A 56123-nucleotide genomic window follows, 5' to 3' on the forward strand; every position below is an offset into this window, starting at 1 on the left:
CGCCACTTTTTTATATGCCATGGATTTTGGTGCTGGCCTCTTTTTTGTGGAAGAAACCTCCCTTGCCTTGGCACCACCTGTGCCCTATGGGCAATTAAAAGAACGCCTATGGCGGCGTTTAGCCCAGCGGGGAATTGAGCCGCTTCAGGTGCAGCACGAGGAATTTTGTTTATTTCCAATGAATCTAGCCTTGCCGGATTTGAAACAACAGCTGCTGGCTTTTGGTTCTGCCGCCAGCATGGTGCATCCCGCTTCTGGCTACCTAATAGGCGCAATGTTGCGCCGTGCCCCAGGTTTTGCTGCTGCGATCGCCGCTGGCCTCAGCCAGCCGGAGCTGAGTTCTGCTTTGATTGCTAAACGGGCCTGGCGGGTGCTCTGGCCGTTGGAATTAAGATTTAAGCATGCAATTTATAGTTTTGGTTTGGATAAATTAATTGCTTTTAATGAAGCTAACCTCAAGGCATTTTTTAGCAGTTTTTTTACATTAGCTCAACACCAGTGGTTTGGTTTTCTCACTAATACGCTTAGCCTGTGGCAGCTGATAGTTGCCATGCTGCAGCTATTTATTAAATCGCCTACTAATGTTCGATGGGGTTTGATTGGGTTTTCTTTTTTTAAAACTAAGCTTTAAAGCAAAGCTTTAAGCTAGCTTCATGTTGTTGCCCCACTGCAGCTGCTGCCCTGGCCTGCGGTGCAGCCATAGCAATGGTTGCCGATATTAATTAGATTGCCCGCAAGATCCGCCAGGCAAACATTTGCAATATTTACCTGTTTTTGTTTTACCAGCAGCGGCAATTCAAGCATTTGATTGAAATCGCAATCGTAGATGCTGCCATCAGCGGCCACCGATAATGTTGTGCGGCACATCAAACCGCAAATGCTGGCTGGATTAAAGGCATCCACCAAGCTTTGCATGTATAGATCAGTGCGTCCGTTGGCTTCTAAGCCATCGAGAAATCTAGCGATTGGCATGTTATTTAAACCAATTAAATGATCAAAACTCACCCCTTCTTTACCGAGGCATTCGCGCCATTGTTTTTGATCGCAGGCGGTGAGTTGTTGCAGGGCTTCCCCCGGCGGGTTGCTCATCAATGAGAGCGGCAGGTTTGGATCGCCAAGGCCATATCCCAAGGCATTCAACTTGCGTAGGGCCCGCATTGATGCTTCCCAGGTGCCAGGGCCCCTTTGGGCATCGGTTGTTGAGGCTTCGCAGCTGGGCAGGCTGGCCACAATTTGCACCTGTTTTGCCGCCAGCCAGGGGGCTAGATCAGCTAGGGCTGGCAGCAATAGCACCGTGAGATTGCTGCGGTTGATCACTTGGCAACCTCGATCACGAGCTGCCTGCACCAGGGTTTTGAACTGCTGGTGCAGTTCCGGTGCACCACCGGTGAGATCAACCACCTCCGGCCGTAGTTGATCGATGGCTGCAATGCATTGCAAAACAACCTGCTCTGGCATCTGGCTTGCCCCCTGGTGAGGGCCTGCCTCCACATGGCAATGGCTGCAGTGCATATTGCAGAGTTTGCCCAGGTTTAACTGCAGCACCTTTAGGTGCTGCGAGCGCCGCAATGGGGTTTCTAGTTTTTCGTTAAAGCAGGGCGCTGCTGCCAGGGTCATTGGGCCAGCCAATCACTGGGCTCTACCAAAGGAAATAGGAAATCTTCCTGCTCCACAGCATCTAGCCAGATGCGTTCTTTTTCATTGGAGCAGTGGTTTGGCTTAAGCAATTCCAGCAACCGCCAAAAACGATCTAAATGGCGGTGAATCCGTTCGCGGGCCAATTCTGTGGTGGTGCCAGCCCTAAGAATGAAGCTCCAATCTGATGATTGGGCCAGCAGTAATTCCCGTGCCGCCTGTTTCAACAGGCGTTGCCGCTGGGGATCCCTTTGCTGTTGTTCCCTGGCGCTCGCTTCCACCATTGCCAATGAAGCGCGGTGCCAATCGGGCACAACCCAGGCATTGCTTTCACTTAGCCAATAGGAGTGGTAACCACCCTGGCCCCAGCTTGAGGGTGATGGCCTGCAAACCTGCAGCTGGGCGCCATTGCTCAAGCTGCCCTTGAGGCTGCAGAAATTAAGGCCAGCGGCGGCCCCTTGCAGGAAAACCTGTTCAAGAAATTGCGGGCCCTCAAACCACCAATGGCCAAATAATTCAGCATCAAAAGGGGCCACCACCAACGGTGCACGATCGATCAATTCACCCAAGCCCCGCAGTTGTTCCAGCCTCCCGGCCACGTAGCTACTGCCATGGCGTTGGGCGGTTAGGGCGGCTGCAACGGGGTCGTAGGGCAATTTTTTATTTAATGGACAATCGCCGCCACTCACCCGCCGCAGTTTCAAACCCAGGGGCCTGCTACTCAAGATGCCAGCGGCCTGCAGCTCCTCTTCGGGTAGATCCCAGCCGAGGTCGCGGTGGAATTCCCGGTAGGAGCCATCGCCGGGATAGCCATCACTGGCCGACCACACCGGCAGGGTGGCTTCACTGTCGCGCCCAAAAAATGCAACCGAACTTGGTGAACAAATAGGTGCATAAACCCCATAGCGGGGCCGCGGCAAGCCATGGAGCAACCCATGGGCGTCTAGCACCGCATAGCGCAGGCCCGCTGCCGCTAATTGCTGGTCGAGTCCCTCGTAATAGGCGCATTCAGGAAGCCAAATGCCCTGGGGTTTTGCGCCCAATAGCCTTTCGTGTTCCCTTACGGCGGTTAGCAGTTGAGCGCGCACCGCCTCCGGTGGATCCCGCAGCAATGGCAGATATCCATGGGTGGCACTGCAGGTGAGCAAATCCAGCACACCGGCCTGCTGCAGGGCGGCAAAAGCGCGGATCGGTTCGCCATTGAAATCGCTAAAAGCCTGCAGTTGCAGGCTGAAATGCTGGAGCAGATGGCTGGCGGCTTGCTCTTCTTCAGGTTGTGCCCGCTGCAGCAGCTCAATGCGTTGCTCGATCCAAGCGGGGAAACGCTCCTGCAGCACAGGATCGTTCAGCAGCGATAGAAGTGTGGGCGAGAGGCTCATCGTGAGCCTTGGCTTTAAACCATTGGCATCACAGCGGGCCAACATGCCCAATAGGGGCAAGTAGCTCTCTACAAGCGCTTGAAAAAACCAGTCTTCCTCAAGTGACCCTGGATTACGGCTGCGCACATAAGGCAGATGGCCGTGAAGCACCAAGGCCAGAGCTCCAGTGGCCATGGACATTCATCGATGTACTCAGTTTACGGCTCTTGATACTCACGGCCCAAGCGCTTCTTAGAGTTGCAACAGAGTTCAACAGGGAGGCGCGGTTTCCGCGGGCGTATCAATGGCTAAGGATCCAGGCCGGGTATTGATTTTCGACACAACCCTTAGGGATGGGGAGCAGTCCCCTGGCGCCAGCTTGAACCTGGATGAAAAACTTGCCATTGCCCAGCAGTTAAGCCGTTTAGGGGTAGACATCATCGAGGCGGGCTTCCCCTTTGCCAGCCCTGGTGATTTCGATGCGGTGCAGCGCATTGCCACAGCCGTTGGCAGCACTGATGGCCCAATCATTTGCGGCCTAGCAAGGGCTACCAAGGGCGACATCAAGGCCTGTGCTGAGGCGGTTGCCCCTGCAACCCACAAACGCATTCACACCTTTCTTGCCACTAGCGATATCCACCTGGAACACAAGTTGCGTAAAAGCCGAGCTGAGGTACTTCAGATCGTGCCTGAGATGGTGGCCTATGCCCGTTCCCTTGTGGAGGATGTGGAGTTTTCCTGTGAAGACGCCGGCCGCAGTGAACCGGAATTCATGTATGAGGTGATTGAGGCAGCGATTAATGCAGGGGCAAGCACCATCAACATCCCAGACACGGTTGGCTATTCAACCCCGGCTGAATTTGGCGGCTTAATTGCGGGCATAAATCAGCATGTGCCAAATATCAATCAAGCTGTTATTTCAGTGCATGGCCACAACGATCTTGGCCTGGCAGTTGCTAATTTCCTTGAGGCGGTTAAACATGGCGCCCGTCAATTGGAATGCACAATCAATGGCATTGGTGAAAGGGCGGGTAATGCATCCCTAGAGGAATTGGTGATGGCTTTGCATGTGCGGCGTTCATACTTCAACCCTTTCCTGGGGCGAGAGGCGGCCAATCCAGAACCGCTCACTGCAATACGCACAGAAGAAATCTATAAAACATCACGCTTGGTTAGCAACCTAACCGGCATGGCTGTGCAACCAAATAAAGCGATTGTGGGGGCAAATGCCTTTGCCCACGAAAGCGGTATCCATCAAGATGGGGTATTAAAAAATCGGCTCACCTATGAAATTATTGATGCCCGCACAATCGGCCTAAGCGATAACCGCATTAGCCTCGGCAAATTAAGTGGTCGCAGCGCTGTTCGCGCCCGCCTAGAGGAACTTGGCTACACGCTTAGTGGAGACGATTTAGATGATGCTTTTGCTCGCTTTAAGGAACTTGCCGATCGCAAACGTGAAATCACCGATAGAGATCTTGAGGCCATAGTTAGCGACCACACGCAGCAGTTACAGGCCCATTATCAATTGCTTGGCGTGCAGGTTAGCTGCGGCACTAATCTGCAACCCACCGCAACTGTTACCCTCCGCACCATCGATGGCAAGCAACGCAGTGTTGCTTCCATTGGTACGGGTCCTGTTGATGCCGTGTGTGGAGCATTGAATCAATTGGTTCAAGTGCCCAATGAACTGGTGGAATTCTCAGTGAAATCAGTTACTGAGGGCATTGATGCCATGGGTGAAGTAACAATTCGCTTGCGCCAGAATGGGCGTTTGTATTCCGGCCATGCGGCCGATACCGATGTGGTGGTGGCGGCGGCCCAGGCATTTGTTAATGCTTTGAACCGCTTGGTGAGCAGTTTGCAGAGCCAGCCTTTGCATCCCCAGCAAACCCCCCTGCCGGTTTTATGAAAAGGCTTCGCACTGCCCCTTTAGCCCTTGCTTTGCAATTGGGGCTGTTGCTATTGCTGGCCCTTGTAATGCTGATGCCATTGCTATGGCTGTTAAGTACGTCGTTAAAGGGGCCAGCTGAAGATATTTTCAGCAGTCCCCCTAACCTATGGCCATTGCAGCCAAGTTTGCAGGCCTACGGAAGTTTATTTAGCCAGAGCCCGATGGCTAAATATCTTTTTAATAGTGCCCTGGTAAGTGGTTTTAGTGTGATGGCTAATCTGTTGTTTTGCTCCTTGGCTGCATTTCCCTTGGCGCGTATGCAGTTTCGCGGCAGGGGCATGGCTCTGGCTTTGGTGGTTGCAACAATATTGATTCCATTTCAAGTGGTGATGATTCCTTTGTATGTGTTGATGGTGCAACTTGGCTTGCGTAACACATTAGTGGCTTTAATTTTGCCCAATGTTGCCACGGCGTTTGGCATATTTTTATTGCGCCAAAGTTTTCTTGCTGTGCCCGTTGAATTGGAGGAGGCTGCCCGCATGGATGGCTGTTCCCCCTTGGGCGAATGGTGGAATGTGTTAATTCCAGCTGCAAAGGCTGATTTAATTACATTGGCTATGTTTGTTTTTATTGGCACTTGGGGAGATTTCCTCTGGCCTTTGGTTATATTAGATGATCCAAATCTATACACATTGCCCTTGGGATTACAGCAACTATCAAGTAGTTTTTCCCTTGATTGGCGGCTGGTGGCAGCTGGTTCGGTTGTGTCTATTTTGCCGGTTCTTTTTATATTTATTTTGCTGCAGCGCTTTATTTTGCCCAGCGCCAGTGGCGATGCGGTGAAGGGTTGATCAGGCGCTAAATCCTTTGCGGGCAGGGATCGGATAGGGGATACGCCGGTGGCGCATTCGTTTCCACACCTGCACAAATGCAGCAACTAATAATTCGCTTTCAGTTGTTTCTAGGCCACTTAGGGCCAGTTGTTTGTCGTATTTACGGGCCTGGATGATGCGTCGCACGGCATCTTTCGCTTCGGCTTCACTGGTTTCCGGTGGCATTGAACGTAGGGCTGCTTCACAGCCATCGGCGAGCATCAAAACAGCCGTTTCCTTTGATTGGGGCCTGGGGCCGCGATACCGGAATGGTTTGTCGCTTGCATTCGGATTTTGTTCCCTGGCTTTGTGGAAGAAATAACCCATCCGCAAGGTGCCTTGATGTTCTGGGATGAAATTGGTTACCGGTTTAGGCAATTGGAAGCGGCGGGCCATCTTGAGGCCTTCATCCACATGGGCCTGGAGAATTTCAGCACTGCGCCAAGGGTCGTTTAAGTGTTCGTGGGGATTATTACCGCTTTGATTTTCGATGAACCATTGGGGGGCATGCAGTTTGCCGATGTCGTGATATAGCGATCCCGTACGGGCAAGATCAACATCGCCGCCGATCGCCCGCACCCCCTCCTCCGCCAGGCTCGAAATCATCAAGGTGTGCTCAAAAGTGCCAGGGGCCTCTGAGGCCAGCTTGCGCAGCAGCGGCCGTTGCAGATCGCTCAGCTCCAGCAAGCGCGAACGGGTTACCAGCCCAAAAAGTTGTTCCACAAATGGAGCAAGCAGTAAACCAAGCAGCAATAGCCCCCCCATCAATACCCCCTCCGCCAGTAATTCCCCCCCGGGGGGCCTCCCCTGCAATTGCTGGCCAAGGGCCTCCACCAGCAGGGCGGCAACCGTTAGCAAAATGCTGTTTTGCAGCATTTCCGCCCGGGAGCGCTGGCGGCCCGCCAGGAGGGTTGCCACCACTGCCACTCCAGTGGCCACCAGCATGCGAACGGTGCCGAGGTCGTTTAAGGGGATCGGCCAGAGCAAGGTGGCTAGGGCAAGCCAGCTCAAGCCGCAGGCAGGGCCCAAGCCTTCGGCCAGCAATAGGCTGGGGGGCACCAACAGGGCTAGGGCGCTGGCGGATGCTCCAAACCAGAGTTTTGCCGCTTGCACCAAGGCAAGGCTGCCCAGCACCAATAGGGCTTGGGATACCTCAAGGTTTGGTTTCCAGCGGCGGCAGATCAACAGCAATAGGGCCGCCCCAACACTGGCTTCAAGCCAGCGCTGCACAAATAGTTGCGTTGCCGGCCGGCGGCTGATTAGGCCGAAATTATCGAGAACGTCGTAGGCCCTTTGGCTAATGGGCTCGCCGCGGCGGGTGATTACTTCACCGGCCCGCACTTGAAATTTTGGTATGCCATTTTGCTGCACTAAATCATTGAGCAGCAGCTGGGTGAGGTTGCTATCGATCCGCAGATTGCTGTTGCCCTGCAGGGAGCGAGTAATCAGTTTTGCGCCAAGGCTGCGGCTCGGTTCTGGCAGTTCCCCCAATTGCAGCCAGCTGGCCTGAAGCAATTGGCCATGGGCAAGGGTTGCAACTACCCCTTGGGCCAACATTTTTTGTTGGGCAAGCCTGAGCTGTTGTCCCCAAATCTGCAAGCTTTCAGGGGTTGATTCCTTTAAGAACAGCAGCTCTGCGGGGGTGAGATTCACCGGGGCCAATTGCTTTTCGTTGCCACTGCTGCTGCTGAGCAATTCCTGCCATAGGCGCTCAAGCCGTTCCTGTAATTGCCGGCTGGCTGCTGCATCGGTGGTTTGCACCTGAATGCGGGGGCCTAGCTGGGAGCGCCTTTGCTGCAGGGCCTCACTGTCAACAACGGTGCTTGATCGCGGCGCCCGCACCTCAAAGGGGGCCGGCACCCCTGGCCGCAGGGTGGGCTGCACCAGCCAGGGCCAGGCCGATAGCAGCCCCACCAGCATGCAGCTGAGCAGCAGCAGCGCGCCGTCTTGTTTGCTCCAGTGGCTGCTGAGGCGCCAAGGCATTTCCTGGCGCAACCAACGGCGCCAGAATTTACAAGCTGTGCGCCATTGCGGTGGAAGCTTGTTTTGCTGAACTGGAGGGGGAACTAAAGACACCGACGCACCGGACGTCAGACTGACGCTAGCTCCTGCAATTGCCATGGCCGCTCAACGCTTGGATGGCCGCTTGCTGGCGGCCCAGCTTGAAACCAGCATGGCGGCTGCTATCGCAGCAGGCTTGGCCAAGGCTGGTAGGCCCCCAGGTTTAGCTGTATTGAGGGTTGGTGATGATCCAGCCAGTGCTGTTTATGTGGCTAATAAGGAAAAGGCCTGTGCCCGCATTGGTGCCAAAAGTTTTGGCAGCCATCTACCTGCAAATATCAGCCAAGCTGCCCTTGAGTTGGAACTGCATGAACTAAATAAAAATCCAGCCGTTGATGGAATTTTGGTGCAATTGCCCGTGCCAGCTTCCATAAACGACAGGGCATTGCTTCAAGTTTTAGATCCCAATAAAGATGCAGATGGCCTGCACCCACTCAATTTAGGTCGCCTGCTGCGGGGGGAAGTGGGGCCCCGCAGTTGCACTCCCGCCGGGGTAATGGCCCTTTTGAAACAGGCCAAGCTCCCTTTGGAGGGCATGCGAGCGGTGGTGGTGGGCCGCAGCATTTTGGTGGGGCAACCGATGGCGTTGATGCTTCAACAGGCCAACGCAACCGTAACGATTGCCCATTCCCGCAGCCTCAACCTGGAGGGCATTTGCCGCGATGCGGAACTGTTGGTGGTGGCAGCTGGTAAGCCTGGTTTGATCGGTGCAAACCACGTGAGCCCAGGGGCGGTGGTGGTGGATGTGGGGATCCATCGCCGCCCGGAGGGCGGTTTATGCGGTGATGTGAGATTTGCTGAGGTGGAACCCTTGGCTAGGGCCATCACGCCGGTGCCCGGTGGTGTGGGCCCTATGACCGTAACGATGTTGCTGCTGAATACGCTGAGGATGTGGGCGCAACGCCATGCTTTAGCTGAGCCATGCCAGGGACTTTGATTGCTTTGCTTTTGGCAGCCCTGCCGCTGCAAGTGTTGCCGCTTCAAAAGGGCACCGTGATGTCTGTTGAAAATGGCCAAGTGGTTGTTGTGCGGCTTGGCCGCAGCGATCGAAGGGTGCGGCTTGCCTGCGTGGATGCGCCGGAGCAGAGTCAGCAGCCATGGGCGCAGCAGTCGAAAGCCGCCCTTGCCAGTGAATTACCAGTGGGAACTGCGGTAACGGTTGAATTACGGGCAAGGGATGTGTACGACCGGATTGTTGGCGTGGTGCGCCGCGGTGGTTTTGATGTGGCGCCTGAAATGTTGAAAAACGGCATGCTTTTTGTTCATGACGGTTACCTGGGCCGTTGCGATGACCTGCCCTATGGGGCCGCTGAAACCACAGCTAGGGAGCTGGGAGTGGGGGTGTGGAATCGGCCTGGAGGAATTCAGCGACCCTGGAATTTGCGCCTCGAACTAAACGATGCCAACCAAGAGCCCTAGGAAAACAATCCGCCGCCGTCTTAATATTTTTTTTATGTTCTCCGCTGGTGGGCCCATGGTTTGCGCCCCTTCCTCTTTTTCGCCGGAATCATTTCCTGGGCCCTCAGCTGAACAGCTGCGCAGCCTTTCCGGTTTGGATTTAATGCATACCCTTGAGTTAGCCCATGGGGCGATCCCCTGGAATCGCCCAGAAGTGAGCGAATTTGCCAGCGTTACTTTGGTGGTGGAATTGCCCGAGGCTATGGCTGCACTACTGCAGCGTGTGGTGGAGTGATGGTTGGTGGCTTTGATTTTCAGCAATACCTGCTCCAGGGCCGTGAAGTGGTGGAGGCGGCCCTAGGGCAGGCCCTTGGCCCGGAACGTCCTGAATCCCTGCGGGAGGCCATGCGCTACTCGCTATTGGCCGGTGGTAAACGCCTGCGGCCAATCCTCTGCTTGGCCAGTTGCGAATTGGCGGGCGGTGACCCAGCCCTGGCTTTGCCAACGGCCACCGCCCTGGAGATGATCCACACCATGTCGCTGATCCACGATGATCTGCCGGCCATGGATAACGACGACCTGCGCCGCGGTAGGCCCACCAACCACAAGGTTTATGGCGAAGCCACAGCCATCCTTGCCGGTGATGCCCTGCTAACAAGAGCCTTTGAAATGGTTGCCCTGCGCAGCCCTGGGGTGCCAGCGGATCGGTTGCTGCAGGTGGTGGGCGAATTGTCTTTAGCGGCTGGCGCCCCAGGTTTAGTTGGCGGCCAAATCGTTGATCTAGCCAGTGAAGGGGTGGAGGTTGATTTAGCTACGCTTGAATACATTCATTTGCATAAAACCGGCGCTTTGCTTCAAGCGGCGGTTTTAAGTGGGGCGATTATCGCTGGGGCTGAAGAGAATTTATTAACGGCCCTGCGTTGTTATTCCCGTGCCATAGGGCTTGCTTTTCAAATCATCGACGACATTCTCGATCTAACCGCCAGCAGTGAAGTGTTGGGTAAAACCGCCGGTAAAGATCTCACCGCAGATAAAACCACATATCCGAAACTGTTGGGGCTTGAGGCATCGAGAAATCGTGCCGATAGCCTGGTGCAGGAAGCGCAGCAGGTGCTCGAGCCCTGGAGTGAAGCAGCGAAGCCCCTGCTCGCTCTGGCGGGCTACATCACCGCCCGCGACCGATGACAACCCCAATTGCCGCTGCATTTTTTAATAACAGCGCCCTCACCTGGGGGCTCGTGGCCTGCGGTGTGGCCCAGCTTTCAAAATTATTTGTTGAATTGCTCCAACACGGCCGTTGGCGGCCAGCGGTGTTGCTTGAAACCGGTGGCATGCCCTCCAGTCATTCCGCCTTGGTAACTGGAACGGCAACGGCAATCGCTTGGGAAAACGGCTTGGATTCGCCCCTGTTTGCCCTTGCCGTAACGGTGGCTTTTGTGGTGATGTACGACGCCAGCGGCGTGCGCAGGGCAGCTGGAAAGATGGCGGAACGGCTTAATAGCCTCGGGGAAGCCCAAGGTTTAGCAAGCCTTAAAACCAGCCTTGGCCATAGCCGCCCGCAGGTGTTAGTGGGCAGTTTGTTGGGCCCGCTGGTGGCGATTTTGGGTGAGGCCTTTCTTGGCAGCCCCCTGGCCCTAGCCCAGCGCTTTGGCTTGTTTGTGGGGGTTGGTTGAACTGACAACTTCCGATGGCCTTGTTCTAACCGCCCAACAAACAGCAGCCCTTGAAGCATTTAAGGCATGGTTAAGCCAACCGGCCAGCGGTGAGCCATTTGTGCTCAGTGGCTATGCCGGTACCGGTAAAACCTTCCTCTCGGTGCGCTTTCTTGAGATAGCTGATGGGGCGGGTTTCTGCTGGACCGTGGCTGCCCCCACCCATAAGGCCGTGGGTGTGCTTAGGGCCGCTTTGGATTCCCAGGGATTAAGGCCCACCTGGTACCCCTCAACAATCCACCGCCTGTTGCGCCTCAAGCTCAGCCGCATGGAGGAACGGGAAAGCTGCGAACCCACCGAACAAACCGCCACCGCCTTAGAGCAAATCGGTTTGGTGCTGCTTGATGAGGCGTCGATGGTGGATAGCAGGCTCTTGGAAATCGCCTTGCAATGCGCCCATTCATTTGGCACAAGGCTTGTGTTTGTGGGCGATCCCGCCCAGTTGCCGCCAGTTGGTGAAACCACCAGTGCCGTATTTGCCCTGCAACGGGCTGTTCAACTGCAGCTAACAGAGGTGGTGCGCCACGGTGGACCTGTGCTCAAGCTGGCCAGTGGATTGCGCAGCGGGGCGCTGCCCAGTTGCCAGCCGCCTTTGCTGGCTGCCATCAACACTGCCGAGGGCCAGGTGGCGGTGGTTGGCCGTGATGAGTGGATAGCCGAAGCCCAGGCGGCCTTGCGCTTGAGCAGTGAAAATTTTGATCCCGACCATGCCCGTTTGCTTTGTTTCACTAATCGCACCCTGGAGCGATTAGTGCCGATTGCTCGCCGCGCTTTGCATGGGGAGATGGCCGATCAGCTCTCCGTGTTACCTGGGGAGGTATTGATTACCCGGGCTGCGGTGATGGCTCCCGCCTGCCAGGAAGGCTTAGCCAATAGTGAGCAGGCGGATCTGGTGTTGGGTTCAAACCGGGAATTGGTGGTGCGTGATGTAACACCCGATCGCTGCGACCTGGCTGATCTGGGCTTGCCTGATGCGCCAGTAATTGAAACCTTGCGGGTTGATGTGGAGGCAGGGGAAACCCAATTGCAATTGCGATTGGCTCCTGCCCCCGGCAGTGATGGGCGCCAGCGCTTGGATTTAGCCCTTAGCGATCTCCGCAATCGAGCTAAAGCAGCCACTGGAAAGCAAAGAAGTTTGTTGTGGCGCCAGTATTTCCTGTTGCGTGATGCCTTTGCTGCCGTGGGGCCAGCTGCTGTGCTCACGGTGCATCGCAGCCAGGGCAGCAGCTTTAGCGATGTATTTGTTGCCCCTGATGTGTATTGGCCCCAGCAGGAGGAGGTGCGCCGTCAACTCGTTTATGTGGCCGTAAGCCGAGCAAGGCGCCGGGTGTGGTTAGTTGGACGGGCTGATCTGGCCATTGAGCAGCAGCAGCGCTGGAGCCAATGGCTAAGTGATGATTTGAAAATTGCCTAAGCCCGTCCAGCCCTGCCAAGCCAGATAAACGGCTAGGCCAAGGCTTAAGCCGCCAAGGATCAAGCTGCTGCGATCTTCAATTAATTGTTTGCCTTTTTGCAGGAGTGGTAAAACCTGCTGGCGGCCCACAAGCAGTAAAAGAATGGGCAGCAATAAAAACAAACTGCTGATCAAGCTGAAGTAGATGATTAAACCGATTTCACTGCTGGTTTCGTAATTGCCTCCTTGAACGAGGGCAGCGCCTTTTGCCAGCAAAAATAAATTATCTGGGCTCAGAAGCAGGGTTAAGGGTGCCACCAGCATCATCACCAGCAAAGGCAGCTGGCCCACTTTTTCCAACTTATGAATCCAACCCTCTGAGAGGTCTTCATAACCCTCAGGTTTTGGATCTAATTCGCGAATACCCAAGGCCAGCAGGGCCCCGGCGGCAAATAGATCAAGCCCCACCTGTTGCACACTGCCCCTTTCCATCGAAAGGGTGAGGGAGCGGCCAACGGTGAGCAATAGGGCAATGGCAGCGCTGTTTGAAAAAAACCAGGCGAGGCTAAATAGGCCCGAGCGCAGGAATGGTGTTGCCCCCAATAACAACAGAAAAACCAGGGCAATATCCAACGGACTCAAGGCCACCGCCAAACCGCAGGCGGTTAATTCCGTGATGGTGCGAATTATGGGCATGGGGCATTCCAGCGCATCAATACCTGATTCTCCCTTTCGAAACCCAGCACACTGCTGGTGGCGGTGCCAAGGGCCAGGTGTTTGCCCCCCACAGCCCCCTGGCCAATCCAAGTGCCTGCAAGGCTTCTTAGGATATGACCATGGGCAAATAGGGCCACATCTCCCTCAACTGCCAGCAGCGCTTCAATCACGCGGTTGCAGCGTTCGGTTACGGCAGCTGCATCCTCGCCATCAGGGCAGCCATGGCTCCAAACACTCCAACCAGGAACGGTTTGGCGAATTTCAGGCGTGGTGATGCCCTCATAGGCGCCGTAGTTCCATTCGCGCAGCAACTCGTTGATTTGCGCCTGCCCGCCAAGCCCTGCTAGCTCACAGGTGCGCCTGGCCCTTTGCAGCGGGCTCACCCACACCTGTTTGAACTGGTGGTTGGCAAGCATTGGTGCAAGCCGTTTGGCTTCCGCTTCCCCCTCTGGCAGCAATGGAATATCGCTGCTGCCCGTGTGACGGCCGTTGCGGCTCCACTCGGTTGCCCCATGGCGCAGCAGCCAGATCTGTTTATTTATTTGCATTGGTTTGGCCGGGGTTGGTTTGGCTGGGGCGAATTTCAAACCAATCGGCGCCTGTGGGGGCAAGCATGCTGGTGAGCACTGAATCCACCCGGGCGGCCGTGGGGCCAGCCTCGCACCAAACCCGTAGTTCAGCCAGGTGTTGCTGCACACCTTCCGCCTGGATTTCAACGCTGCCATCAGCGCAATTACGCACCCAACCAGCCAAACCAAGTTCCGTGGCCCTGCGCTTACAGGCCGCCCGATAGCCCACCCCTTGCACGTGGCCGCGCACTAACAAACGCCAACGCTCTGGGGTGAGTGGGTGGCGCTTAGGGGCAAAGCGTTGCCGGTTTAATTCTGCGTCGTTTGCCTCTTGGCGTTCGCGGCTACTGCTGCGTCCCGCAGCCGAAGGGGTATCGAAGGGCATCCACCCCAGTGGAGGTGAAGCCAGCTTGCGTGAAGAGCGGCGTTGGTCCATCCCTCAACCCTAGCCAGCACCCCCCAACCTTCCAACCGCCAAGCCTGCTCAGCAGCTTTTTGAGCGGGGGCCTCCTGCAGCTGCCAGCGGTGAAATTCATGGCCCTGCAATTGTTCACCTGGCCTGAGCACCAAACCAGCCCGCAATGGTGTGGCCTCTCGGTAACCGAGGCTCAAGGCACCCCGTTGGGCGCGAAAGGGCAGCACCCCAGCCATGGGATGGGCTTCCCCATCGGCATCTAGGAGCTCCTGGCCGAGCAGCAACAGTCCGCCACATTCGGCATAGAGCGGTAAACCAAGGCGGCAATGCTGGTTGATTGCCCCAAGGCTGCGTTTGCATTGGCTTAATTCCTTGGCCTGAAGTTCGGGGTAGCCCCCTGGCAGCACAAGGGCAGCACAAGCCTCGGGAAGCGCTTGATCTTCCAGCGGTGCCCACCACTGCACCTGGCAGCCCAAAGCCTCGAGCCACTCTGGTAATTCCGGATAACAAAAGTGAAAGGCCTTGTCTCTAGCGATAACCACGCAGGGCCGTTGCTCTGATTTCTGGTGAGTTGCTTGCTGGTGGGCTTTGTGTTTGCTCAACACTGTGCCGAGGGACCAGCTGATGGGGTTTTGAGCTTGGTTTTGAGTTTGAGGAGTGTTTTGATTTGGGTTTGCCATCAGCGCCAAAAGCTTTTCCAGCTGCAACCATTGGCTTGCCTTTTGACCAAGTTGGCTAAGCCGTTGCGGCCAAGCCTCCTGCTCTGCAGGGGGCACCAGGCCTAAATGACGGCTGGGTAATTCCAAGCTTTCATCGCGGGGAATCACCCCAAGCACCGGCATGGCGATGCTGCCCATGGCCTCCTGGAGCAATTGCTGATGGCGACTGGTGGAAACCCCATTGAGCACCACCCCAGCAATATTTAATTTGGGTTCATGGTCGCGAAAGCCCCGCACAAGAGCAGCGAGGGACCCAGCCTGGCGACTGGCTTCCACCATCAAAAGCACCGGCAGATTTAGTTCAAGGGCAATGGCGGCACTGCTGCCTTCACTGCTGGGGCCGCGGCCGTCGTAGAGCCCCATCACCCCCTCCACCAGGGAGAGGGGCACCTGGTTGCTCCACCAGTGGAAGCTTTGCCGCACCCATGGGGCACCGCAAAGCAATAAATCAAGGTTGCGGCAGGGGCGACCACTGGCGCTAGCCAGCAATTGGGGGTCGAGGTAATCGGGGCCCACCTTGAAGGTTTGCAGCCCTATGCCCCTGCTGCGGGCCGCAGCCGCCAGGAGCAAGCAGAGCAGGGTTTTGCCGCTGCTGCTGCAGGGGGCCGCGATCAGAAGGGCCAATTAGTGGCACAAATCAATTTGGCAGCAGCTTGGCAGCAAGGGGTGCGGCAGCACACAACAGCGGATTTGTGCTGTCGTGGCCACCCCTGAGGGTGCGGGAAACCTCTTTCTGGGCTGATTCCACCGCTGTTGCTACCACCTCCTCAACCAATTCCAACCGGGCCATGCCCCCGGCCTCAAGGCGCATGCAACCGCCGGTTTCGCCGCACAAAATTACGCAAAGGGGTGTGCGACCCTCTGGCTCACAAACCAGCCGCAAACCAACCAAGCTGCCTGGATGGGTGCTTGGTGTGCCAACGGGAACGGGCATTTGCCGAAAACGCACAGGAACACCATCGGGCCGGCGGAAGCTGGCCAAAATGCCATCACCCTCAGCCTTAGAGGTGTGCTCCAGCTGCCAGCCGAGCCGATCTGCGATCCAGGCCGCCATCAATAAACCCTGCACGGGCTGATGACCTTGCACATCGATATCGAGTTGAACCACATGGGCTAGGGCATCCCTGCGGCTAGGCATATCGAAGGCCATGGCAAGGCTTTCGCGCCAACTAACCAAGCGATACCAGTTCAAATCGCTGATCGCTTGGCCGCTGGCTGCTCGGCTACAAAGCACTTCCAAAGCCCTCGCTGGGGAACCGATGGCGGTATCCACCACCAGGCGCCGCGGCGCTTGGCTCACGGCTTCAAACAGTTGCGGTGCCTCATCAAGGCAGCCGTTCCACCACACCCAGCAGGGCAATTCGGCTGAAATCAAGGGATTAACCATCTGCAAGCCATGCTCCAGGGCGCCCAGGCCACCGCGCATTACCACCACATCGCCGCACACACTCGTCATGGGGCCTTCTTCAGGCAGGGGGCAGTAGGCCGCCACAAGGGTTTCGAGGGGCCGATGGCCATCAAGGGTGGGGGCAAGGGTGATCAAGCGGCGCGGTTGGTGGCGGCTGATCGCTGCATCTACCTGTTGACCTCTGAGATCTTCCGCTGAGGCATCACCTGGTAATTGCCCCAATTGCCAAGCCAATTCAGGGGCGAGGGGTGAGGTGGAAGGCGGCAAACCACAAACGGGTATGGCCTCCCTGGCGGCTTGGAGCAATTCAGGTCGCTCGAGGCCATTGATGGGTCCAGTTAGGCGGCCTAAACGCACTAATTGCTGCTCTATCCAGGCTGGTTCCCAAACCACTAGCGAGAAAGTGCTGGCCCCATTGGCCTGCTCCTGTTCACCCTCCCAAAGGCGACCCAGATAATCAGGCACCTCCTGGGGTGGTAGTTCCAAGGGAGCTTGCAGGGTTAGTTGGGGGGCCATGGTTTTAGGGGAATTGGGTTAGGGGTAAAAAGCTGATTTGGAAATAATTCTGTTTTTAATGATGCCTAGAAAAACAGATCTGATCAGGGGCGCCGCCAGAGCAAACCATCGCGGGCCAGGAGGCTGTCGGCGGCGGCAGGACCCCAAGTGCGGGCTTCATAGGGATAAACCGGCAATTGCCAAGGCTGCTGTTCGATCAACTCCACCAATGGGGTGTAGAGCCTCCAAGCTGCCTCCACCTCATCGCTACGGGTGAACAGGGTGGGATCGCCGAGCATGGCATCGGCCAGCAAGCGCACATAACCCTCATCGGAGGGTTCACCAAAGGATTCGTCGTAGGAGAAATCCATGTCAACAGGCCGGCTGCGCATGCCGGAACCTGGGGCTTTCACCTCAAATCTGAAATCAGCCCCTTCATTGGGTTGAATTCGCAAAATTAATTGGTTTGCGGTGGGGCCAGCACCGGCTGAATCAAATAAATGCACCGGTGCCTCACGGAAGGTGAGCACCACTTCACTGAGGCGTTTGGGCATGCGTTTGCCCGTGCGCAGATAGAAGGGCACCCCCTGCCAACGCCAATTGTCGATAAATAATTTCATCGACACATAGGTTTCGGTGGTGCTGTTTGGATCCACCCCAGGCTCCTGGCGGTAGCCAGCTAAGGGATCGGCGCTGTTGCCACCGGGGCCGTATTGGCCGCGCACGCAACATTTCCAAGGTTCAGCTTCCTCTGCAAGCCGTGCCGCCTGCAACACCTTGGCCTTTTCGTTGCGGATTGATTCGGGTTCATAGCGGCCCGGTGGTTCCATCGCGGTGAGGGCAAGCATCTGGGTGAGGTGGTTTTGCACCATGTCCCTCAGGGCGCCAGCGCTTTCGTAGTAGCCGGCCCTTTCCTCAACCCCAACGGTTTCAGCAGCGGTGATCTGCACGCTGGAGATGTAGTTGCGATTCCAGATCGGTTCAAAAATCGTGTTTGCAAAGCGCAAAACCAATATGTTTTGAACGGTTTCCTTGCCTAGGTAGTGGTCGATTCGGAAAATTTGATTTTCTTTGGCGCAACTGTTCACGATGCGGTTTAGGTCTTGGGCGCTGGCGAAATCACGGCCGAAGGGTTTTTCGATCACCACCCGGCTGCGCTTTGGATCGGCCAGCAAACCAGCAGCAGCAAGGGCGCGGCAACCGCTGCCGTAGTAGTTGGGCGATACCGACATATAAAAAGTGCGATTGCTGCGGGTGGCCCGCTGGCGATCTATCTGCTCTAGGCGCTTGCCTAAACGCACCACATCTTCATCTTTCTGCAGGTCTACCGGTTCATAAAAAAGCCCGCCGCAGAAGGTGGTCCAGGCGGCGGGATCCTCGGCGATCACAGGCGCCAGGGCTTGTTCCATCTTGGCGCGGAACTCCTCGTCGCTCCATGGCCTTCTGGCGCAGCCCAGCACCGCAAATTCACTGGGCAGACGCCGCTGACGGAACAATTCAAATAGGGCTGGTATCAATTTGCGGTGGGTTAAATCGCCGCTAGCTCCGAATATCACCAGGCATTGGGGTGAAATCACCCGTTCTTGCCGTAAACCAACGCGTAGGGGATTGGTGAGAGTGGCCGTCATGGAAAGGCATCGCTAACCGTGTCCCTACAGGTTGATGGCTAGAGATGAACAGAAGGTGAATGGACCGTGTGTTTGCAGATTTGAGTGGCCCTTAATAGGTTTCCACATGCCAACGGTCGGCCTTCTTGAGGGCTGGCCTCAGGGTGCTCCAATCCTGGCCGCTCTTGGCTGCTGCCGCTGTCATCGCTTCGTCGATACCTGGTTCCATGCCCCTCAAACCGCACATGTAAACGTGGGTTTTGGGATCTTCGATCAAGGCAAAGATCTCATCGGCGTGTTCGGTAACACGATCCTGGATATACATGCGGCCACCGCTTGGATTTTCCTGCTCACGGCTGATCGCTTTGGTGTAACGGAAGTTTTCGGGGTAATCGCTCAGGTAACGGCTGAAATCGTCTTCGTAGAGCAGGTTGGGAGTTTTGGGCACACCCATAAACAGCCATGCCTTGCCTTTGAATTTGTATTCGGGATTTTTGCCCTGCTCACCCGGTTCAAACATGCGGCGCAGGTAGGCCCGCATCGGAGCGATGCCCGTGCCGGTAGCCAGCATGATCACGTTTGCATCTTCATCGGGGGGCAACAGCATTTCTTTGCCCACAGGCCCTGTGATCTTTACCTTTGCGCCTGGTTCGATGTCGCAAAGGAAGCTTGAGCAAACGCCGTAGATCTGTTCGCCGGCTTCGTTTTTGTATTCCAGCTGCCGCACACAGAGGGAAACGGTGCTTCCCTCAAGGTTGTCGCCGTGGCGGGTGGAGGCAATTGAGTAGAGCCTCAGCTTATGGGGCTTACCGTTTGCATCTTCCCCATCGGGAATGATGCCAATGCTTTGGCCTTCCACGTAGTGGAGATTGCCCCCTGAAAGATCAAAGGTGATGTGATTCACCCGGCCGATGGCCCCATCGGCCAAAAGCGAGTAGTTGTCGAGCACTGTGCCGAGGAAGGGATCCTTTGGTTTGTAGAGATTTACTGGCACCTGGCCATGGTCTTTGGCTTTGGGGCTTGGGGTTTCCGTCACGGCTACTGATGGGGTGGATGGAGAATTGTTGGCCTGCTGGTGGGGGGTAATGCGCAATACCCGGGCACCACTGTTTCTGATCAACTGCAGCGTTGCACTCAAAGAGCTGTAGGTAACCAGCATTTGCTTCAGGCTGCGGCGAACAATGCCGCCGGAAGCGTGGCTCACCTCGATTGTGAACATGCGGCTGTCGCCAGGGGTGCAGGAAGCTGGTGGGACGCGCATGGTTCGAGGTAACGCGCAGCGACTATAGGAACTGCCCTGCCAGCGGCAGCTTGTATCCCTATTAGGGGAAACCTTCAGTTAGGAAGAAAACACAGTTAATGTGATCAACGTTGCAGCCCATGCCCCTCGGCCGCTATTCAGATCTTGCAGCCCCCCCCTCTACCTACGCTTCCTTCAGAGCCCATTGAGCAGGAGATCGAGCGCCTGCCCTCGGCCACCCGCCGCCTTGCTGCTCAACTCAGGCTGCCCCTTGCTGAAGCGGCGGTGTGGGAGGTGCTTACCGATTACGAGAGCCTGCCTAGCTTCATCCCAAACCTGATGAGCTCGTGCCTATTGAACCGCGAGGGTACAACCGTGTTGTTGGAACAAATCGGCAGCCAAAGGTTTGTGGGCCTTAATTTCACCGCCAGCGTGCGGCTTGAGCTGGAGGAACGCAGCCAGGAGGGAATACTTGGTTTCAGGATGGTGAGTGGCGACTTCCGCCGTTTTGAAGGGGCTTGGACCCTGGTTAAAACCGATGAGGGGGTGCGTTTGCGCTACGAATTGCTGGTGCAGGCCTGCATTGGAATGCCCATCGCCTTGATCGAGCAGCGCCTTAGGGAAGATTTGGCCACAAATTTGAGATGTGTTGCCCTAGAAGCTTTGCGCCGCGCCCAAGTGGCTGTGCCGTGCCCACTATAATTATTTAAATTATAAATACTTAAATTATAAACATTTAAATCAATATCATTAAGCTATTGTTTTGGATTTAATAAATCTATATTAATAATATTTTGAGAAAATCTTGAACGATTTTGGTATGCCAATACCATCTGAAAAAGGTATACCCCCAAGGGGATTCGAACCCCTGTCGCCTCCGTGAAAGGGAGGTGTCCTAGGCCTCTAGACGATGGGGGCGAGGCCGTATTGGCAAGAAGCCAACCTATACAGCCAAACCACCTTGAGTCAAGCAATCAATCAATCACTTTGACCGCGCCACACGGGCACGGTGAAGTGAAAGCAGGCCCCCTCCCCAGGGGCAGACACAACCCAGATGCGCCCGCCGTGCACTTCCACAATCCGCCTGCATACCGAAAGGCCAACGCCAAACCCCGATGCCTGGGCAGCCGTTTGCGGTAAGCGCACCCGATCTTGAAAAATTCTTTGCTGTTCCTCCATGGGAATGCCGGGGCCGGTGTCGCTAACGCTCACCTGTACCCATTGGCTGGTGCGATGCAACAGCGAAAGATTTACCTGGCCCCCATCAGGGGTGAATTTGAGTGCATTTTCAATCAGATTCAACAAAACCTGACGCATTCGTCTTTGGTCGGCATACACATCTGGAAGGTCTCCAGGTACATCGGTATGCAATTCGAGTGATCGGTTTACCCAAAGTTTTTCTAGTTCAAGAATTGCTTCGGCTGCAATTGGAGCCAGCGCCAGCCTCTGGGGATTGAAAAGGGCCTCCCAACGGGTGCTGCCCACCTCCAGTAGGTCTTTTGAGAGTTGCTCAATATCATCCAAACGCCGATCAACCACATCAAAAAAGCGCTCACTATCGATTTGATTGCGCCTGTAGCTCTGCAACGCCAAATTTGCGGCGGTGAGCGGGGTGCGCAATTCATGGGCCACCATGCGCAATAAACGTTCCTGTACCCCCAGCCGTGAGGTGAGGGTTTCGTTCTCTTGACGCAGCACCAGCAGTTGATCTTCGAGTTGTAATTCCCTTTGGCTCTGGCCGCCGCTTGGTTCTGCCGTGCGCAGGCCCATGCCAAGGCCGCTCACCAAGCCTAATTGGCGCCAGCGGGGCAGCCAATTCTCCATTTGCCTACGGATTGAATTGCCGGCAAAAACCTGCTTAGGCAATGGATCCAGCTTGATCAATGCAGGTGTTGCCACCAGCCGATGCAACTCCAATAGCTCGGGTTGTTTTTGCGGATCAGCAATGGTGAGGGTGAGCTCGAAATTGCCCTTTTGCTCCTCGAGAAATTCCAGCAATGCCCTCAAATCTGGCCCGGCCAGATGCTGGGGTCTGGCCACCAGGAGCAGGTTCAGCACCTGTTGTTGTTTTATTTCTCCCTGGCCCGGCACTGCAAACTTCAGAGAGCTGCACCACACTATTAAAAAAATTTGATTTTCCTGTCAAAAAAAGGTAAATCCGCTGCAATGTTCGCCTTTTGCTACCGAGCTAGCTATCACTGAAACAGTTCATAGCTAAAGATGCTTAAGGGTTTGCCCCAGGGTTCATCGATGGCTGAACCCAGCCGCATTCAATTGGATAGCTCCCTAAGGCGTTGGTTTTCCCGCAACCTGGGCCTATGGCGCTCCCGGCGCCAATACGTTTTTGGCGACGACGAATCCCTCAAGGTGGATGTGCTCTTGCGCATTGAGGCCTTTAGCGAACCGGTGGAGGGTGAAGCGGCCTATCGCTTTAGTTGGTGGCCGGAGAAGGATTACAACTTCTTTGAAAACCAACCTCGTTATGTGCCCACCGGCACCATGGAGGCCTATCTCTGCGGCCATCAGTTGCGGCGCAGCCGCGGCTTTTTCAATGGTTCACCGATTAAGAGCCAAATACGTCAGGTGGATGAACATGAAGTGGTTTTTGAATCCCACTACCAGGAATGGGACATTCTCGAGCACATTCGCCTAGTGGCCCAAGACCGCTACCGCAGCAGATCCATTTATTCCTGGCGCAACGGTGAATTGGAAGTGGCTGAGGTTCACCACGAAATTCGCATCGAAACCAGTGGTGCGGAGTTGCAGCCTGAATAAGGCAACATGGTTTGGTAATTAAGAATCGAACTGTTGTGTTGCGTCAGCTGATTCCCGCGTCTGCCCTGCTGGCGCTCACCTCCTTTGCGGCGCTGCCAGTGCAGGCGGCACCCCAGCCGGCAACTGAAGCTGAGATGACCCTCTACACACGGATTTCAGCCCTCAACGCCTGCATCGCAGCTGCCAATGGTGTGGATTTCAATAAGTCGATTGGTATCGCTGGTGAAACCCTTTCCCAGGTGATTCAAGGTCAAAACGGAGGTGCCATCAAGCAATTAGGTGCCAAGCCGCTACCCCAGGAGGAATTGCGAAAGGGTTCGATTAATTCAGTGTTGATCGGTGTTTCCCAGGTGTGCCCTGATTTGATGCCCGCCGACGTGCGCGACAAGGTGAAACAAGCTCTCCAGAACCAAGCCAAGCCAGCTAAGTAACCAGGATGGCTAGCCCCGGGGCGCTTCCAATTCGCTTGGCTGATTACAGGCCGCCCCTGGTGCTGATTGAGCGGGTAGAGCTGTTGGTGCAGCTATTCCCGAGCCACACCCTGGTAACAGCTCAGCTGAGCATTACGCCCAATGGCATAGCCCCAGGGGAAACACTTCAACTTCAGGCCGTTGATCTGGAGTTGTTGGAACTCAGCATCGATGGGCTGCCAGTGGCAGATCAGCATTGGCAGCTGGCGGCTGGCCGGCTTGAACTAGCAGCAGAAGTGCTGCCCCAACAACCCTTCAGCCTGCGCAGCGTTTGCCGCCTGCACCCCAGCTCAAACAGCAGCCTCGAGGGTTTATACGCCAGCGGTGATTTGTTCACCACCCAATGCGAAGCCGAGGGTTTTAGGCGGATCACCCCTTTCCTTGATCGACCGGATGTGCTGAGCCGCTACAAGGTGCGCATTGAAGCCGCTCGCCAATGGGCGCCGGTGTTGTTGAGCAATGGCAATTGCATTGCCAGCGGTGATTTAGCTGATGGCCGCCATTACGCCGAATGGGAAGACCCATTCCCTAAACCTTGTTATCTGTTTGCCCTAGTGGCGGGCCCCCTTGTGGAGGTGGTGAGCCATTTTGATACCGCCTCTGGCAAACGGGTGCGCTTGAGGATCCACGTGGAACCCGGCGACCAGCAGCTTTGCGGCCATGCCATGGCCAGTTTGAAGCGTTCCATGGCCTGGGATGAAGAGATTTATGGCCTCGAATACGACCTGGATGAATTCAATATTGTTGCGGTGCGTCATTTCAATATGGGCGCCATGGAAAACAAAAGCCTCAATATATTTAATTCAAAATTAGTGCTCGCTGACGCGGAAACAGCAACCGATGCTGAACTTGAACGGGTGGAGAGTGTTATCGCCCATGAATATTTTCATAATTACACCGGTAATCGCGTTACCTGCCGCGATTGGTTCCAGCTTTCTTTGAAGGAAGGTTTAACGGTATTTAGAGATCAGGAATTTAGTGGCGATCTCCATGGCAAGGCCATGAAGCGCATTGAAGATGTGGCGATGCTAAGGGCCCACCAATTCCCGGAAGATAACGGCCCCACAGCCCATCCCGTGCAGCCTGATCAATATATTGCCATCGATAATTTCTACACAACTACCATCTATGAAAAGGGTGCAGAACTGATCCGGATGCTGCGCACTTTGCTCGGTGAGGAAGATTTTATGGCTGGGGTTTCCCTATACCTAAAACGCCATGATGGCCAGGCTGCCACCTGTGAGCAATTTATCCAGGCCCTTGAGGATGGCTCTGGAAAGTTGCTAACTTCATTTCGGCTTTGGTATCACCATGTTGGCACGCCAACGCTAACGCTTAAACAGCAATGGGATCCGGAAAATGGCAGTTTAGAATTTCAATTAAGCCAAGCAAATACCAAATCAAATATCAAACCAAATACCAAATCAAATAACGGGTTGCGTGCACAATCAGATTTAGATACAAATCAGGCCCATCAACCACTGCCGATTCCGGTGTCTATGGCGTTGATCGCCCCTGATGGCGAGCTGCTTCGGGAGCAACTACTGGTGCTGGATCGCGCCCAGAACCAGTGGCAATTCAACAATTTGCCCCCTGGGGAAAAACCGCCATTGCTTTCTTTGCTGCGGGGTTTTTCAGCGCCTGTGCGCTTGGAATGGGAGCGCAGCAACCAGGAATTAGAGCGGTTGCTTCTGCTTGAAAGCGATGCCTTCAGCCGCTGGGATAGCGCCCAGCAGCTATGGCAACGCTGCCTGCTACAGCCCAGCCCCGAAGGACGGGGCCAAATGCTTGCCATCTGCCAACAATTGCTAAATCAGCAATGCCTTGATGCCCGCTTGCTGGTGGCGCTGCTCCAGGCCCCTGCCATTGAGGAGCTGGAGGCTGCTTGTTTAGCCCAGGGATTAGTGCCAAATCCGCCAGAGCTGGAGATGGGCCTGCTGCAGCGCCGGGTTTGGCTTGGCAATGCCCTAGGGCCGGAGTTGCAGCTATTGGTTGAGCGGCTTATTCCATTGGTGGATCAGCCCTGGCCGGCGGCGGTTGGCGAGCGCCAACTATTAGCAATGGCCTGGAGTTGGCTGGTGGCAGCTAATTCAGAAAACAGCACTCCAGAAAACAGCACTCCGGAAAACAAGATTGCCCATCAGGTTGCCCTTGCGGTGGAAGGCCCTTCCATGACCCTTGCCCGGGCTGCCCTCGCAGCCCTGCAGCCATGGGATTGCCAGGCACGCACCCTGGCCATGGAGGCTTTTCAAGCGCGCTGGCTTGAAAAGCCCGTGATATTGGATAACTGGTTTGCCCTGGAAGCTTCAACCCCCTTTGGCAATGCCATCGCTAGGGCGGAAGCGCTTCTGCAGCATCCCCGTTTCGATCCCCAGGCCCCCAATAGTTTGAGGGCTGTTTTAGGTGGATTTGCCCGATGCGCCCAAGCCTTTCACCAGCCAGAAGGGAAGGGTTATCGCTGGTTGGCTGCCCAATTAGTGGAGTTGGATAAACGCAATCCAATTGCGGCTTCACGCTTTTTGAAATTGTTTATGGGCTGGCAAAAATATGCACCAGAACGCCAAGAACAAATGAAAGATAGTTTAAGTTGGCTGCTGGAGCATTTGCAGTCTGCCAATAGTTTAGAAGTTACGCGCCAGTGTTTAGGGGTTTAGTTTTTTGAATAACTAAAATTTGGGGTTAACGAATGGAGCGTAGATTATTTGAATTAGGGAACGGATCTGGGTAGAGGCTGCGGTGCACTTGGTTTAAAATTGATTTACGAATTTCCGCCCCCTCTCTACCTGCATATTGCCCCCATAAACCCTCCCAATAGAAATAGATAACACCAAAGCCCCTGCTGGCACTGAGCTCAACCTTTTTACGCAGGGTGTTTGCATCGGTAGTGCGGCCGCCAAAACCAGCTAACACGCCAATGTTGATCGGAATACCCCAGCTCTGGGCCCGTTCGATGGCCGATTGATTTAGATCTTGTTCAAAACCGCGCACTGAATAGGCATAGTTTTGGATCACCAGTTCATCTACTAAACGGCGCACCGACCAGATCTCCCAATCCTGCAGCCATTTGTTGTAAGCAAAGCGAAAAGGGCCTGGCGATAAACTGATGCGACTGTTGCCATTGCTGCGTTGTAGCGCTTGACGCAGCTCAACAAGTAATTCGGTTAGTTTATTGCGTCGCCAGGTCATCCAGGCGCGATTTGTGTAATCAGCGGGTGGTTCTAAGCCGGTTTCTTGTTTATATAAAGCGCTGGTGTAGGAGTCGTAGCCTAAATCAACTGGCCAGGCAAAGTGATCATCTAACTGAACGCCATCAACTTTGCAACGCTCCACTATTTCAGTGATTAAACCAATAAATCTTTGCCGCACACCCGGGTGGGCTGGATTGAGCCAAACCCTTAGGTCTTTAAGGGGTGAGGTTTGCAGATTAGCGCCATGCATTGCATAGTAGGGAGAGCCATCCTGCTTTTTAAGGATCCAATCTGGATTTTGTTTAACAACCTTTGCATCTCCAGGTTCCATCAGGCCGTATTCATACCAGGGAATAACCTGTAAGCCCCTTTGATGGGCCCTGGCCGTGATCCGGCAGATCGGATCTAAGTCGGGGGAGCGTTCAGCTAAAGCTGGTTCCATCGGTGCCCATTTAGAGCGATAAAAAGTGGTGCCGCGGCTCCACACATTTGGATATAGGGTATTAAAACCGGCATCTGCTAATTCAGCTACGGCGCGATCAATGCGACCAGCATCGTAATAAAGGGGGCTTGGGCTATTGGTTAGCCATACCCCCACACGGTTCGCTCCTGCGACCACAGCCAGAGGCAGCTGGGTTGCACATCCGGCGAGCAAAACCACTAGATGTTTAATAAAGTTAGTTTTTGATTTAGATTTAAGCGTATGTGGTGTTTTGAATTTCATTATTTAACGGAACATCGAGCTCACGGAACTCTCTTCATGGATGCGCCAAATCGCTTCGCCCAACATATTTGCAACTGAGAGTACTTGCAGTTGGGGAAAGCGTTGATCTGGTGGGATTGGAATGCTGTTTGTAACCAGCACTTCTTCAAATAGGCCCGGTTCAGAAAGCCGCTCAAATGCCGGTGGTGAAAACACCGCATGGGTGGCGCAGGCAATCACCCTTTCAGCTCCCCTTTGGCGCAGCAGTTGGGCGCCTTTCGATATCGTTCCGCCGGTATCGATCATGTCGTCTACCAACACAGCGGTTTTTCCTTTCACATCGCCAATCACGGTGAGGCTTTCAGCCACATTGTGGGCGGAGCGTCTTTTATCGATAATCGCCAATGGGGCGTCGTCCATGCGCTTTGCAAAGGCCCTGGCCCGCGCCACACCGCCCACGTCAGGTGAAACCACCACAACTTCACCCAGGTCGCGGGTGGCCAGGTAATCAACTAAAACCGGAGCGCCGTAAATATGATCGCAAGGTATATCGAAATAGCCTTGAATTTGTGCTGAGTGCAGATCCATTGCCAGCACCCTATCTACACCTGAAGCAAGCAATAAATTAGCAACTAATTTAGCTGCAATCGATTCGCGTCCTGCTGTTTTACGGTCGGCCCTGGCATAGCCGTAGTAAGGCACCACCGCTGTTATCTGCCTTGCCGATGCCCTGCGGCAGGCATCAACCATGATCAACAGTTCCATCAGGTGATCGTTCACCGGCGCGCAGGTGGGCTGCACCAGGAACACATCACAGCCGCGGATTGATTCCTGGATCTGGATGTAGATCTCGCCATCGGCAAAGCTTTTGCTCACCCTGGGGCCGTCTGGAATGCCGAGGTAGCCAGCGATTTCATTGGCAAGGGCCGGGTTAGCGCTGCCGCTAAACAGGCGCAATCGATTGCCATCACCAGGGTGGAGGCTTGGGCTGCTGCGTTCGGTTAGCAAAAATCTGCTCACGGCGCCGGGGGCTGTGATTGGGATGATTAACACCGATGGTAGAAGCGTGCCCCCAATCCCGCCCCAAATGAATCTGTTGTTGATCTGCGCCCCCTTTGGCAGTGCCGTGGTGGCCCCCTTTGCTTGGGCCTGCGGCTCCATGGGCTGGGGACCATTGCGCTGGTTGGGATCAGCTGCTGTTGATCCCCAGCTGCAGCCTGCGGAGGAGAGGCTGTGGGTGTTGCCAGACGACCAGGAATTAGTGGATTGGGTGGATGCCCTTGCTGCCCACCGTTTGCCCACCCTGCTGGTTTTGCCAGGCGGCCCCCGGCTTAGAGCGGAAGCAGCACTGCACCAGGCCCTGTTGAATCAGGCGGGGGTGCCTTTGTTGGGCCTATTACAGGTGGGTGACAGCTGGGATCCACAGCAACGCCGAGCAGACAACTTGGCCTGGCTTGGCCACTGGCAGCCGGGGGATCGCCAGGCCCTAAACCTCAGCGGCCCCCTGGCAATCCTGATGCGTGAACGGCTGCTTCAGCTTGATTTGAACTAGTTGATTTCAGCTAGGGCTTGCTGGGTTGCCAGTCTTTACCAAGCAACACCTGCACCCCCGCCCCAGGGCTGAGGGGTCCCCGTTGCAGTTCGCCAAGCCCAAGCGCCTTGCGCACCGCTTGGGCTTGCTTCAAATTGTTGCCATTGCCGTGCAGGATTACGGTGCGCGGCCGCATTAATTCAGCATCTAAAAAGCTTGCTTGGGCCGCCAGCCCCGCCCCCTGAAGGCGCTCAACCGCAGTGTTGGTGCTGATTGGTTCAATCCCTTCCACGTTTACCTGGGGGTTGTTGGCGCTGGGTGCTTGCGCCTGGTGCCACAGCTCCAAAAGTGGTTCGGCCCGGATTTGATCCAGCCTCCGGGCAGCTTGATCGCCGCTGAGTGGCAGGCGACTGAGTTGAATTAAATCTGGATCTTTAAGGCCCGCTGCCAGCAGGCTGAGCAGTTCTCCATGGCCAAGGTTTGTGTTCAGTTGCGCCCGCATTTGGCTGAGCAGCGCCGGCAATTGGGGGGCAACGGCAGCATCGGCGAGGCGATCGGCCAGGGGTAATAGCAATTGCTGCTGCCTTTGTCGCCGGCCCCCGTCGCCCTTATCCGGGCCTTTGAATTGTAAAAACTGTTCTAATTCTTTGCCGCCAAGCCATTGCTGACCGGCGTCTAATTCAATTTTTAATTTTCCTGCTTTGTCTTGATACCTGAGCGGTGTTTCGATATCGAAGGGCAAACCGCCAATGCGATTAATCACTTCCCTTAGGCCACCACGGCTGAGCAGCAGGTAGCGATCGGGCGGCACCGGTTCACCGCCATTGGCCATTAGTTGAGCAACCACATCAGCCACTAGGGCAACCCCCCCCTGGCCGTAGAGGTTTGATATTGGTTGCAATTGTTTTTGGCCCGGTAGCAACACGCTCAATTCCGTGGGGATTTGGATGATCTCCACTCCCCCCCCTGGATGCACCCGGGCCATGAGCAGCAATTGCACCTGGGCGGGTGGTGTTTGCGATTTCAGTTGGCTGCCATCAAGGCCGAGCAGCAGCACGGTTTGGGGGCGGCCTGGGGGGTCGGCGAGGCGGCTTATGGCCGGTCGCAGGTCTTCCAGGGGGCCGGCGGTTTTTTGGGGAACCAATACACCGCCCAGGGATGAACCAAGGAAGATGCCAATGGCCACCATGCCCAGGCGCCAAAGCAGCCTTGCGGTGGCAAATCGGGGCGGCTTAGGGGGAACCATGCCAGATAGTTTGGAGCCTGAGCGCGAGTTGCTGTTCATTGAAGTTTGCCCCCCACGAAAGGGCCCGCCCCATGGCGCGGGGCACCATAAGACCAGCTAAAGACCTGTGCAGTGATTGCGGCCTCTGCGACACCCGCTGGGTGGCCTATGTGCGCCAGGCATGCGCTTTTTTGCATCAACAGTTCGACCACCTAGAAACCCAATCCCACGGCCGCAGCCGCCAGTTGGATAACGAAGATGAGCTTTATTTCGGCGTTTTTCAGCGCATGCTTTGTGGTCGATTGGAGCCCTCCCTTGAGGGGGCGCAATGGACTGGGATTGTTACCACCATCGCCGAAAGGGCCCTAAGCCAAGGGCTTGTGGATGCGGTGCTCTGCGTACAGCAAAGCCCAAGCGATCGCTTCACGCCCGTGCCGGTGTTAGCCCGTAGCCCCGCAGAGGTGCGGGCTGCCCGGGTAAATAAGCCAACCCTTTCCAACAACCTATCGGTGCTGGAGCAATTGCCCGGCAGTGGCATTCGCCGCCTTTTAACGATTGGTGTGGGCTGTCAAACCCAAGCGTTGCGGGCTGTGCAGGCCAGCTTGGGCCTTGATGAGCTCTATGTGCTCGGTTTGCCCTGCGTAGACAACGTGAGTAGGGCTGGTTTGCAAACCTTCTTGGATTCCACCAGCCGCTCTCCTGAAACGGTGGTGCACTACGAATTCATGCAGGATTTTCGTATTCACTTTCGCCATAGCGACGGCAGTAAAGAAACAGTGCCATTTTTTGGCCTCGATACGCCAAAACTGAAGGAGGTATTTGCCCCCAGTTGCCTCAGTTGTTTCGACTACGTGAATGCAGCTGCAGATTTGGTTGTTGGTTACATGGGGGCACCATTCCAATGGCAATGGCTAGTGGTGCGTAACGATCGCGGCCAGAGGCTGCTGGATCTAGTGGAAAAGGAGTTGCAAACCCAGCCTGTGATGAGTGCCGGCAATCGCAGCCAGGCAGTGCAGCAAGGCATTGAGGCCTACGACAAAGCCCTAAGGCTGCCGGCTTGGCTTGCGGAACTGATCGGTTTTGTGGTGCAAAAATTCGGTCCTAAGGGATTGGAATATGCGCGTTTCTCTATCGATTCCCACTTCACCAGAAATGCCCTCTGGCTAAGGCGTCATCATCCAACCATGGTGGATAAACACCTCCCTCCCTTTGCCCGCAAGATTGTGAATCGCTATCGCCTGCCTCAGCAATGAGCAATCTCTTAAAGCATTTGGGGGGCCAGCGCCAATACGGCGTTTTGATGCATGTTTCAAGCTTGCCGGGCCCTGGCAGCAGCGGTTGTTTCGGCGCCGCTGCCCTGGAGTGGATAGATCTTCTGGCTGATCATCAGGTGAAGGTGTGGCAGGTGCTGCCCCTCGCCCCCACCGATAACACTGGTTCTCCCTACAGCTCCCCCAGTGGTTTTGCCCTAAATCCGCAATTTTTAGATCCGGATCAGTTGCAGGAAACCAGCGCCGTTGACGGCTTCTCAACCTGGTGCCAGCAGCAACGCTTTTGGTTGAAGGATCACTGCCGCTTCATGGTGCTGCGCCGTCGCTATGGGGGTGCCCCCTGGTGGCAATGGCCCAAGCCCTATGCCAGGCGCCATAGGCAGGTTATTAAAGAATTTGATCGTGCTGAAGCCGTTGCGATTGACCAGGAAGCACTGCAGCAATGGCAGTTGCAGCAACAGTGGCAAGGCCTACGTGCCCATAGTCGCGAACGGGGCGTGCAGTTGCTGGGTGATTTGCCTTTCTATGGCGCCCACGACAGTGCCGATGTGTGGAGTAGGCCTGGCCTTTTCAGCCTCAACCCCGATGGCAGCCTTGCCCAACAAAGCGGCGTGCCCCCCGATTATTTCTCGGCCACCGGCCAGCTTTGGTCTACCCCTGTTTATCGCTGGAGTCGTCATCGTTTGAATGGCTACCGCTGGTGGTTGCGGCGTTTGGAAAGGCAACTGGAATTATTTGATTTGTTGCGGCTGGATCATTTCCGTGCCTTTGCTGGTTTTTGGAGTGTGCCAGGTGCAAGCAGCACCGCTGAACATGGTGAGTGGTTGCCATCACCGGGCAAAACAATCTTGAAACGCTTGAGCAGTAGATGCGGCGGTTCACTGCCCTTGGTGGCGGAAGACCTCGGTGTAATCACACCTGATGTAGACGCCCTACGGGAAAAATTTGATTTGCCAGGCATGAAGGTTTTGCAATTTGCCTTTGAGGCCGATGCCAGCAATGCCTACCTACCCCAAAACTTTGCCTCTGGTAGTTGGGTGGTTTACACCGGCACCCACGACAACGCCACGGCCCGGGGCTGGTGGCAAGATCAATCTGATCAGGTGAAGCAACAACTGCAAAACCTGTTGGGCCATCCAGTGGAATCGCCCGGTTGGGAGTTGTTGCGGTTGGCGCTTAGCTCCACCGCCGATTTGGCGGTGGTTCCCCTGCAAGACCTGATGAGCCTTGATGACAGTGCTCGCTTCAACACACCAGGTACGGCAAGTGGCAATTGGAGTTGGCGTTTAGATCAACCCATCGCTAATTTGCGCGGCCACATGGAAGGTTTACAGCAACAGGGCCAGCTCTATGGCAGGGGCCGCAGCTCGGGGTAGAGCTTGAGCAATTGTTTCGTGGGGGTTTCTGGCTTTTTAAGCGTTGGGTTTGGCGAAATTGGAGCGATGCTGATTCCATTGGCACTTGCAAGTTGCCGTTGTTGCAGGTTTAGGCCATAGATCAAAACCAACACCATCGCCCCATAGGCAATGGTGCCCTGCCAGGTGCTGAATAATTCAATCGATCCCAGGGTGAAGCCAGTGATCCGATCGCTTGCTTGCTTATTACTTTTGTAGAGAGGCGGTAGGGCTGCTTTTATTTCCTGATCGATTTCAGCTCCAGGTAGGGATAGGCGCTCAGCCAATTTATGCAGGATCGTGCCGAGAAAGGCGGCTTCCGGTAGACGTTGGAGCCAACCTTTCTCCAGGGCCTCCAGCACAGCTGTGCTCACCCTTGTATCCAGGGCCAATTGGCGCATGCTGAGGCCTTGGCGCTCCCTTTCCTGTTGCAGCCTTTTGCCAAAGCAGCGCAGGGCTTCCTCCTGCAATTCTTTTGGGTTTGGGCTGCTGGGCTTTGCTGCTGGTTTTGCCATTTACCTAGGGGGATTCGATCAGTTTTGTGATTGCCGTATTTTCAGCTTCGCTTAACCAGCGCCAGGCCCCAGCTGGCAAATCCCCCAACTGCACAGGGCCCACAGATAGCCTTTGAAGATCCAACACAGGGTGCCCCAATAGTTCTGCCGTGCGGCGGATTTGCCGGTGGCGACCCTCCTTCATTTCCAGTTCAAGCAGGCAGCGTCTTTTTTCCTGTTGCTTCATTGCCACAAAAACTGAGCGGCTAGCGATGTCGTCCATGGGTACACCCTTACGCCAGCGCTCTAATACTTGGGGGCTGGGGTTGCCTTCCACCCACACCAAGTAGCGCTTGGGGTGGTTAAAGCGAGGATGGGTGAGGCTTAGCGTTACGTTGCCATCATTACTGAGAAGTAATGCCCCATGGCTAAAGGCATCCAGCCGACCCACCGGGTGTAGCCCCTTACCCCTGGCAATATCTGGGGGCAACAGATCTAGAACCGTGGGGCGACCCATGGGGTCGTGGCAAGTGCTATGCACGCCCCTGGGTTTATGCAACAACAGGGTGCAACTTGATGCCTTAGCCGGCAGGGGTTTTCCATTTACCTCGATGCGATCCAGGGCTGGATCAGCCTGATCACCTGGTTTTGCCCGCACACCATTTACCAATATGCGCCCCTGAAGCATCAACTCCTCTGCTCGGCGCCTGGAACATACCCCTGCGGCGGCAAGCAATTTTTGCAAACGTTGGCGGCTCATGGTGCAACCGGCAGCGACAAAACCAACAAAGCTCCACCCTTGCTGTGGTTGCGGCCGCGGATGTGGCCCCCATGGGCCACGGCTATTTGTTGCACGATCGCAAGGCCCAAACCGCTACCAATCCGTTTGCCGCCGGAGCGGGAGGGGTCACCCCGATAGAAACGCTCAAACATGTGTTGTAGATCTTCAGAACTAAAGCCATTGCCTTGATCGCGAATTTCAATGCGCTGCCAACGCCCTTCGGTGGAGAGATTCACGTTTATTTCGGCTTCGTTTGGGCTAAAGCGCAAAGCATTATCCAACAGATTGAGCAGGGCGCGATGCAATAGGGCTGGATCGCCAACTACCCAGTGGCTGCCGCTGCTTTCAATTACTAAATCAACCTGACGCTGTTCAGCTAATGGGGCGATGGTTTGCCAGGCCTTTATTACTAAATCAGGAACATCTACTTTTTGTTGGTTGGTTTCAGTGCTCTTAGACGATGGATTATCAAGCCTATTTAACTCCAATAGATCTGATACTAATCGCTGCAGCCGTTGTAATTCCCTTTGCAGCCGTTCAATTTGTACCACCTGTTTCTTGCTGGGGTTTAGGGCAAGGGATTCGGTAACAAGCGATAGGGCTGTGAGCGGAGTGCGCAATTCGTGGGCCACATCGCTCACCCAGCGCTCTTGCTGTTGCTGCTGGGATTGCAATGATTGACAACTCTGAATAAAAACACCGATCCAGCCGTGTGAACCAGGAATGGCAATTGCCTCCAGTGGTTCACTGCTAATCGATTCTGGTTCAAGGGGAGAGGCGCCAACGGCACTAATGCTCCAATTAACCCTTTGGCTTTTATTGCTGGATCGCGCTTCTTGCACGGCTTGATCCAATTGGTGGCAGCGCACTACCTCCAATAGATATCGATTAAGTAATGGGGATCCACTTGCTAAATGGAGCAACCGCCTCGCCCTGCTGTTGATGTGCTGCAACCTGTTCCAGGGATCGAGCACTAAAAGCCCCTGGGGCGAATCCTCCAGCCAGCTGAGTAATTGTTCCGCATTTAGGCGCTTGGGCCGCCGCCATAATCTACTTAAGCCAAAAATCATCCGAACCGATAACCAAAACCACGTACGGTGAGAATAAATACGGGAGCGCTTGGATTGGTTTCTAATTTCTCCCTGAGCCAGCGAATGTGAACGTCTACGGTTTTACTATCACCCATAAAATCAATACCCCACACTCTTTCAAGTAATTTATCCCTGCTCCAAACCCGTTTTGGATTTTGCATAAACATTTCCAATAGGCGATATTCCTTCGGCGAAAGATTCACCTCATTGCCATCTCTGGTAACTCGACATTCCTCTGGGTAAAGGGTGATGCCCTCATGGCGGAGCACCTGCTTGGCACCGGCATCACCATTGCGGCCCGTGCGGCGCAGTAAGGCGCGGCATCTGGCCACCAATTCGCGCATGCCAAAGGGTTTGATTAAGTAGTCGTCGGCGCCCACCTCAAGGCCCACCACCCGATCGGTTTCGGTGTCCCTAGCGCTCACCACCAAGATCGGCGTAGAAAAGCCGCGGCGCCGCACGTAGCGGCACACATCAAGACCACTCACCCCTGGCAGCATTAAATCGAGTAGCACCAGATCAAATGGCTGTTGATCAGGGTTGCCTTTAAAGCGTTCAAGGGCACCGTTACCTGTGGCCACCGCATCAACTTGAAAGCCCTCATTGGTGAGCGCTTCTGAAATCGTTTCCCGGATGGTGTCGTCGTCTTCCACCACCAGCAAGCGAGCTGGATTGGCCTGGCTTGGAGGGCTGACGGCCATAAAAAAGGCTTCTTTATGGTTAAGGCTAGTGGGACTTGCGGCAGTTGTCTTGAAATTAAAGCTTGCCCCGTTAGAAGAACTGATCGAAATTATCAAAATCCACTGCCTTAAAGCGGCCCTCTTCCACCTGTTGCATCAGGCGTTCAAGCTGCACCCACAGGGCGCCGCCGGTTAGCAAAGAAAGCAGCATTGAAACCAACAGTGCTGCCCCAGCTGCAAAGCCAAATACCTGCAGGGCGCCACCAATAAATAGGGTGATGCCAATCAAGGTGCCAGCAAAAGCAATCGATGTTTCGGCATTGCCAAGCGGCAGTAGTGGCAAACGATCTTGCTTCCAAGCCTCTAGGCGGTTCTCGATCAATTTTGCAAAGGTAAGCCCGCAAAGCACGCCAATAGCTAAACCGATGCCGCTAAGCAGGTATGGGGGCTGCTGGATCACCGCATAGGGCAACTCAAAATCAATGTCTTCGTAGTTCAATATCCTTTGGGTTTGCACTGCATGCAGGCTAAAGGCTGAGCCGCTGCATCAGGTCGCTGGCTAGGCGCCTTGGCCCAAAGCGGCGGCGCAGCAGTTTTGCCAAATTGCTTATGTCTTCAGTGTTAAGTCGCCCATCGCGCACGAGGGTTAGCAAGAGCCTTTGCCTGAGGTCGCGGCCCTGGGGGCCAAGGATCAGGCGCAACCCTGCCCCAGCAACTGGCAGCAAATCGGTGGGGCTGCCATCTTGACCCACCACATCCAATAAATTTTCTAAACGCTGCAGCTGTAATTTGCCTTCTTGATCAAATAAAACATCTAATAATTTATTGCGCAATTCTTCAGTATCTGCGGCAAGAAGCCGTTTAGCTACATAGGGATAGGCAACTCTTATTATGCTGAAATCTGGATCCAGCCGTAGGGCTAAACCCTCCTGGCTAACCACTGCTCGGATGATTAAGGCGAAACGCGCCGGCACCCGAAAGGGGTAATCAAACATCAACTCAGAAAATCGATCTGTGATGGTTTTGAAATTAAAACTGCCAACTGTTTCACCTAATTGACCGCCCAATACCTCTTCCAATGCGGGTAATATAGGGCTTAAATCCGTATTGGGTTGCAGGAAGCCTAAATGCACAAAGTCGTGGCCTAGGGCCTTGAAATCACGGTTGATTAAATGAACAACAGCATCAGTAAGTGTAAGGCGATCATCATTACTTAGCATGTCCATCATGCCAAAATCAACGTAACCCAACCTGCCATTGCCTTCACTGCCGCCAGCCATGGCAAATAGGTTGCCAGGGTGGGGATCAGCATGGAAATAGCCAAACTCAAGCAGTTGGCGCAAGCCCGCTATGACCCCTGCTTTAACAAGGGTTGTGGGATCTAAATTATTGCTTTCAAGCACCGATCTTTCCTGCAGTTTCACCCCATCAAGCCAATCTGTAGTTAGCACCTTTTTTGCACTCAACAACCTCTCCACACCTGGAATAACTATGGACGGATCCTCCTTAAATAGGCTGGCAAATCGCTCCGCATTATCAGCCTCTAACTCGTAATCAATCTCCCTGAATAGGGTGTTGCCAAATTCATCAACTATGGCGCTGAGGTCGTCGCCCAGGTTCAGGGGTAGAAACGGGCCCACCATTTGGGCTAACAAGCGGATTACCGCTAGATCAAGTACTAAACGCTCTTGCAAATTTGGACGTTGTACCTTTACCGCCACCCAGCGGCCATCGTGGAGTTGGGCTTTATATACCTGCCCTAAACTTGCAGCTGCGATTGGCTTATTTGGAAAATTTGCAAATAAACTATGGGCAGGCGCCCCCAGCTCAGCTTCGATTGTTGCAAGGGCTAAGTTGTGATCAAAAGCTGGTAAATCATCCTGTAGACGCGTTAGTTGCTCCAACCAGTCGCGCCTAACCAAATCAGGGCGAGTGGAAAGGGCCTGGCCTAATTTAATAAAACAAGGCCCTAAATCCGTAAGGGTATGGAGTAATTCGCGGCCCAGGCGCTTTTGCACCTCAGGGTTTTCGCTGCCCCCTTGGCTCAGAAGGCTGAGGCTCAAGCTGCCCAGTTGCCACAGCACCACCACCAGGCGAGCCAGCAATTGATGCAGTGGAACAGCGGCGCGCTTGTAGATAACTGAACCTTCGCTCTACTAACTCTAGAAAGCGGAACACTCAACTGGAAGACTGGGCAGGTGTGGAATCCCCTAGCTCCAGCCAAGGACCCATGGCCCATCGCCCTTGCCCTGGGGCAAGAGGCGCGCCGGCGCGGCGTTTTTTTACACCTTCCAGCCCACGGCCGCGGCCGCGCCTGGGCTGGCAATCGCCTGCGGCATCAATTGCCTTGGATGCTCGACCTGCCGGAGCTACCCGCCCTGGGGGGGCCCTTAGTTAGCGATGGGGCGATAGCTGCTTCCCAGCAACGCCTGGCCAATTGTGTTGGCGCCGAGCGCAGTTGGTATGGGGTTAATGGCGCCAGTGGCCTGTTGCAGGCAGCCCTTTTGGGGGCGGTACCCCCTGGGGGGCGGGTGTTGTTGCCGCGCAACCACCACCGCAGCCTTCTGCATGGCTGCCTGTTGGGCAATTTGGAGCCAATTTTTTATGCCCCTCCCTTTGATCAAGCCAGTGGTTTGGCCCAGCCCCTACCTGCCCAGTGGCTAGGGCAGCTACTAAATCAGGTGGGTCCGATTGCTTTGCTGGTGTTGGTGTCGCCCACCTATCAGGGCTTTGCCGCCGATTTAACTGCCTTGGTGGCGATTGCCCATGGCAAAGGGATAGCGGTGTTGGTGGATGAAGCCCATGGAGCCCATTTCAGTTTTGCCAGCAACCTGCCAACTGCAGCCGTAGCAGCCGGGGCTGATCTTGTGGTGCAATCGCTCCATAAGGCCCTCGGGGGCCTTGCCCAAACGGCGGCGCTCCATCTGCAGGGCCGCCGGGTGCAGCTGGAGCAATTGGAGCGGGCCCTGCTTTGGCTGCAAACCAGTAGTACCAGTGCCCTGTTGTTGCTATCTGCGGAACAGGCGGTAGCCCGCAGTTCCAGTGCCCCGGGCCGTTGCCAGCTGCAGGTTTGTTTAAAGCAGGCGGGCGACCTGGCGGCAGTGCTCCAGCGGGAGGGGGTTCCCCTGCTGCAAAACCAAGACCCCCTGCGGCTGATTTTTCACTCAGCCCGCTGGGGCCTTAGCGGTATTGCCGCCGACGAATGGTTGATGGCAAGGGGAATTGTGGCTGAGTGCCCAGAGGCGTTAACACTCACCTTTTGCCTTGGCCTAGCCCCAGTGGCGCCCTTAAGTCGCCCCTTGCGCCGTGGGCTGCGCCAATTAAAACGCCTGCAGGGCAGTGCCTTGCCCTTAAGGCCATTGCAGGCGCCACCTTTTCCCGCTGTGGCTCAATTGCAGTTGCCCCTTGCAGAGGCCTGGCGCCTGGCATCGATCAGTTTGCCGCTAGCTGAAGCAGAGGGAAGAATTGCAGCAGAAACGATCTGCCCATACCCGCCAGGGATTGCATTGCTGCTGCCGGGGGAACGCTTGGATCGAGCACGGATTGATTGGTTGCAGCAACAACTGTTGTTATGGGGGGGGCAGATCGCTGATACGGTGAAGGTTCTGGCCTGAGGCTGGTGTTTATCCAGGCCCCCTATCAGTGGGATTTTGTTACCCCCGGGATACCCGATGGGGCCTTTGAGGCTGCGCCCGGTTTTAGCCCCACGCCGATGGAACAACGGGTGATGCTTTTGGCCCACCTGAGGCCCAGGCCTGATTCCGTTGTGTGGGATGTGGGTGGCGGCACCGGCGCCCTTGCCCTTGAAATTGCCCGATTGCTGCCCCGCGGTCGCGTGCAGGCCCTAGAGCGCGATCCAGAGGCGGTGGAATTACTTGAACGCAATCGGGCCCGCTTTGGCATAAATAATTTGGAGGTGTTGCAGGGTCAAGCCCCGGTTGATTTGCAAAGGCTTGCCCCAAATCCCGATCGGGTGTTGCTTGAGGTGGGGCGCCCCCTTGGGGATGTGCTCAGAGCCGTTTGGGAATCGTTGGCCTTGGGGGGGCGGCTGGTGATCAGCACCTCAAGTTTGGAGGGTTTGGTGGATGCCACCGACCATCTAGGCCAGCTGGAGGCCTCTGATTTACAGGTGGTGCAGGCTACGGTTCATCGCATGCAACGGCGGGGCGACCAAACAAGGTTGGGGGCGGCGGAACCGCTCTTTTTGATCGCAGCAGAGCGCCATCAATGAGCACGCGATGAATAGATGGTTGAGCGGCTTAGCGGCAGCCCTTTTTGCCCTAGTGATCATTTGGCTTGGCGGCTGGTGGTTCACCCTCAGCCTTGGGGTGATTGTGCATTTGGCCCTGCTGGAATTTTTTCGTTTAGCCCAGTTCAAGGGCATAAGGCCTGCCACAAAAACCACCTTGGTGGTGTGCCAATTGCTGTTGATAACCACCCAGTTATTTCCAGGTAGTGCCCTTGCGGCGGCAATTTTGCCGCTTGCGGGCACCGTGATCTGCGGTTGGTTGTTGCTGCAGCCGATCACGGGGAGCATTGCCGATATTGCCGCTTCAATTTTTGGTTTGTTTTACCTGGGCTTTTTACCCAGCCATTGGGTGCGCCTCAGGGCTTCCAGCGATGGTTTAGCAATCACCCTGTTGGCATTTGTTTTGATCTGGGCTGCCGACTGTGGCTCCTACCTCTGGGGCAGCCGCTATGGGCGCACGATGCTCTCTGAGGTGTCTCCAAATAAAACGGTGGAGGGCGCCCTGGCGGGCCTCACGGCCTGCTTGATTTGCGGCGCCTGCGGTGGTGTTTTGCTTGGTTGGCAATGGGGCTGGGCCGTGGGAGCGGTTTTAGGTGCCTTGGTTGCCCTGTTTGCTTTGGTGGGAGATCTAACTGAATCAATGATGAAAAGGGATGCGGGGGTGAAGGATTCAGGGGCCTTAATTCCAGGCCATGGGGGGATTTTAGACCGTGTGGATAGTTATTTGTTTACACCAGCAGTTGTTTTCTATTTTGTTACTTTGATCCAGCCGCTCCTGCGCTAACAATTGAGCTGCCCATTAACTTCAACTGTTGGCCCTCAATTAATATATTCTCAAGCCTAATCGCAGGATCCATTGGCACTGGTATCGCCGCTGGTATCGCCACTGTTGATTTGGAATCAATGGGTTGTAACCAAAGCATGCCATCTAATACTTCTAGGTTGCATTGAATGGATCTGCCATCGTCGCTATATAAACTTAGTTTGTTCTCAGCTATTGCGTAACTAGCTAAATTGTTAGCTCCTAATAGCTGACTGGCGATATTGTTGCTAAAGCTAAGCCAATGGGGATTTGCAAGGGATTTATTTAGATTGGCAGCGCTAAAAGTTACGCAGCCTTGAATCTGAAATTTATGTTTTAGTTGTAATTTTTGCTTTTTGATTAAACCGCCAACTTCAAAATCGATCGGATCGCTTTGGAGTTCCACATTGGCAAGGGCTAGGTTTTGAAAAACAACACCCTTAGCCGTTAGTTTCCCCCCCTGCAGGTGCCCAGCCAATAGCCCAAGGGCCGAGCCATCCAAATCCAAATCAAGCTGCTCCAATTCACTGCAAACACTGGTAAGCCATAAACGCATGCCCTGGCTGAGCAGCTGCATTAGGGGCCCGCTCATCGGCTTTGCCGCCAATGGGATGCCACCAGGGTTGGTTGATCTAGGTGGGGCAGATGCCCGCAGCTTTTGAGTTCCGTGCAGCAATCGCCCAATCGAGTTGCGGCCGCTTGCCGTTGCGCTGCCGGCAGGATGCGGTCGTTTGCACCCCAAAGCACCTGCAGTTCGCAGCTTGGCAATGCACCGTCCACCTCGGCAAAGCCACCACTGCTGGCAAAGGTGGCCAAAGATTCAGCCCAACCAGGTGTTTTTAAGTGCAAACTGGCAATCTCTTCTTCTGCAGGCCCAACACTGGCCTTTGGATCAGCAAATGCCTGCCGGCATAGCCCCCTTCGCACTGCTGGCAGGCCAAGAAATGCAACGCCAAATTTATTAAATGGTGCTGGCAGGGGCCTTGCTTTACCGGTGATGCCCGCAGGAGCAAGCAAAAGCATTTTATCCACTAATTGAGGATTGCTTTGCTCTAATGCCATGGCCAACTGCAATGCCACGGCACCCCCCATGGAGGCACCGATTAAACCGATTTTTTCAAATTGATTAGCCGCCTGAATTAATGGCAGTAGCGCCTTGAGATGACTTAAAACCAGCTGGGGACCGTAGGCGGCGCCAGGGGGCCTTGGGGAGAAACCAAAGCCGCAAAGATCGGGAATCCAAAGTTGATGGGAGCTTGCAAGCAAAGGGGCGAGGCGGCGAAATTCAAGAAATGAACTATCGAAACCATGCAGCATCAGTATTGGTTTCCCTTGGCCCACTACGGCTACGGGCCATTCCAAATCTGCCAGTTTCCCTGGCAGATCGAGGGCTAGCCAGCGAATTGATGCGGCTAGGGCCCTGCCCTGGGGATCCTTGAGCTGCTGGGCAGCCCAATTCAGTGAACTAAGCATCCTTGGGTGCTGCTTACCAATGCAGCCAGTAGATCATCAACAGCCACGGGAAAAGGTAGGTGATGCAAATCGGAATTTGTTTGGCAGGCAAAGCTGCACACCTGTTGCAATTGCTCAAGGCTTGCCTTAGCAAGGCCGAGATCTGCCAAATTCACCGGTAAGCCCAGTTGTTTGAAAAAAGGTGTTAGTTGGCGGCGCGCTTGGGCCGCCAATTGGCTGCCGCCAATTTGTTCCTCTAAGCGCAGTTGCACCAACACTCCAAAGGCAACTTTTTCGCCATGGAGAGAAGCGTGGCAGGCAGGTAATTGGCTGAGGCCGTTGTGCACGGCATGGGCAGCAACGGTGCGGCAACGGGCACCGCCGAGGCCGCCGATTAAACCAGCGGTGAGGGCACTCGCCTCGGCCACCCGAACCCAGGCCTCTGAACCAGGATCCTGCAGGGCAGCCACCCCCTCAATCAGTAATTGATCACGCAAAACCCTGGCCTGTTGAACAGCCTGCTGCACTAAACCATCGCTACTTTGACCACTACTCACGGAGGCTTCGTACCACTTAGCCATGGCATCGGCGATGCCGCTTGCAAGGGTGCGTGCTGGTGCCGTAAGCACTAGTTGATGGTCGAATATCAAAAGTTGTGGGCAGCGCTTGAGGCTTACATCAGCTTGAAAAGCGCCATCGGGGCTGTAGATATTTGCAAGGGCTGTCCAGCCGGCGCAGGTGGCAGCGCTGGTGGGCACAGTGATACATGGTAGATCTAAACGATCAGCTAGTAGTTTGCCGGCATCTAAAACTTTGCCACCACCACTGGCAATTACCCCATCACATTTTGATTGCTGAACTTTTAATTCTAATGCTGCTAAATCTATTTCACAGCAATCAAATTTTAATTCAGCACTTTCAACTGTGAGACCGTTGTTAGTGAGGTTTTGGGCTAATTTCCCCCGCAGGGCACGGGTATTTGGGCTGCGGCCTAGTAGCAGTGGTTTGCTGGAGATTTTTTTGATATCCGCTAGGCCCTGTTGCCATACCCCAGGCCCCCGCCACAGCTGGGCGGGGGCGATGGAATGCTGGCTGCTGGCAGGGGCTGTCATCCCCTAATCAAACACCAGCGCTAGCCAACTCGGGCTGCTCTTGGGGCAGGGTTGTTTGCCTGATTACAACCTGCTTGTCTTCGTTCACATCCACTAGGGCGGCATCACCATCTTTAAGGCGCCCAGAGAGGAATTCCTCCGCAAGGGAATCTTCAAGTAAGCGCATAACGGCACGCCTTAGGGGGCGTGCTCCATAGCTGGGGTTGTAACCCTCTTCCACTAAGCGCTCTTTAAATGATTCAGTAACAGAAAGGCTTATACCTTTCTCCTGCATGCGGGTGAATACTTCCCTAAGCATGATATCGGCAATAAGCTTAACTTCGTCGCGGTTGAGCTGGCGGAATACAATTATTTCATCGAGCCTGTTGAGGAATTCAGGCCTGAAATATTGCTTGAGTTCTTCGTTAACCAAGGAGCGAATTCGATTATATTGGTTCTCTTCAACATCACCACCGCCAAATTCAAAGCCGAGGCCGCCGCCACCTTTTTCAATTACTTTTGAGCCGATGTTAGAAGTCATAATAATAAGTGTATTTTTGAAATCAACGGTGCGACCTTTTGAGTCGGTTAATCTGCCGTCTTCAAGTAGTTGTAGGAGCAGATTAAATACATCTGGGTGGGCTTTCTCAATTTCATCAAACAAAACGACCGTATAGGGGCGCCTTCTTACTGCTTCCGTGAGTTGTCCGCCTTCGTTAAAGCCCACGTAGCCGGGGGGGGAACCAATCAATTTGCTAACGGTATGGCGTTCCATGAATTCGCTCATATCTAAGCGGATCATGGATTCTTCACTGCCGAAGAAATATGCGGCTAAAGCTTTTGTTAACTCGGTTTTACCAACACCTGTTGGGCCCGAGAAAATAAAGCTGGCAATCGGCCTATTAGGGTTTTTAAGGCCAACACGGGCGCGCCTAATCGCTTTTGAAACAGCCTTAACGGCTTCGTCTTGCCCGATCAACCTTTGATGGAGAGTTTCCTCCATATTTAGTAATTTGGCAGATTCTGTTTCAGTTAATTTTTGAACTGGAACGCCTGTCCAGGAGGCAACAATCTGGGCAATGTCCTCTTCGCTCACCACTGGGGTGCCGTCTGTTGTGGTTTCAGCTGGTTTGGCTTGTTCGCCATCGGCTGGGGCTTCATTGCTGGCTGCAATTTCATCACGGCGGGCTTGGGTTATGCCACGAACCTGTTCGCGCAACTCAACTTCCTTATCGCGTAACTCACCAGCTTTTGTGTAGTTCTGCTCCCTAACGGCCAACTCCTTATCTTTTTGAACTGCCCGCAACTGCTTGTCTAATTCCTTGGCCGCAGGGGGCAATTTCGAATTTAACAAGCGAACCCTGCTGCCGGCCTCATCAACAAGATCAATTGCCTTATCAGGTAAAAATCGATCGGAGATATAGCGATCGCCAAGGGTTGCAGCAGCTATTAGGGCATCGTCGGATATTTTTAGGCGATGGTGAGTTTCATAACGCTCTTTTAGGCCCCGCAAAATTTCAATGGTTTCGGCCACTGATGGCTCACCAACCATCACGGGCTGGAAGCGGCGCTCAAGGGCTGCATCCCGCTCAATATGTTTGCGGTATTCGTCTAAAGTGGTTGCACCAATGCACTGCAGTTCCCCCCTTGCAAGGGCAGGTTTGAGAATATTTGCAGCATCGATTGCACCCTCAGCGGCACCCGCTCCAATCAAGGTGTGAACCTCATCAATAACAAGGATCACATTGCCGGCACCACGGATTTCTTCCATGATTTTTTTAAGCCGCTCTTCAAATTCACCTCTGTATTTAGTACCTGCTACAAGCAGACCGATATCAAGGGTTAAAACTCGCTTTTCTTCTAAAATATCGGGAACTTCACCATCGATTATGCGCTGGGCTAAGCCCTCAGCGATGGCGGTTTTACCAACACCTGGTTCACCAATTAAAACGGGATTATTTTTAGTGCGGCGACCAAGTATTTGAATTACCCGTTCAATTTCATTTTGCCTACCCACCACTGGATCGAGTTTGCCATCGGAGGCCAATTGGGTGAGGTTGCTACCAAATTCGTCGAGGGTGGGCGTTTTGGTGGAGCCTTTGCTGCCACCCCCAGCGCTCACCTCAGCGGTTTCACCAAGCATGCGAATTACTTGGGTGCGAACCTTGGCTAGATCAACGCCAAGATTTTCTAAAACCCTTGCGGCTACACCTTCGCCTTCGCGAATTAAACCAAGCAGCAGATGTTCAGTGCCGATGTAGTTGTGGCCCAGCTGACGCGCCTCCTCCAGGGAGAGTTCAAGAACGCGTTTGGCCCTGGGTGTAAAAGGTATTTCAACGGCAACAAAACCTGAACCTCGGCCAATAATTTTCTCAACTTCAACGCGAGCATCTTTGAGGTTTACCCCCATTGATTTCAAAACCTTGGCCGCTACACCAGTGCCTTCACCGATCAAACCCAGCAGGATTTGCTCAGTGCCAACGAAGTTGTGACCCAAACGGCGGGCCTCTTCTTGGGCCAGCATGATCACTTTGATGGCTTTTTCGGTAAACCGCTCGAACATGGTTTGGCGGCAGAGCCTGCAGATGATCCCAACCTATCAGGAATTGAAGGGGGGCTGTGGGGGGAAAACCGATAACTTGGCCTGAACTGCATTTAGCTGCTTTTTAATGCTTTAAAATCAAACGCAAGTTTGGCTGCTACTGGTTACATTGGCCGGAAAACCGTACCGCTAAAAAAATTTCCCGCTAAAATACTTAGCTTAAATTTCGCAGATTTCTTTTACTTTAATCAGGGCATTGTCGCCATTTCGGTAGTAGTTATTACGGATTCCGCAAGTAGAAAATCCAACCCCTTCATACAGGGCAATGGCGGCCTGATTTGCCTCTGAAACCTCAAGGCTGGCCCGCAGGCATCCCTGCTCCTTTGCCCTGGCGAGGAGATTTTGGAGCAGCTTTGTGCCAAGGCCAAGCCTTCTTTTGCTCGGCTCCACAGCCACCATGCTGATTTGGATTTCATCTGCCACCACCCAGCCGCAGATCAAGCCCAGCAGTGTTTCTGCCCCTGGGGTACTCCAGTAGCCAATGCAAATATTTGCCTGCCGCTCCAATTCTTCCTGCCACTGTTTTTCGCTCCAAAAGCCGCCGAGGGCCCTTTGATCCAGGGCTAAACATGCTGCTTTTGCGTTCAACCCAAGCTTTGTTGGGGCCGAAGGGCTGAAAAGATAGGGGATCGGTTCCAACTGCATAGCGATGGCAATGGCAAGTACCCCCGGGTTGCCCTGGGCTGATGGAGCTATTGATCTTGAAAGCCCCAACCGCAATCTTGCCCCGATTAGTACCGATTTGGATGCCCAGGGGCGCCTGCGGGTGGGTGGCTGTGTTTTAAGCGACCTGGCGGCCCGTTTTGGCACACCTTTATATGTGCTTGATGAGCTCAGCCTTCGCCAGGCCTGCATCGCCTATCGCCAAGCCCTGGCGCGCCATTACCCCGGCCCTTCACTGGCCATCTACGCATCAAAAGCAAATAGCAGTTTGGCAATTACTGCCCTAGTGGCCTCTGAGGGCTTGGGCTTAGATGCTGTTTCCGCTGGTGAATTACTCACTGCCCTAGAGGGGGGGATGCCGCCGGAAAGGATCGTGCTCCACGGCAACAACAAATCCCCTGAGGAATTAAGCCTTGCCCTGCAACATGGCATTTGTGTTGTTGTAGACAACTGGCGTGATCTTGAGCTTTTGCAGGAGCTTTGCCAGGGGCATGGGGGCCAGGTGCCCCTATTGCTGCGTTTTACCCCTGGCATTGAATGCCATACCCATGAATACATCCGCACTGGCCACTTAGATAGCAAATTTGGCTTTGATCCCGACCAGCTGGAGGCGGTGTTGCGCCATTTGGCTGGTTGCAGCTGGGCAAAGCTAAGGGGATTGCATGCCCATATCGGCTCACAGATTTTTGAACTAAATCCCCACCGCGACCTGGCGGCGGTACTTGCCGATGCCATGGTGCTGGCCCATTCCCTCGGCCACACCATCAGCGATTTAAACGTTGGCGGTGGCCTTGGGATCCGCTACGTGCGCTCCGATGATCCCCCCAGCATTGAACGCTGGGTGCAGGTGGTGGCAGAGGCAATCGCAGGGGCCTGCCGGGAGCGGGGCCTTGAATTGCCGCGGCTGTTGTGTGAACCGGGCCGTTCCCTGGTGGCAGCGGCGGGCGTAACCCTCTATCAAATCGGCAGCCGCAAGGAGATCGCCGGCTTCAGCACCTATGTGGCGGTTGATGGAGGCATGAGCGACAACCCCAGGCCGATTACCTATCAATCCCAATACACGGCTTGCTTGGCCGATCAGGCCAATGCCCCAGCAGTTGAGAGCGTTACTTTGGCTGGAAAGCATTGCGAATCCGGCGATGTGCTGCTGCGCAACCTGGCTTTGCCATTAAGTAAACCCGGTGATGTGTTGGTGGTGTTGGCTACAGGCGCCTACAACGCCTCGATGGCTTCCAACTACAACCGCATACCCAGGCCGGCAGCTGTTTTGGTGGCGGATGGTAGAGCTGAATTGGTGCAAAGGCGGGAGCGGCCAGACGAGTTGCTGCGCTACGACGTACTGCCAGAACGCTTGAAATCGGTAAGTTGAATTAATTAAGGGGAGGTGTTTAGGTGTTCTGGCTGCGGTTGAGTTTCGACCTGCTGTTTGCCGGCAGCCTCGGCTTCCTGCTGCTCGGCAGGGTTACTGAACCCCGCACCCTCTGGTTGTTGCGCGGCTATTTGTTACTGGTGGCTGTGGCTTGGTTGCTGCAGCGTTATGGCGATTTGCCCCTCACCTCCAAATTAATGGAGGCGCTGGTGCTGGTGTGTGGCCTTGCGCTCGCAATTTTGCTGCAGGGGGAATTGCGCCGCCTGATGGAATTACTTGGCACTGGCCGCTTGGATGTGCTGCTCGGTAGCCGTCAAACGGGTAGGCAAGATTCCAGCACCGTTGATATTTTGGTTGACACGGTGGGCCAGCTTTCCAAGCGCCGCTGTGGCGGCTTAATAGTGTTGGATTTGGGCAGTGATTTGCGGCCCGAAGACTTTTTGAATCCAGGCATTCAAATCGATGCTTTGCTTTCAGTTGATTTGATGCTCAATTTATTTTCTTCTGAAACCCCATTGCACGATGGCGCGGTATTGCTTCAGGCCAATCGAATTGCATCCGCCGGTGTGATTTTGCCACTTTCGCGGCAAAGCATCACCCGCCATGGCACCAGACACCTGGCGGCCCTTGGGCTCACCGAAAGGCATGAACGTTGTTTATGCGTGGTGGTAAGTGAAGAATCAGGCACCATTTCACTTGCCTGCCAAGGCAAATTTGAACGGCCAATCACAAGGGAGCGACTGCGCGCCCTTCTTGGTGAAGCCCTGCAATTGCAATCTGGTGATCGCCGCAAGCGCCAGGCGCGTACGCTTTCCAAAGCTCAAACCGCTGGCGATCTCGCCGAAGCCTCTGCCAAGAACCGCCCATGAGCCGGCCCCTGGTGGCGATCCCCAGCCCCACCTCCCATTTCTGCTTACCTGAAGGCCTCGATCCCAGTCGCTTGCCTGGCCATGTGGCATTAATCATGGATGGCAATGGCCGTTGGGCCTCCCAGCGGGGCTTGCCAAGGATGATGGGCCACCGCAGGGGAGTGGAAGCATTAAAAAACACCCTGCGCCTATGCAACAACTGGGGCATAGCAACGCTCACCGCCTACGCCTTCTCCACTGAAAACTGGTCGCGTCCGGGAGAGGAGGTGAGTTTTTTAATGACCCTGTTTGAGCGGGTGTTAGCAAAGGAATTGGCAGCTCTTGAAAAGGAGCAGGTGCGCATTCGTTTCTTGGGGGATCTCACCGCTTTACCCGAGGGATTGCAGCAGCTGATTGCCGATGCCACCGCCCGCACCGCAAATAACAGTGGCATTCATTTCAATGTTTGCACCAACTACGGCAGCCGCCACGAACTTGTGCAAGCAGCAAAAGCCCTAGCCAGACGCGTTAAAAGTGGCGAATTAGATCCAGAGGCAATCAACGAGCATCTATTGGGGCTTGAATTGCACACCGCCGGTGAATGCGACCCTGATTTATTAATACGCACCAGCGGCGAATATCGGCTTAGTAATTTCCTGCTTTGGCAGCTGGCCTATGCGGAATTCCATGTAACAGACGTTCTTTGGCCTGATTTTGATGGGGCGGCACTGGAAGCAGCTCTGCTGGATTATCAAGGTCGCCGCCGCCGCTTTGGTGGTGTACCGGAGAGTGCTAAATGACAGTTGCCCTGCGCCATGATTGGGAGCTTGCCGAAATTGAAGCTCTATTAAATCTGCCTTTAGTTGATTTGCTGTGGCAAGCCCAGCAGGTGCACCGGGAAGCAAACCCCGGCTATCAGGTGCAGCTCGCTTCTCTGCTGAGCGTGCGCACCGGAGGCTGCGAAGAAGACTGCGCCTATTGCCCCCAATCGATGCACAACAGCAGTGATGTGAGCGGTGGGCCCCAGTTGGAATTACAAGTGGCAGCGGTGTTGGAGCGGGCTAAGGCGGCAAAAGAAGCAGGCGCCCAAAGATTTTGCATGGGCTGGGCCTGGCGGGAAATCAGGGATGGTGCCCCGTTTGAAGCGATGTTGGAGATGGTTGCTGGGGTGAAACAGCTTGGGATGGAAGCCTGTGTTACCGCCGGCATGCTCAGCAATGGCCAGGCGGATCGTTTGGCCCAAGCGGGGCTTACCTCCTATAACCACAATTTAGATACGAGCCCCGAGTACTACGCCGAAATAATTAGCACTCGCACCTATCAAGATCGCTTAGAAACGCTTCAACGGGTACGAAAAGCGGGGATAAGTTTGTGTTGCGGCGGCATTATTGGCATGGGTGAAACATTAAAAGACCGTGCTTCGATGTTGCAGGTGTTAGCTAACCTTGATCCCCAGCCTGAAAGTGTTCCCATCAATGGTTTGGTGGCAGTGGAGGGAACGCCCCTTGAAAACCAACAGCCCTATGAAAGCCTTGATTTATTGCGCATGGTGGCCACTGCGCGCATCTTGATGCCCCACAGCCGGGTGAGGCTTAGCGCAGGGCGGGAGCAATTGAATCAAGAAGCCCAAATTCTTTGTTTGTTGGCTGGGGCCGATTCCATTTTCTACGGCGATACTCTGCTCACCACATCTAATCCCGCCGTGGAAGCAGATAGGGCATTGCTGGCTGCCGCAGGCGTGCAACCTTTTAGCATTAGTTGAGCTGCCCTTGACCTACCTAGTTGCAGCTTTCTATAAATTTGCACAACTCGATAATCTCGAGAGTTTGCGCCAAAAGCTGCTTAAAAACGCCGAAATAGGTGGTTTGCAAGGCACCTTGCTTTTAGCGGCAGAGGGTATTAATGCCACATTATGTGGTTCGGAAATTGGCATTAAAGATTTTATTGATTTACTGCGAAAAGAAGAAGCATTTAATGAATTGGAGGTTAAATATAGCTGGAGTGCAAAAAAATGTTTTCACCGCCTTAAGATTCGGATCAAGAGTGAGATCGTAACCATTGGCATTCCTGAGCTGAATCCCCAGCAGCAGGTGGGTAATTATGTGCAGCCGCAGCGTTGGGATGATTTAATTAAGCAGCCAAATACCTTGGTAATTGATACGCGCAACAATTATGAAATAGCCGTTGGCAGTTTCCCCGGTGCGATCGATCCCGGCCTTGATAATTTCCGTGGCTTTCCAGCTTGGGTAGAACAAGAATTGAAGCCATTAATGAAAAAGCACAAGGCAGAACGCCTTGCTTTATTTTGCACAGGTGGCATCCGCTGTGAAAAAGCAACCGCTCTTTTGGTTGCCCAGGGGTTTAGCGATGTTCATCATTTAGAAGGCGGAATATTAAAGTATTTAGAGCAGATTCCAGCCGAGCGCAGTAGCTGGCAGGGGGACTGTTTTGTATTTGATCAGCGGGTTGCTTTAAACCACCAGCTTGCCCCCAGTGAATACAGTCTTTGTTTTGCCTGTGGCATGCCACTGGCCGCCGCTGATCGGGCCTTATCAAGTTATGTGGCGGGGGTTAGTTGCCGCCACTGCAAAGAGAATTTTAGTGAAGCTGATCGCCAACGTTTTGCTGAACGTCAACAACAAATGCAATTGGCCGCGGCCCGTGGTGAAAATCATTTAGGTTCTAATTCTCTATCAAATAAGCAGATGCCGTCCCTGGCTGATTTGGAAGCATTTGCTGCCCAGCAGGGGCTGATTTTGCGCCTGCAAATTGGCGGTGGATTAGGACTAAAAACCCTGCGGGTGGCGGTTGCTCGCCGTGATGCGGGGCGCCTTTTGCTGCTGGGTGAACTTAAGGGCTGGTCTTTACCCTTTGCCAATGGTTTGCACCTAGACACCCTGCGAGTGCAAGGCAATCAGCTGCAGGGGGTGGCCGATTTAATTTGGGCTGCAACATTTGCCTGGGCCCTGGAGCAAACCCCATGCCGTAGAGCTAATTTACTTGCAATACGCGATAACAGTAAGCAACATCAAAAACTTGTTCGTTATTTCCGTAGACTTGGTTTCACAGCCCATAGGGAATTGGCGGCCAGCCCAATTGATTTACCCCTGCGTTTGGTGTGGGGTGGTTCTGGATTATTGATGCGAGGTGATTGCACCGAGGGCCTTGCCCGCAGCAGTGGCCGCATCGCGATGGTATGGCCCTCCTTGAATAATAGTGCTAGCTCTATAGATTTGCTCAAGCAAAATTAATCTTGCTAATTCATGGGGGAAGGTAAGTGCTGAAAGGCTGATTATTTGATCTGCTTTAGCCTTTAACTGTGGGCTGTGGCCATCGGCACCACCAATAACAAATGCCAAGCGATTGGAGCTAAGTTCATTTAATTCATTTGCTAGCTGGCGTGAACTAAAATGCTTGCCATCTTCACTTAAAAGTAATAATTTCTCATTATTTTTTAAACTTGCCAGCACCGCCTGAGCCTCCTTGTCTGGCGTTGAATCTTTGAGTTCTATTATTTCAAGGCCAACTAAACGTTTGCAATACATTGCTGCCCCATCATGCAACCAGCCGGGCCGCTGTTTGCCGATTGCAATTATGCGAATCCGTGACAAATTAAGCATTTGCATTAGCCTGTGTTCTGGCAAGTTTTCATTTCCCAACGCTCTTGGTTTTATTCATGCTTGATGTTCCACCCGTAATAACAGCAGCTGATGATAATTGGGCTGCAACCGCAGAATTTTACGCTCTGATCCCCTGGGCTGATTCAACCACCACGGTGCGTGGCTTCAGCGCCAATACCTATTTAAATCCCAGCTTGATCTTTGCGGAGCAGTTGCAATCTGCCTTTGCAATGCGTGCAAGTGTTGAATATAAGCGGCTTGGCTTGCTCAGCGATGTGAGCTACACCCAGCTTGGTGCGCAGAAATCATTTAATACAAGCCGGGGCTTGTTAAACGGAAATTCAACTGTTACTTCTATTAATGGCATCTATGATTTAGCGCTGCGCTATCGCCTTGGCGCAAAGGAAGCAGCTGTGGGGGCGCCCGGTGAATTTAGTTTGATTCCCTATGCCGGCGTGCGGGTAGTTCAAGCCCAATTGCTTGTGGCGGCCCAGCTCCAAGGCCAAAGAACTTATCTAAACCAAGGAACCCTTTCCCGCACCTGGGCGGAACCGCTCTTGGGTTTACAGGGAAGCATCTTTCTAGCTCCGCGCTTGCGGGCATTTGGCCGCGCTGATATTGCTGGTTTTGGCTTGGCAGGCCAGCAAGACCTCACTGGAAACGCCCAATTGGGCTTGGGTTATGCCGTTGGCAATAACACAAGTTTGAATGTTTCGATGCGATATTTTGGCCAGGCTTGGAATAATGGAGCAACACCTGATAATGGCTACAACAGTTATCAATATGGCCCTGAAGTTTCAGTGAAATTCTTCTTTTAAGGGCGATAAATGTAGTTAGTTTTTCTCGGCGTGATAGCTGCTGCGCACTAGGGGGCCACTGCGCACTTGTGCAAAACCTAAGCCAGTGGCAATGGCAGCCAATTCGGCAAATTCAGCGGGTGTCCAGTAGCGAGCTACGGGGATGTGGGCAAGGGACGGCCTTAGGTATTGCCCCAGGGTGAGCCTTTGGCACTGCGCTTGCCGCAAAGCCTCCATCGCCGCCACTACTTCGGCTTTGCTTTCACCTAGGCCAAGCATTAAGCCGCTTTTGGTTGGAATATTTGGGGCTATCTCGTGGGCAGCAGCCAGCAGCCCAAGCGAATGGCACCAGGTGGCACCGCGGCGCACTTCCCCCTGGAGCCGTTGCACCGTTTCCAAGTTGTGGTTGAAGCACACTGGATTGGCGCTCAACACCTGGCTTAGCCGTAGCCGTTGACTGCTTAAGCCAGCCTCTAGATCCCGCTGGCCACCCCAAAAGTCGGGTGTTAATACCTCAATTGCTATTTGCGGTAGGCGTTTGCGAATTGCTGCCATGGTGTTTGTAAAAAGGCTTGCGCCGTGGTCTTCCATGTCGTCGCGAGCAACGGCTGTGAGCACCACATATTTGAGCTGCAATTTCTCAACGGCCTCTGCCACCCGTTCCGCCTCTAGGGGATCAGCTGCTGCTGGTGGTAATCCCTTCTCCACTTGGCAAAAAGCACAACTGCGGGTGCAGATGGGCCCCCCAAGTAAAAAAGTTGCAGTGCCGGCTGCATAGCACTCAGCTCGATTCGGGCAGCGGCCCTCTTCACAAATGGTGTGAAGCCTTTGCTGTTTAACCACAGCTTGCACCGCTTCTAATTGAGTTGCAGCTCCGATCGGTCGCCGCAACCAACTTGGCAATCTTTGCTGCGGGGGGATGTGGCTGTAGCGACTTGTTTTTCCCATGGCAGTTTGCCTATTCCATGGCCCGGCGCCCCTCAAGGGCCCGAGCCAGGGTTACTTCATCGGCATATTCCAATTCGCTACCCATGGGCAGGCCGTAGGCAATACGGGTTACTTGGCAAAATGGTTTCAGTAGCCGTCCCAGGTAGAGGCTTGTGGTGTCGCCTTCAACGCTTGGGGTTAAAGCCAAAATCACCTCTTTAACCTCCTCTGGATCAAGGCGTTTTAGCAAGGACTGGATCATCAAAGCCTCTGGGCCGATGCCATCCATGGGTGAGATCAAGCCGCCAAGAACGTGGTAACTGCCTTTGTATTCCCGAGTGCGTTCAAGCGCTAGCAGGTCGCGGGAATCGGCCACAACACAAATCAGGCCAATGTTGCGATCTTGATTTAGGCAAATGTTGCAAAGGGTTTCTGCCGATAGGTGGCCGCAGCGTTGGCATTGCCCCACCTGTTGCCTTGCAGCCAGGAGGGCTTCAGCAAATGCCTGGCTTTGCTCTTCAGGTTGGCGCAGTAAATAAAGGGCCAATCTTTGGGCCGTGCGGGGACCAATGCCCGGCAGCCGCTCGAACTGCTCAATCAGCCGAGCCAAGGGGCGGGTGAAGGCAGACAGCTGGCTAAAGCAATTATCGCGAATCTAGGCAGGCCGCGGCGCAAGAATGGCAGCAGCTTCCTGTTGCTTGGCTCTCCCATGAAGGTTTCGGCTTTGTTTCGGGGGGTCCCCCGCCTGATCTGTGTGTTGCTGTTGGTGTTGCTGGTGGGCTGTTCAGCTGCGGCGGCTGGCTTAAACCGCTACAGCAGCGCCGATGGCCGCTACGCCTTTTTGTATCCAACCGGTTGGATACGGGTGGCCATCAGCGATGGCCCTGAAGTTGTTTTCCATGATCTGATTAATAGCGATGAAACCCTCAGCCTTGTGATCGCTCCAGTTGATCCAGATAAACGGCTTGAGGATTTAGGCAGTGCAGTGGCGGTGGGAGAAAAACTGGGACGCACGGTTATCGCCCCTGCCGGCAGCGGCCGTGAGGCGGATTTAGTGGAAGCAAGCGAACGGGCCGACCAGGGCCGCACCTTCTACGACCTGGAATACAAAGTGCACCTGGCCGATCGTGATCGCCATGAATTTGCCACGGTGGTGGCTGATAAGGGCAAGCTTTATACCCTTGCCGCTAGCACCAATGAGGTGCGTTGGGATCGGGTGGCAACGATGTTTCGCAGTGTTGTTAGCTCCTTCACCTTGAACTATTGATACCCGATCTTCTGGTGGTGGGAGCTGGCCTGGCGGGCGGCTTGTTAGCGCTGGAAGCAGCAGACCGTGGCGCCAAGGTACGCATTATTTCAACTGCGCCTATGGCAACCCCCATCAGTTATGGGGGGGTGCAGCTGGCAGCGCTTGAACAATGGCAGCGCCTTGAAAAGCGCCATGGATTTTTGGGTTTGGAGCCAGCTGAGCTTTTGCTCTATTGGCTGGAAGATCAAAAACCAAACATTCCCCCAGGGGCCCAGCGCTTGGAGCCAAGCCAATGGCGCGGCCTGGAACCGCTGTTGGTGGATGCCCCCCTAGGCGGTGTGGTGGCCATGCCCTACGCCAGGGTTGACCCCCTTGTTCTAACTGAAAAACTAACAAAAGCCCTTGCAGCAGCTGGGGTGCAACAGCGCAATCTGCTGCTGCAAGGCCTGCTGCTGGAGGAGGGGGTGGTGCGCGGCTGCAAAACAAAGGCGGGGGAGGAGATTTTGGCCCAGCACACGGTGTTGGCGGCCGGTGCAGCCACGGCCCCACTCCTGGCCAGCATCGGTTGCAGCCTGCCCTTGCTGGATTGCAGCTGGGCTGCGTTGTTGCAATTGGAAGCTGGTTTGCTGGATGATTTTTTTTGTGGGCAAGCCAGCGATCAACCCAAGGCGATCGTGATGCCCATGGAGCTAAAACGCATGGAGCGCGAACGCTCAACCAGCGGCGCTCAACTTATTTGTGATGGGGGAATTGCCCCTTGGGGCAAGGCAAAGGTGTTTGGCCAGGCTTCCTTTTTTGGCGAACCAATTGGCCATATTGATAAGCCCAACCCTGCCGTTATGCGGGCTGGGTTGAAGGAAGCGGCAAAAAGCCTGCTGCCCCAGCAGCTGTGGCCGAGCTTGGCTGAACTTCCCATGGCGCTGCAACCGGTGGCCTTCAGCCGTGATGGGTTAGCTCTGGTGGGCCCCATCAGCCGCTTTAAGGGCCTATCGGTTTTTACCGCTTTTTCTGCCGCTTTTTCCCTGGTGCCAGGCTTAGCACCAGTGCTAGCAGCTGCAATTTTAGATCCGAAGCGTTCAATGGAAGCGCTAAGCAACTTGGAGCTGTTGCCAGAGCGGCTGCCTGCGATCTAACAATTGCTGAGTAGGCTTGATTTATTAGGCAGGTGCTTTTTTGACCTGCAAACTGAGTTCCATGTCTCAGGCCAGCCCCACCTCCTCGCAGCTGAGCGATCACAACCAGGTGGGTGTAACCCTGGCGGGAGTTGGCGGAGTGTTGCTGCTGTGGGCCCTGTTCTGGCCCGTGCCCACGGAGGTGGAAGGCATGGGCGTTTTGATTTACCCCAATAACGCTGGCAT

At 54.5% G+C, this 56123-nt stretch carries 56 protein-coding genes and 1 tRNA gene (1 of these 57 running past the window's edge); 28 read left to right on the top strand and 29 right to left on the bottom strand.

Annotation, left to right across the window (positions count from 1 at the left end):
- Positions 1 to 631, top strand: a 631-nt coding sequence (locus KBY68_RS00005) for a lycopene cyclase family protein (RefSeq protein WP_255095430.1), incomplete at its 5' end; no start/stop codon positions are given.
- A gap of 20 nt (positions 632 to 651) precedes the next feature.
- On the opposite strand, the gene arsS is transcribed toward KBY68_RS00005, so the two are convergent.
- Both arsS and KBY68_RS00015 read right to left on the bottom strand, forming a co-directional pair.
- Positions 652 to 1617: an arsenosugar biosynthesis radical SAM (seleno)protein ArsS gene (gene arsS, locus KBY68_RS00010; RefSeq protein ID WP_255095431.1), complete on the bottom strand. Its 966-nt coding sequence runs from the start codon at positions 1615 to 1617 to the stop codon at positions 652 to 654.
- The gene (locus KBY68_RS00015) at positions 1614 to 3188 is read right to left on the bottom strand and encodes a glycoside hydrolase family 57 protein (RefSeq protein ID WP_255095432.1); all 1575 of its coding nucleotides are present in this window, start codon (positions 3186 to 3188) and stop codon (positions 1614 to 1616) included. Before KBY68_RS00015 ends, arsS begins: the two co-directional genes overlap by 4 nt.
- Before the next feature lie 109 nt (positions 3189 to 3297).
- On the opposite strand from KBY68_RS00015, the gene KBY68_RS00020 reads away from it, so the two are divergent.
- Entirely contained in the window at positions 3298 to 4905 is a 1608-nt protein-coding gene (locus KBY68_RS00020; RefSeq protein ID WP_255095433.1) for a 2-isopropylmalate synthase, read from the top strand.
- On the top strand, positions 4902 to 5738 hold the full coding sequence (locus KBY68_RS00025) for a carbohydrate ABC transporter permease (RefSeq protein ID WP_255095434.1): 837 nt from the start codon (positions 4902 to 4904) through the stop codon (positions 5736 to 5738). Before KBY68_RS00020 ends, KBY68_RS00025 begins: the two co-directional genes overlap by 4 nt.
- Here the strand turns inward: KBY68_RS00025 and KBY68_RS00030 are convergent, their stop codons facing one another.
- Complete coding sequence (locus KBY68_RS00030; protein WP_261345631.1) at positions 5739 to 7742, bottom strand: HDIG domain-containing metalloprotein; 2004 nt, start codon at positions 7740 to 7742, stop codon at positions 5739 to 5741.
- Positions 7743 to 7878: 136 nt separating this feature from the next.
- Between KBY68_RS00030 and folD the strand changes: the two genes are divergently transcribed.
- The 6 genes from folD to KBY68_RS00060 are packed head-to-tail and all read left to right on the top strand — an operon-like array spanning position 7879 to position 12344.
- The gene (gene folD / locus KBY68_RS00035) at positions 7879 to 8757 is read left to right on the top strand and encodes a bifunctional methylenetetrahydrofolate dehydrogenase/methenyltetrahydrofolate cyclohydrolase FolD (protein ID WP_106500651.1); all 879 of its coding nucleotides are present in this window, start codon (positions 7879 to 7881) and stop codon (positions 8755 to 8757) included.
- Positions 8742 to 9239 (top strand): thermonuclease family protein, encoded by a 498-nt coding sequence (locus tag KBY68_RS00040; RefSeq protein ID WP_241537216.1) that lies wholly within the window; start codon positions 8742 to 8744, stop codon positions 9237 to 9239. Before folD ends, KBY68_RS00040 begins: the two co-directional genes overlap by 16 nt.
- Positions 9240 to 9294: 55 nt before the next feature.
- Complete coding sequence (locus tag KBY68_RS00045) at positions 9295 to 9513, top strand: hypothetical protein (protein ID WP_255095436.1); 219 nt, start codon at positions 9295 to 9297, stop codon at positions 9511 to 9513.
- On the top strand, positions 9513 to 10403 hold the full coding sequence (gene crtE, locus KBY68_RS00050; protein ID WP_255095437.1) for a geranylgeranyl diphosphate synthase CrtE: 891 nt from the start codon (positions 9513 to 9515) through the stop codon (positions 10401 to 10403). Before KBY68_RS00045 ends, crtE begins: the two co-directional genes overlap by 1 nt.
- Positions 10400 to 10891 (top strand): divergent PAP2 family protein, encoded by a 492-nt coding sequence (locus tag KBY68_RS00055; protein WP_106500648.1) that lies wholly within the window; start codon positions 10400 to 10402, stop codon positions 10889 to 10891. The genes crtE and KBY68_RS00055 overlap by 4 nt, the downstream gene beginning before the upstream one ends.
- Positions 10884 to 12344 carry an ATP-dependent DNA helicase gene (locus KBY68_RS00060; RefSeq protein WP_390634963.1) on the top strand — a complete coding sequence of 487 codons (1461 nt, stop codon included), beginning with the start codon at positions 10884 to 10886 and terminating at the stop codon, positions 12342 to 12344. Before KBY68_RS00055 ends, KBY68_RS00060 begins: the two co-directional genes overlap by 8 nt.
- On the opposite strand, the gene KBY68_RS00065 is transcribed toward KBY68_RS00060, so the two are convergent.
- From KBY68_RS00065 to KBY68_RS00095, 7 genes are all read right to left on the bottom strand, one after another.
- A complete protein-coding gene (locus KBY68_RS00065; RefSeq protein ID WP_106500647.1) occupies positions 12318 to 13019 on the bottom strand; it encodes a GAP family protein in 702 nt (233 codons plus the stop codon). The genes KBY68_RS00060 and KBY68_RS00065 overlap by 27 nt on opposite strands.
- The gene (locus tag KBY68_RS00070; protein WP_255095653.1) at positions 13010 to 13588 is read right to left on the bottom strand and encodes a histidine phosphatase family protein; all 579 of its coding nucleotides are present in this window, start codon (positions 13586 to 13588) and stop codon (positions 13010 to 13012) included. The genes KBY68_RS00065 and KBY68_RS00070 overlap by 10 nt, the downstream gene beginning before the upstream one ends.
- Entirely contained in the window at positions 13575 to 13994 is a 420-nt protein-coding gene (locus KBY68_RS00075; protein ID WP_255095438.1) for an acylphosphatase, read from the bottom strand. The genes KBY68_RS00070 and KBY68_RS00075 overlap by 14 nt, the downstream gene beginning before the upstream one ends.
- Complete coding sequence (locus KBY68_RS00080) at positions 13919 to 15367, bottom strand: cobyrinic acid a,c-diamide synthase CobB (RefSeq protein WP_255095439.1); 1449 nt, start codon at positions 15365 to 15367, stop codon at positions 13919 to 13921. Before KBY68_RS00080 ends, KBY68_RS00075 begins: the two co-directional genes overlap by 76 nt.
- A gap of 13 nt (positions 15368 to 15380) precedes the next feature.
- Entirely contained in the window at positions 15381 to 16667 is a 1287-nt protein-coding gene (locus KBY68_RS00085; protein WP_255095440.1) for a glucose-6-phosphate dehydrogenase assembly protein OpcA, read from the bottom strand.
- A gap of 83 nt (positions 16668 to 16750) precedes the next feature.
- Complete coding sequence (gene zwf / locus KBY68_RS00090; protein WP_255095441.1) at positions 16751 to 18274, bottom strand: glucose-6-phosphate dehydrogenase; 1524 nt, start codon at positions 18272 to 18274, stop codon at positions 16751 to 16753.
- Positions 18275 to 18365: 91 nt separating this feature from the next.
- Positions 18366 to 19514 carry a rod-capping linker protein CpcD domain-containing protein gene (locus tag KBY68_RS00095; protein WP_255095442.1) on the bottom strand — a complete coding sequence of 383 codons (1149 nt, stop codon included), beginning with the start codon at positions 19512 to 19514 and terminating at the stop codon, positions 18366 to 18368.
- 144 nt (positions 19515 to 19658) lie between these two features.
- Between KBY68_RS00095 and KBY68_RS00100 the strand changes: the two genes are divergently transcribed.
- Entirely contained in the window at positions 19659 to 20195 is a 537-nt protein-coding gene (locus tag KBY68_RS00100) for an SRPBCC family protein (RefSeq protein WP_255095443.1), read from the top strand.
- Between the two features lie 143 nt (positions 20196 to 20338).
- Here KBY68_RS00100 and KBY68_RS00105 read toward each other — a convergent pair.
- Both KBY68_RS00105 and KBY68_RS00110 read right to left on the bottom strand, forming a co-directional pair.
- Positions 20339 to 20411 (bottom strand) — tRNA-Glu (locus KBY68_RS00105).
- A 60-nt stretch (positions 20412 to 20471) separates the two neighbouring features.
- On the bottom strand, positions 20472 to 21584 hold the full coding sequence (locus tag KBY68_RS00110; RefSeq protein ID WP_106500763.1) for a histidine kinase: 1113 nt from the start codon (positions 21582 to 21584) through the stop codon (positions 20472 to 20474).
- A 129-nt stretch (positions 21585 to 21713) separates the two neighbouring features.
- On the opposite strand from KBY68_RS00110, the gene KBY68_RS00115 reads away from it, so the two are divergent.
- The 3 genes from KBY68_RS00115 to pepN are packed head-to-tail and all read left to right on the top strand — an operon-like array spanning position 21714 to position 25392.
- Complete coding sequence (locus KBY68_RS00115) at positions 21714 to 22268, top strand: hypothetical protein (RefSeq protein WP_255095444.1); 555 nt, start codon at positions 21714 to 21716, stop codon at positions 22266 to 22268.
- A 38-nt stretch (positions 22269 to 22306) separates the two neighbouring features.
- Positions 22307 to 22699 carry a DUF8650 domain-containing protein gene (locus KBY68_RS00120; protein ID WP_261345627.1) on the top strand — a complete coding sequence of 131 codons (393 nt, stop codon included), beginning with the start codon at positions 22307 to 22309 and terminating at the stop codon, positions 22697 to 22699.
- A gap of 5 nt (positions 22700 to 22704) precedes the next feature.
- Positions 22705 to 25392, top strand: coding sequence for an aminopeptidase N (gene pepN, locus KBY68_RS00125; protein ID WP_255095446.1), 2688 nt, complete (start codon positions 22705 to 22707; stop codon positions 25390 to 25392).
- 25 nt (positions 25393 to 25417) lie between these two features.
- Here pepN and KBY68_RS00130 read toward each other — a convergent pair whose 3' ends face one another.
- Together KBY68_RS00130 and KBY68_RS00135 are read right to left on the bottom strand one after the other, a co-directional pair.
- Positions 25418 to 26524 carry a glycoside hydrolase family 10-like protein gene (locus tag KBY68_RS00130; protein ID WP_390634964.1) on the bottom strand — a complete coding sequence of 369 codons (1107 nt, stop codon included), beginning with the start codon at positions 26522 to 26524 and terminating at the stop codon, positions 25418 to 25420.
- A gap of 129 nt (positions 26525 to 26653) precedes the next feature.
- The gene (locus tag KBY68_RS00135) at positions 26654 to 27649 is read right to left on the bottom strand and encodes a ribose-phosphate pyrophosphokinase (protein ID WP_106500595.1); all 996 of its coding nucleotides are present in this window, start codon (positions 27647 to 27649) and stop codon (positions 26654 to 26656) included.
- 22 nt (positions 27650 to 27671) lie between these two features.
- Here KBY68_RS00135 and KBY68_RS00140 point away from each other — a divergent pair, with 22 nt between their 5' ends.
- Positions 27672 to 28181 (top strand): hypothetical protein, encoded by a 510-nt coding sequence (locus tag KBY68_RS00140; protein ID WP_255095447.1) that lies wholly within the window; start codon positions 27672 to 27674, stop codon positions 28179 to 28181.
- A 10-nt stretch (positions 28182 to 28191) separates the two neighbouring features.
- Here KBY68_RS00140 and KBY68_RS00145 read toward each other — a convergent pair whose 3' ends face one another.
- Complete coding sequence (locus KBY68_RS00145; protein ID WP_106500587.1) at positions 28192 to 29445, bottom strand: LCP family protein; 1254 nt, start codon at positions 29443 to 29445, stop codon at positions 28192 to 28194.
- A 32-nt stretch (positions 29446 to 29477) separates the two neighbouring features.
- On the opposite strand from KBY68_RS00145, the gene KBY68_RS00150 reads away from it, so the two are divergent.
- Together KBY68_RS00150 and malQ are read left to right on the top strand one after the other, a co-directional pair.
- Positions 29478 to 30638, top strand: a complete 1161-nt coding sequence (locus tag KBY68_RS00150; protein ID WP_255095655.1) for a Coenzyme F420 hydrogenase/dehydrogenase, beta subunit C-terminal domain — start codon at positions 29478 to 29480, stop codon at positions 30636 to 30638.
- Positions 30635 to 32032 carry a 4-alpha-glucanotransferase gene (malQ, locus tag KBY68_RS00155; RefSeq protein ID WP_106500588.1) on the top strand — a complete coding sequence of 466 codons (1398 nt, stop codon included), beginning with the start codon at positions 30635 to 30637 and terminating at the stop codon, positions 32030 to 32032. Before KBY68_RS00150 ends, malQ begins: the two co-directional genes overlap by 4 nt.
- Here malQ and KBY68_RS00160 read toward each other — a convergent pair.
- The 6 genes from KBY68_RS00160 to KBY68_RS00185 form a co-directional block, all read right to left on the bottom strand.
- Entirely contained in the window at positions 32005 to 32565 is a 561-nt protein-coding gene (locus KBY68_RS00160; protein WP_106500589.1) for a helix-turn-helix domain-containing protein, read from the bottom strand. The genes malQ and KBY68_RS00160 overlap by 28 nt on opposite strands.
- A 4-nt stretch (positions 32566 to 32569) precedes the next feature.
- On the bottom strand, positions 32570 to 33304 hold the full coding sequence (locus KBY68_RS00165; protein WP_255095448.1) for a pseudouridine synthase: 735 nt from the start codon (positions 33302 to 33304) through the stop codon (positions 32570 to 32572).
- Entirely contained in the window at positions 33301 to 34395 is a 1095-nt protein-coding gene (locus KBY68_RS00170) for a sensor histidine kinase (RefSeq protein ID WP_255095449.1), read from the bottom strand. Before KBY68_RS00170 ends, KBY68_RS00165 begins: the two co-directional genes overlap by 4 nt.
- Positions 34392 to 35117, bottom strand: coding sequence for a response regulator transcription factor (locus KBY68_RS00175; protein ID WP_106500592.1), 726 nt, complete (start codon positions 35115 to 35117; stop codon positions 34392 to 34394). The genes KBY68_RS00170 and KBY68_RS00175 overlap by 4 nt, the downstream gene beginning before the upstream one ends.
- A gap of 70 nt (positions 35118 to 35187) precedes the next feature.
- A complete protein-coding gene (locus KBY68_RS00180) occupies positions 35188 to 35613 on the bottom strand; it encodes a hypothetical protein (RefSeq protein WP_390634965.1) in 426 nt (141 codons plus the stop codon).
- A 10-nt stretch (positions 35614 to 35623) separates the two neighbouring features.
- Positions 35624 to 37201, bottom strand: coding sequence for an ABC1 kinase family protein (locus tag KBY68_RS00185; RefSeq protein ID WP_315855631.1), 1578 nt, complete (start codon positions 37199 to 37201; stop codon positions 35624 to 35626).
- Positions 37202 to 37294: 93 nt separating this feature from the next.
- On the opposite strand from KBY68_RS00185, the gene KBY68_RS00190 reads away from it, so the two are divergent.
- The 3 genes from KBY68_RS00190 to KBY68_RS00200 are packed head-to-tail and all read left to right on the top strand — an operon-like array spanning position 37295 to position 40129.
- A complete protein-coding gene (locus tag KBY68_RS00190) occupies positions 37295 to 38710 on the top strand; it encodes an aminotransferase class I/II-fold pyridoxal phosphate-dependent enzyme (protein WP_255095450.1) in 1416 nt (471 codons plus the stop codon).
- Positions 38711 to 38715: 5 nt separating this feature from the next.
- Complete coding sequence (gene cbiT, locus KBY68_RS00195) at positions 38716 to 39327, top strand: precorrin-6Y C5,15-methyltransferase subunit CbiT (protein ID WP_106499741.1); 612 nt, start codon at positions 38716 to 38718, stop codon at positions 39325 to 39327.
- A gap of 7 nt (positions 39328 to 39334) precedes the next feature.
- Positions 39335 to 40129, top strand: a complete 795-nt coding sequence (locus KBY68_RS00200) for a phosphatidate cytidylyltransferase (protein WP_106499740.1) — start codon at positions 39335 to 39337, stop codon at positions 40127 to 40129.
- Here the strand turns inward: KBY68_RS00200 and KBY68_RS00205 are convergent.
- From KBY68_RS00205 to rimI, 5 genes are all read right to left on the bottom strand, one after another.
- A complete protein-coding gene (locus KBY68_RS00205; protein WP_255095451.1) occupies positions 40101 to 40739 on the bottom strand; it encodes an LmeA family phospholipid-binding protein in 639 nt (212 codons plus the stop codon). The two genes, KBY68_RS00200 and KBY68_RS00205, sit on opposite strands and share 29 nt — an antisense overlap.
- Positions 40736 to 41620 (bottom strand): alpha/beta fold hydrolase, encoded by an 885-nt coding sequence (locus KBY68_RS00210; RefSeq protein WP_255095452.1) that lies wholly within the window; start codon positions 41618 to 41620, stop codon positions 40736 to 40738. Before KBY68_RS00210 ends, KBY68_RS00205 begins: the two co-directional genes overlap by 4 nt.
- Positions 41605 to 42711, bottom strand: coding sequence for an iron-containing alcohol dehydrogenase family protein (locus KBY68_RS00215; protein WP_255095453.1), 1107 nt, complete (start codon positions 42709 to 42711; stop codon positions 41605 to 41607). The genes KBY68_RS00210 and KBY68_RS00215 overlap by 16 nt, the downstream gene beginning before the upstream one ends.
- Positions 42712 to 42718: 7 nt before the next feature.
- Positions 42719 to 45253, bottom strand: coding sequence for an ATP-dependent Clp protease ATP-binding subunit (locus KBY68_RS00220; RefSeq protein ID WP_255095454.1), 2535 nt, complete (start codon positions 45251 to 45253; stop codon positions 42719 to 42721).
- Between the two features lie 198 nt (positions 45254 to 45451).
- Positions 45452 to 45880, bottom strand: a complete 429-nt coding sequence (gene rimI, locus KBY68_RS00225; RefSeq protein WP_255095455.1) for a ribosomal protein S18-alanine N-acetyltransferase — start codon at positions 45878 to 45880, stop codon at positions 45452 to 45454.
- A 67-nt stretch (positions 45881 to 45947) separates the two neighbouring features.
- Here rimI and lysA point away from each other — a divergent pair, with 67 nt between their 5' ends.
- The 5 genes from lysA to trhO are packed head-to-tail and all read left to right on the top strand — an operon-like array spanning position 45948 to position 51423.
- Positions 45948 to 47324, top strand: coding sequence for a diaminopimelate decarboxylase (gene lysA, locus KBY68_RS00230; RefSeq protein ID WP_255095456.1), 1377 nt, complete (start codon positions 45948 to 45950; stop codon positions 47322 to 47324).
- A gap of 23 nt (positions 47325 to 47347) precedes the next feature.
- Positions 47348 to 48193, top strand: a complete 846-nt coding sequence (gene cdaA / locus KBY68_RS00235) for a diadenylate cyclase CdaA (RefSeq protein ID WP_106499734.1) — start codon at positions 47348 to 47350, stop codon at positions 48191 to 48193.
- The gene (locus KBY68_RS00240) at positions 48190 to 48972 is read left to right on the top strand and encodes an undecaprenyl pyrophosphate synthase (protein ID WP_255095457.1); all 783 of its coding nucleotides are present in this window, start codon (positions 48190 to 48192) and stop codon (positions 48970 to 48972) included. Before cdaA ends, KBY68_RS00240 begins: the two co-directional genes overlap by 4 nt.
- Positions 48969 to 49934 (top strand): biotin synthase BioB, encoded by a 966-nt coding sequence (gene bioB, locus KBY68_RS00245; RefSeq protein WP_255095458.1) that lies wholly within the window; start codon positions 48969 to 48971, stop codon positions 49932 to 49934. The genes KBY68_RS00240 and bioB overlap by 4 nt, the downstream gene beginning before the upstream one ends.
- A gap of 7 nt (positions 49935 to 49941) precedes the next feature.
- Positions 49942 to 51423, top strand: coding sequence for an oxygen-dependent tRNA uridine(34) hydroxylase TrhO (gene trhO, locus KBY68_RS12295; RefSeq protein WP_315855632.1), 1482 nt, complete (start codon positions 49942 to 49944; stop codon positions 51421 to 51423).
- On the opposite strand, the gene KBY68_RS00260 is transcribed toward trhO, so the two are convergent.
- Entirely contained in the window at positions 51307 to 51792 is a 486-nt protein-coding gene (locus KBY68_RS00260; RefSeq protein ID WP_106499744.1) for a 23S rRNA (pseudouridine(1915)-N(3))-methyltransferase RlmH, read from the bottom strand. The two genes, trhO and KBY68_RS00260, sit on opposite strands and share 117 nt — an antisense overlap.
- Before the next feature lie 56 nt (positions 51793 to 51848).
- Between KBY68_RS00260 and KBY68_RS00265 the strand changes: the two genes are divergently transcribed.
- On the top strand, positions 51849 to 52610 hold the full coding sequence (locus KBY68_RS00265) for a hypothetical protein (RefSeq protein ID WP_255095459.1): 762 nt from the start codon (positions 51849 to 51851) through the stop codon (positions 52608 to 52610).
- A gap of 15 nt (positions 52611 to 52625) precedes the next feature.
- Here KBY68_RS00265 and lipA read toward each other — a convergent pair whose 3' ends face one another.
- Complete coding sequence (gene lipA, locus KBY68_RS00270) at positions 52626 to 53537, bottom strand: lipoyl synthase (RefSeq protein WP_255095460.1); 912 nt, start codon at positions 53535 to 53537, stop codon at positions 52626 to 52628.
- Between the two features lie 10 nt (positions 53538 to 53547).
- Entirely contained in the window at positions 53548 to 54126 is a 579-nt protein-coding gene (gene recR, locus KBY68_RS00275; RefSeq protein ID WP_255095461.1) for a recombination mediator RecR, read from the bottom strand.
- A 99-nt stretch (positions 54127 to 54225) separates the two neighbouring features.
- Here recR and psbP point away from each other — a divergent pair, with 99 nt between their 5' ends.
- From psbP to KBY68_RS00290, 3 genes are all read left to right on the top strand, one after another.
- The gene (gene psbP, locus KBY68_RS00280; protein WP_255095462.1) at positions 54226 to 54783 is read left to right on the top strand and encodes a photosystem II reaction center PsbP; all 558 of its coding nucleotides are present in this window, start codon (positions 54226 to 54228) and stop codon (positions 54781 to 54783) included.
- On the top strand, positions 54780 to 55898 hold the full coding sequence (locus tag KBY68_RS00285; protein ID WP_255095463.1) for an FAD-dependent oxidoreductase: 1119 nt from the start codon (positions 54780 to 54782) through the stop codon (positions 55896 to 55898). Before psbP ends, KBY68_RS00285 begins: the two co-directional genes overlap by 4 nt.
- Before the next feature lie 61 nt (positions 55899 to 55959).
- A protein-coding gene (locus KBY68_RS00290; RefSeq protein ID WP_255095464.1) for an NHLP bacteriocin system secretion protein crosses the window boundary here: on the top strand, positions 55960 to 56123 show its start. Its footprint extends 1129 nt past the window's final position; 164 of the gene's 1293 nt are visible here — the first part of the coding sequence; its start codon is at positions 55960 to 55962; its stop codon lies beyond the right edge, outside the window.

This window comes from Synechococcus lacustris Maggiore-St4-Slac, assembly GCF_024345595.1.
Taxonomy (GTDB): Bacteria; Cyanobacteriota; Cyanobacteriia; order PCC-6307; family Cyanobiaceae; genus Synechococcus_D; species Synechococcus_D lacustris.

Coding starts and splice junctions, on each gene's coding strand:
- KBY68_RS00030 (WP_261345631.1), bottom strand. CDS start 7,742: ATGCCTTGGCGCCTCAGCAGCCACTGGAGCAAACAAGACGGCGCGCTG.
- KBY68_RS00260 (WP_106499744.1), bottom strand. CDS start 51,792: ATGCTTAATTTGTCACGGATTCGCATAATTGCAATCGGCAAACAGCGG.
- zwf (WP_255095441.1), bottom strand. CDS start 18,274: ATGACGGCCACTCTCACCAATCCCCTACGCGTTGGTTTACGGCAAGAA.
- KBY68_RS00140 (WP_255095447.1), top strand. CDS start 27,672: ATGATTAACACCGATGGTAGAAGCGTGCCCCCAATCCCGCCCCAAATG.
- KBY68_RS00165 (WP_255095448.1), bottom strand. CDS start 33,304: ATGAGCCGCCAACGTTTGCAAAAATTGCTTGCCGCCGCAGGGGTATGT.
- lipA (WP_255095460.1), bottom strand. CDS start 53,537: ATGGGAAAAACAAGTCGCTACAGCCACATCCCCCCGCAGCAAAGATTG.
- KBY68_RS00045 (WP_255095436.1), top strand. CDS start 9,295: ATGGTTTGCGCCCCTTCCTCTTTTTCGCCGGAATCATTTCCTGGGCCC.
- KBY68_RS00065 (WP_106500647.1), bottom strand. CDS start 13,019: ATGCCCATAATTCGCACCATCACGGAATTAACCGCCTGCGGTTTGGCG.
- KBY68_RS00025 (WP_255095434.1), top strand. CDS start 4,902: ATGAAAAGGCTTCGCACTGCCCCTTTAGCCCTTGCTTTGCAATTGGGG.
- arsS (WP_255095431.1), bottom strand. CDS start 1,617: ATGACCCTGGCAGCAGCGCCCTGCTTTAACGAAAAACTAGAAACCCCA.
- KBY68_RS00205 (WP_255095451.1), bottom strand. CDS start 40,739: ATGAGCGGGCCCCTAATGCAGCTGCTCAGCCAGGGCATGCGTTTATGG.
- KBY68_RS00070 (WP_255095653.1), bottom strand. CDS start 13,588: ATGCAAATAAATAAACAGATCTGGCTGCTGCGCCATGGGGCAACCGAG.
- KBY68_RS00085 (WP_255095440.1), bottom strand. CDS start 16,667: ATGGCCCCCCAACTAACCCTGCAAGCTCCCTTGGAACTACCACCCCAG.
- KBY68_RS00220 (WP_255095454.1), bottom strand. CDS start 45,253: ATGTTCGAGCGGTTTACCGAAAAAGCCATCAAAGTGATCATGCTGGCC.
- psbP (WP_255095462.1), top strand. CDS start 54,226: ATGAAGGTTTCGGCTTTGTTTCGGGGGGTCCCCCGCCTGATCTGTGTG.
- KBY68_RS00170 (WP_255095449.1), bottom strand. CDS start 34,395: ATGATTTTTGGCTTAAGTAGATTATGGCGGCGGCCCAAGCGCCTAAAT.
- bioB (WP_255095458.1), top strand. CDS start 48,969: ATGACAGTTGCCCTGCGCCATGATTGGGAGCTTGCCGAAATTGAAGCT.
- KBY68_RS00175 (WP_106500592.1), bottom strand. CDS start 35,117: ATGGCCGTCAGCCCTCCAAGCCAGGCCAATCCAGCTCGCTTGCTGGTG.
- KBY68_RS00240 (WP_255095457.1), top strand. CDS start 48,190: ATGAGCCGGCCCCTGGTGGCGATCCCCAGCCCCACCTCCCATTTCTGC.
- malQ (WP_106500588.1), top strand. CDS start 30,635: ATGAGCAATCTCTTAAAGCATTTGGGGGGCCAGCGCCAATACGGCGTT.
- KBY68_RS00150 (WP_255095655.1), top strand. CDS start 29,478: ATGGCGCGGGGCACCATAAGACCAGCTAAAGACCTGTGCAGTGATTGC.
- folD (WP_106500651.1), top strand. CDS start 7,879: ATGGCCGCTCAACGCTTGGATGGCCGCTTGCTGGCGGCCCAGCTTGAA.
- KBY68_RS00265 (WP_255095459.1), top strand. CDS start 51,849: ATGCTTGATGTTCCACCCGTAATAACAGCAGCTGATGATAATTGGGCT.
- KBY68_RS00115 (WP_255095444.1), top strand. CDS start 21,714: ATGCTTAAGGGTTTGCCCCAGGGTTCATCGATGGCTGAACCCAGCCGC.
- KBY68_RS00095 (WP_255095442.1), bottom strand. CDS start 19,514: ATGCGCGTCCCACCAGCTTCCTGCACCCCTGGCGACAGCCGCATGTTC.
- crtE (WP_255095437.1), top strand. CDS start 9,513: ATGGTTGGTGGCTTTGATTTTCAGCAATACCTGCTCCAGGGCCGTGAA.
- KBY68_RS00210 (WP_255095452.1), bottom strand. CDS start 41,620: ATGCTTAGTTCACTGAATTGGGCTGCCCAGCAGCTCAAGGATCCCCAG.
- lysA (WP_255095456.1), top strand. CDS start 45,948: ATGGCAAGTACCCCCGGGTTGCCCTGGGCTGATGGAGCTATTGATCTT.
- KBY68_RS00215 (WP_255095453.1), bottom strand. CDS start 42,711: ATGACAGCCCCTGCCAGCAGCCAGCATTCCATCGCCCCCGCCCAGCTG.
- KBY68_RS00160 (WP_106500589.1), bottom strand. CDS start 32,565: ATGGCAAAACCAGCAGCAAAGCCCAGCAGCCCAAACCCAAAAGAATTG.
- KBY68_RS00145 (WP_106500587.1), bottom strand. CDS start 29,445: ATGAACAGCAACTCGCGCTCAGGCTCCAAACTATCTGGCATGGTTCCC.
- KBY68_RS00040 (WP_241537216.1), top strand. CDS start 8,742: ATGCCAGGGACTTTGATTGCTTTGCTTTTGGCAGCCCTGCCGCTGCAA.
- KBY68_RS00055 (WP_106500648.1), top strand. CDS start 10,400: ATGACAACCCCAATTGCCGCTGCATTTTTTAATAACAGCGCCCTCACC.
- KBY68_RS00075 (WP_255095438.1), bottom strand. CDS start 13,994: ATGCCCTTCGATACCCCTTCGGCTGCGGGACGCAGCAGTAGCCGCGAA.
- KBY68_RS00015 (WP_255095432.1), bottom strand. CDS start 3,188: ATGGCCACTGGAGCTCTGGCCTTGGTGCTTCACGGCCATCTGCCTTAT.
- KBY68_RS00020 (WP_255095433.1), top strand. CDS start 3,298: ATGGCTAAGGATCCAGGCCGGGTATTGATTTTCGACACAACCCTTAGG.
- KBY68_RS00200 (WP_106499740.1), top strand. CDS start 39,335: ATGAATAGATGGTTGAGCGGCTTAGCGGCAGCCCTTTTTGCCCTAGTG.
- pepN (WP_255095446.1), top strand. CDS start 22,705: ATGGCTAGCCCCGGGGCGCTTCCAATTCGCTTGGCTGATTACAGGCCG.